We start from the raw sequence: 56,472 nt of genomic DNA, 5'->3' as shown, positions 1-56,472 counted from the left end.
CGAGAGGAGCGCGGCCGCCGCCGCCACGCCGAGCGAGGCCCGCCCGGCGAGTGCGAGCCGGCGCAGCAGCCGCCGGGCCGCCTCGGACTGGTCGGTGTAGCGCAGCCACAGCACCCGCTCGACCGGCTCCACGGGCCCGTACGCACCCAGGTCCGACGCCAGCGCGCGCGTGGTGCGCGGCCCGATCGCGGAGCCCGCGATGCGCAGCGCCAGGGGCAGGCCGCCGCACAATTCCCTCACGGTGTCGGACGATTCGGAGTCGTAGGGGCCCGACGCGTCCTCCGCGGACTCGCGCAGGAGTTCCTCCGAGCCCGCCGCGTCCAGCGCGTCCACCGGCACCTGATGCACCCATGCCGGGACGTCCGCGGGCAGGTCGAGCGGCTTGCGCGCCGTCACCAGCACGAGGCTGTCGGACCGCTCGGGGATCAGCGTGCGAACCTGCTCCGCGTCGCCCGCGTCGTCCAGCACGATCGTGACCGCAAGCCCCGTCAGATGCTGGTGGTACAGCTCGCTCAGGCGGCGCACCTGCTGCTCCTGCGAGGAACGCTCCCGGAAGAGCAGCTGTTCGCGCGGCGCGCCGAGCCGGTTCAGCAGATGGAGCAGCGCGTCCCGGGTCGACAGCGGGGCCTCGGGCGCGTCGCCCCGCAGGTCCACCACGCACGCGCCGCGGAACTGGTCGCGCAGCTCGTGCGCCGCCCGCACCGCGAGCGTCGTACGGCCCGAGCCCGGCGCGCCGTGCAGCACGACGACGGTGGGCCGGGTCTCGGTGCTCGCGCGCGCAGCGTGCACCCACTGCGCGATCCTCTGCATCTGCGTCCTGCGGCCCGCGAACGGGCCATCTGGCTCCGGGAGTTGGCCGAAAGACTGCTCCAGGACATTGCGCCGCCTGGCCGCCGCGCTCTTGTCAGTGCGGCGCAGCTGCGGTGTCGGCTTCTTCGCGCCGGTCCCCGCGGTGGCGGCGAGGACGCGCTGCTGGTCGAGGAACGGCCGGATCCCCCGCACGTCGAGCGCCGTCAGCCACTGCAGTCTCAGCTGTTCCGGCCCGCCGGGCTGGCTCCTCGCCCCGGCGCGGCGGCTCGCGGCGGGCACATGGGAGGCCGTCACCTTCGCGACGGTCGTGGCGGCGCCCACCACGGCGACGGCCGCGCCCGCGCCGACCGCGGTCCCCGCGCCCGTACCGAGCAGCAGGTCGGCCACGCAGGCGCCGACCGCGGCAACGGCCGTGACCAGCAGGGGAGTCGACCCGCGCTCCTGGGCGAAGCGCTGCCCGAACGACATCTGCCCGGCCTCGGCCTCGTCCAGGGCATGAGTGAACTGCGTGTACTCCTCGGCGGCGGTCTCCGCCATGGCGTCGAGCGCACCGCGCGCACGCGACAGCAGCACCCCGCCGTCCGTGCGCCCACCCGAACGCCGTACTTCCTCCTCCACGGCCCGGGCCAACAGCCCCTCGGCTTCCGCCCGATGGCTGTCTCGCATCTCAGGTCCCCCTCCGGCGGCAACGGTTCCGCGTCAAGTGTGCTGCGTATGGGGTCACGGCGCGAGAGGCCGGGGATCAAAGGACCGATCGGCGACCGGCGTGCGCGAGGATGGGGCGCATGCCGAACCGACTGGCCCATGAGACGTCCCCCTACCTCCTCCAGCACGCCGACAACCCCGTCGACTGGTGGCCGTGGTCGGCCGACGCCTTCGAGGAGGCGCGGCGGCGCGGGGTCCCGGTGCTGCTCAGCGTCGGGTACTCCAGCTGCCACTGGTGCCACGTCATGGCGCACGAGTCCTTCGAGGACGAGGCGACCGCCGCCCTCATGAACGAACGCTTCGTCAACATCAAGGTCGACCGCGAGGAGCGCCCCGACGTCGACGCCGTCTACATGGAAGCCGTGCAGGCCGCCACCGGACAGGGCGGCTGGCCCATGACGGTGTTCCTCACGCCCGAGGCCGAGCCGTTCTACTTCGGCACCTACTTCCCGCCCGAGCCCCGGCACGGAATGGCGTCCTTCCCGCAGATCCTGGAGGGCGTCGCGCAGGCGTGGGCTGAGCGCAAGGACGAGGTCGCCGAGGTCGCCGCGAAGATCGTGGGTGATCTGGCCGGACGCGAGCTGCCGTACGGGGACACAGAGGTTCCCGGTGAGGGCGAGCTCGCGCAGGCGCTGCTCGGCCTGACCCGCGAGTACGACGCGGCGAGCGGCGGGTTCGGCGGCGCACCCAAGTTCCCGCCGTCGATGGTGATCGAGTTCCTGCTGCGCCACTACGCCCGCACCGGCGCCGAGGGCGCGCTCCAGATGGCCGACGACACCTGCGAGCGGATGGCGCGCGGCGGGATCTACGACCAGCTCGGCGGCGGCTTCGCGCGCTACTCCGTCGACCGCGAGTGGGTCGTGCCCCACTTCGAGAAGATGCTCTACGACAACGCGCTGCTGTGCCGCGCGTACGCGCACCTGTGGCGGGCCACCGGTTCGGAGACGGCCAGGCGGGTCGCGCTGGAGACCGCGGACTTCATGGTGCGGGAACTGCGGACGAACGAGGGCGGGTTCGCGTCCGCGCTGGACGCGGACAGTGAGGACGCCGAGGGCCGCCATGTCGAGGGCGCGTTCTACGTGTGGACCCCCGAGCAGCTGCGCGAGGTGCTCGGGGACGCGGACGCCGAGCTGGCCGCCCAGTACTTCGGCGTGACGCAGCAGGGCACCTTCGAGGAGGGCGCGTCGGTACTCCAACTCCCGCAGCAGGACGTGGAGTTCGACGCCGCACGGGTCGAGGGCGTACGGCTCAGGCTGTTCACGGCGCGCGCCGAGCGGCCGGCACCCGGACGGGACGACAAGATCGTCGCCGCGTGGAACGGCCTGGCGATCGCCGCGCTCGCGGAGACCGGCGCGTACTTCGACCGGCCGGACCTGGTGCAGGCCGCACTCGCTGCCGCCGATCTGCTCGTACGGCTCCACATGGACGCGCGGGCGCGCATCGCCCGTACCAGCAAGGACGGCCGCGTCGGCGCGAACGCCGGGGTCCTGGAGGACTACGCGGATGTCGCCGAGGGCTTCCTCACACTGGCGTCCGTGACCGGCGAGGGGGTCTGGCTGGAGTTCGCCGGGTTCCTCCTCGACCACGTCCTCGACCAGTTCACCGACGCGGAGTCCGGCGCGCTGTTCGACACGGCGGCCGACGCGGAGCAGCTGATCCGCAGGCCGCAGGACCCGACCGACAACGCCACGCCCTCGGGCTGGAGCGCGGCGGCCGGCGCGCTGCTCTCGTACGCGGCGCAGACCGGTTCGGAGCCCCACCGCACCGCCGCCGAGCGGGCGTTGGGCGTCGTGCGGGCGCTCGGTCCACGCGCGCCGCGTTTCATCGGGCACGGGCTCGCCGTCGCGGAGGCGCTGCTCGACGGGCCGAAGGAGGTCGCCGTCGTCGGCGAGATCGGCGGTGAACTCCACCGCACGGCGCTGCTCGGCACGGCGCCCGGCGCGGTCGTCGCGGCGGGCCGGCCCGGCTCCGGCGAACTGCCGTTGCTGGCGGACCGGCCGCTCGTCGACGGCCGCCCGGCCGCGTACGTGTGCCGCAACTTCACCTGCGACGCCCCCGTCACCGAAGCCCAGCAGCTCGCGGTGAAGCTCCAGGACTGAAGGGAGCCGGACGCCGTGGGACCGTGCCGGGCGCTAGAGACCGTTCCTGAACGTCTCCAGCGTGCGGTCCATCAGGTCGCGCAGCTCTTCGCGGTGGCCGTGCTCGGCCCAGTACAGGGTGGTCTCCATGAGCGCGCCGACCAGCGCCATCGCGTAGACGCGGACCTCGAGGCTGTCGGCGTCGCGGCCGGTGCGCTCGCCGATCACCCGGCACAGCAGCTGCCCGGTGACGGACATGGACTCCATCATCCGGGAGCGCACCGCGGGCACCTCGACCTGGAGCCTGGTCCGCAGCCGTGACACCTCGGGATCGTCGTCGAACCCGAGGTGTACGGCCTGCGCGATCACGTGCTTCAGCGAGTCGATGATCGACTCGTCCGAGGGCCGTGCCCTCAGCTCGGTCTCCAGGACCGCGTCGTACTCGTCCGTGAGGACGATGTCCTCCTTGGTCGGGAAGTACCGGAACACCGTGGACGGCGACACCTCGGCGGCCTCGGCGATCTGCTCGACCGTCGTCGCGTCGTACCCCTGCTCGGCGATCAGGCGGTACGTCGCGTCCCTGATCGCGACCCGGGTCTTGAGCTTCTTGCGTTCGCGTAGGCCCATCCCGGGGCGGTCGGCGGCGGGGGTGGAGCGTGCGGAGGCGGCCATGGGGCTCATTCTCGGGCATCACCGGGGGCCGGGGCCACGCCGGCGGACGGCGCGGTACGGGGGAGCAGGGCGGCCGCCAGCAGGGCGGTGACCAGCGACGCGACACCCACGACGAGCAGCACCACGCTCATCCCGTGGAGGTACGCGGTGTTCGCCGACGAGGCGAGGGCGTGGTCCCCGAGCTTCGCGGCCACCGCGTGGGCGGCCATCACGGAGTCCCGGGCGGTGTCCGCCGCGGGACCGGGCAGGCCGGCGGTGTCGAGGCGGCTGCCGTAGGCCCCGGCGAGGAGCGCGCCGAGCAGGGCGATACCGAGCGCGCCGCCCACCTGCCGCACCGTCATCAGAAGGCCCGAGCCGCTGCCCGCCCGGTCCGCGGGCAGCGCCGACAGCGCGGCGCCCATCGCGGGAACGAGCGCGAAGGAGAAGCCGACCCCGGCGATGCCCAGCCACAGCGCGGTGAACCCGTACCCGGAGTCGGCCGTGGTGCGGCTGCCGAGGAACGCGGCGAAGGCCAGGACCGTGAGCGCCGCGCTGATCACCGCGGGCGGCCCGAACCTGGTGACCAGGGGCTGCGCGCACTTCGCGGCCACCAGCATCCCGGCCATCATCGGCAGCAGCCGTACGCCGGTGCCGAGCGCGTCGTTGCCGAGCACGGCCTGGAGGTACTGCGGCAGCACGAACATCAGGCCCGACAGGACGAACATGCCGAGGGTGGCCGCGAGCGTGTTGAGCAGGAAGCCGCGGCGGGCCAGCAGGGTGAGGTCGAGGAGCGGCCGCTCGCTGCGCCGCTCGCGCAGGACGAGGGCCGTGACCAGGGCGACGGAGGCCGCGAACAGGACCAGCACCACCGGGTCGGTCCAGCCGCGGTGCGGCGCCTCGATGATCGCGTAGATCAGGGCGCCGAGGCCGGCCGCGGTGAGCGCGGTGGAGACGGCGTCGACCCGCGGTGAGGCGGGGTCGCGGGTCTCCGGCAGCAGGAACAGGCAGGCCGTGATGCCGATGGCCACCATCGGGACGTTGACCAGGAAGACCGAGCCCCACCAGAAGTGGTCGAGGAGCCAGCCGCCGAGGATCGGGCCGAGCGGCATGCCGACCGCCGAGGCCGCGGAGATGACGCCGACGGCCTTGGTGCGCTCGTCGGGGGCGAAGAGCGAGGGCAGCACGGACAGGGCGAGAGGCATGACGAGCGCGGCGCCGACACCCATCAGGGCGCGGGCGCCGATCACCGGGCCGACATCGCTCGCGAGCGCCCCCACGAGCGAACCCGCGAGGAAGACAGCGAGTCCGGCGATGAGCATCCGGCGCCGCCCGAACCGGTCGCCGAGCAGCCCGGCCGGGAGCATCAGGGCGGCGAAGACGACGACGTACGAGTCCGCCATCCACTGCTGCTGACCGGTGTCCGCGCCGAGGTCGGCGGCCATGGTCGGCAGCGCCACGTTGAGGATCGTCATGTCGAAGCCGAGCACGAGCATGCTCGCGACCAGGGCGCCGAGCGCCCACCAGCGGCGCGGGTCGCGCTGCACGCTGTCCCGCGGTGAGTCCTGCTTGGTGACAGTAACCATGAAATGAGAGTAGCTCTCAAAAGGTGGTTACTGTCAACGTGGTCCGGGCGTACGGGCCATGGACCCGCCGCGCAAGGGGCGGGGCACGAAAGGGGCGGGGCGCGAAAGGCGCAAGGGCCGGGGTATGCCGGGGCAAAAAAATTGGCCGCGGCTCGGAAGCCGCGGCCAGAAGGGTGAAGGCGAGGTCAGGCGTGCTGGTACGCCACCAGGGAGATGCCGACGTAGTGCACGACGAACGCCGCGAGCGTGAGCGAGTGGAAGACCTCGTGGAAGCCGAACCAGCGCGGCGAGGGGTTCGGGCGCTTGATCCCGTAGATCACGCCGCCCGCGCTGTAGAGCAGCCCGCCGACGACCACGCAGACGAGCACGGCCGTGCCGCCCGCGTGGAAGAAGTCGGGCAGGAAGAAGACGGCCGCCCAGCCCATCGCGATGTAGCACGGGGTGTAGAGCCAGCGCGGGGCGCCGACCCAGAAGACCCGGAAGATGATGCCCGCCGCGGCGGCCGCCCAGATGCCCCACAGCAGCCACTGGCCCTTGGCCTCGGGGAGCAGCAGCATCGTGAGCGGGGTGTAGGTGCCCGCGATGATCAGGAAGATGTTCGCGTGGTCGAGCCGGCGCAGGACGCCGTCGGCGCGCGGGCCCCAGTTGCCCCGGTGGTAGAGCGCGCTCACACCGAAGAGCAGGCAGGCCGTCAGGACGTAGATCCCGCAGGCGATCCGGCCGCGGGTCGAGTCCGCGAGGGCGGTCAGCACCAGGCCGGAGATGACGACCGCGGGGAACATGCCCGCGTGCAGCCAGCCGCGCAGCCGTGGTTTCACCGGAACGGACTCTGTCGCGGTCACTTCGGATGGCGTGGCGGCAGTCATGAGCCGCATCGTACCTACGGGGCCGTAAGTAACGAACACGAGTGACGATCGGTGACGCAATCGAGTGGCGATCCTCACGTCGCTCAGGTGTGGGGTCCTCTGGACATATGCGCGCCCGCGTCGGATGATCATATGAGTGCGGTCGGCACCGGATGAGCGCCAGAGGGATCAACACGTGAAGCATCCGGGTCGCAGCCCCCAAGGGGCAACAAACAAAAACCCCTCATTTAGGAGCAATCGTGGCGCGCGACATCGCGGCTCCCGTTTCCTTGGGCACTGTCCCCACCAAGCACCAGGAACTGATCTCGTGGGTCAACGAGATCGCCGAACTGACGCAGCCGGCCCGTGTGGTCTGGTGCGACGGGTCCGAGGCCGAGTACGAGCGCCTCGCCGAGGAGCTGGTCGACAAGGGCACGTTCAAGAAGCTCGACCCGATCAAGCGCCCGAACTCGTACTACGCCGCCTCCGACCCGACCGACGTCGCACGCGTCGAGGACCGCACGTTCATCTGCTCCGAGAAGGAGCAGGACGCCGGCCCCACCAACCACTGGAAAGCCCCCGCGGAGATGCGCGAGATCTTCCAGGGTGACGAGGGTCGCGGCGGCATCTTCCGCGGCTCGATGAAGGGCCGGACGATGTACGTCGTCCCGTTCTGCATGGGCCCGCTCGGCTCGGACCTCTCCGCCATCGGCGTCGAGATCACCGACTCCGCGTACGTCGCCGTCTCCATGCGCACCATGACGCGCATGGGGCAGCCCGTCCTGGACGAGCTCGGCACCGACGGCTTCTTCGTGAAGGCCGTCCACACGCTGGGCGCGCCGCTGGAGGAGGGCCAGCAGGACGTGCCGTGGCCCTGCAACTCCACGAAGTACATCTCGCACTTCCCGGAGACCCGCGAGATCTGGTCCTACGGCTCCGGCTACGGCGGCAACGCCCTGCTCGGCAAGAAGTGCTACGCCCTGCGCATCGCGTCCGTCATGGCGCGCGACGAGGGCTGGCTCGCCGAGCACATGCTCATCCTCAAGCTGACCCCTCCGCAGGGTGAGTCCAAGTACGTCGCCGCCGCCTTCCCGAGCGCGTGCGGCAAGACCAACCTCGCCATGCTGGAGCCCACGATCTCCGGCTGGACCGTCGAGACCATCGGCGACGACATCGCCTGGATGCGGTTCGGCGAGGACGGCCGTCTCTACGCGATCAACCCCGAGGCCGGCTTCTTCGGCGTCGCGCCCGGCACCGGCGAGCACACCAACGCCAACGCCATGAAGACGCTGTGGGGCAACTCCGTCTTCACGAACGTCGCGCTCACCGACGACAACGACATCTGGTGGGAGGGCATGACGGAGGAGACTCCCGCCCACCTCACCGACTGGAAGGGCAACGACTGGACCCCCGAGTCCGGCGTCCCGGCCGCGCACCCGAACGCGCGCTTCACCACCCCCGCCTCGCAGTGCCCGATCATCGCGCCCGAGTGGGAGGACCCGAAGGGCGTGCCGATCTCGGCGATCCTCTTCGGCGGCCGCCGCGCCTCCGCCGTGCCGCTGGTCACCGAGTCCTTCGACTGGAACCACGGTGTGTTCCTCGGCGCGAACGTCGCCTCCGAGAAGACCGCCGCCGCCGAGGGCAAGGTCGGCGAGCTGCGCCGCGACCCCTTCGCGATGCTCCCGTTCTGCGGCTACAACATGGGCGACTACATGGCCCACTGGGTCGACGTCGCCAAGGACAAGGACCAGTCCAAGCTGCCGAAGATCTACTACGTGAACTGGTTCCGCAAGAACGACGCGGGCAAGTTCGTGTGGCCCGGCTTCGGCGAGAACAGCCGCGTCCTGAAGTGGATCGTCGAGCGCCTCAACGGCAAGGCCGAGGGCGTCGAGTCGCCGATCGGCATCCTGCCGACGCGTGACTCCCTCGACACGGACGGCCTCGAACTGGCCGACTCCGACCTCGACTTCCTGCTGACGGTCGACAAGGAGGTGTGGCGCGACGAGGCCTCTCTGGTCCCCGAGCACCTCAATACCTTCGGTGACCACACGCCGAAGGAGCTGTGGGACGAGTACCGCGCGCTGGTCGCCCGGCTCGGCTGACCCGCTCCCGTAGGACGACGCGGCGGGTCCCGCCGACTTCCGCCCTGACCTGTGGCGTCATCACGGGCCTGTCGCGCCCCGGCCCCCGAAGCCGATTCACCGGCTTCGGGGGCCGGACGTTTTCCCGTTCCGGGGGGTGGCCGTCTCGCGCGGGTGTGTCGTGCCCGGGTGGTCCGGGCACGACACGCTTCAGTGACGACCCGTCACTTGTGGCTCTTCTTCGTGAATCCCTTCTCGGCCGACCAGTCGAGGCCGCGGCTGGTTGCCAGCTGCTTCAACGCGGCCATGTCGTTCGTGGTCAGCGGCTTGCTGCTCATGAGCGGCTTGATGGATCTGGCGGACAGGGATCCGGCGGACAGGGTTGTTCCGGGCACCTGGTCAACGGCCGCTACCCATACATCTTCGGGGTCGCATTCGAGCACCGAAGGTTCGCCGTTGCTCACCGAGCAGATGCGTTCGAAGACCTGTCCGTCGGTGGTGACCACCTCGAACCTGACAGTGTTGCCGCGCTCTGCGACTGTGATGCCACAGGCGTTGGAGGGGTAGTTGTCGGCGGTGAGGTCCACCCAGGTGTACGGCGGGGTCGCGTTGAAGTCCTGAACAGCCCCGAACGCGGTTCCGTCGGGGGTCAGCACGGCCTTCGATTCGCGTTCGTCGGCTTGCTGGTCGGAGTCGATGGAGATACACGGTCCCGGGTTGCCGGTGTTGCCGGTGTTGCCGGTGTTGCCGGTGTTGCCGGTGTTGCCGGTGTTGCCGGTGTTGCCGGTGTTGCCGGTGTTGCCGGTGTTGCCGGTGTTGCCGGTGTTGCCGGTGTTGCCGGTGTTGCCGGTGTTGCCGGTGTTGCCGGTGTTGCCGGTGTTGCCGGTGTTGCCGGTGTTGCCGGTGTTGCCGGTGTTGCCGGTGTTGCCGGTGTTCCCGGTGTTGCCGGTGTTCCCGGTGTTCCCGGTGTTCCCGGTGTTCCCGGTGTTCCCGGTGTTGCCGGTGTTCCCGGTCTTGCCGGTGTTACCCGTGTTCCCGGTATTACCGGTGTTCCCGGTATCACCCTTGGGGCCCTTGCACTTGTCCTTGTTCTTGTCCTTGTCGCCCAGGACGCCGTAATCGCCGTAGCGATTCTCCTTGTCGTCCTTGCACTTGTCGCCGCCCAGCGCCCCTGCCTGGGCCGTTCCGGCGTTCTGCGACGTCGCGGCGCCCGCCAGCGCGGGGCTCGTGAAGCCAAGTACCACGACGGCCAGCGATGCCAACGCACCGCCGGCGACCCACCTACCACGCCGGGGAAGGGGGCCCAGCTTGGATCGGGTCCCGTTTTCAGGACTCATCTGTTCTGCTCCTTGGTGAACCTGCGTGTTTTCCGGAAGCTCCATTGAGCCTCCCTCGGGGTCTTTCGACAGTGCGTGCAATGCGGTTGAGTGGTACGCAAAGTGATCAATACAATGGCCCAGCGTAAGGGCCCCATAAGAGATCCATTGGTGTGCAGTGCCTACGCTGCTCGGTGGGAGACTTGGATTATCGGTTTGGTGGCACCGCGCCTGAGGGCCGATCGGGCGAATGGCGGCATTGTTTGTCCGTGGCAGTCCCGGGCGGCAATGCGACGGCTCTAAGACTGTTTCCGTGACAACCCTCACCCGCCCTGTCCGGAACACAGAGACTCAGACGGAGACCACGAGGCGGAAACGACTCCTCGGGATGTCTGCCGGTCTGTGGATGTGGCCGGCGCTGACCACGCTGGCGATTGCGTTCATCCGGATCGACGGCCCTCAGCTGGGCACCGACGAGCTCGTCACCTCGGATGTGGGCCGTCGCAGCCTGGGCCAGACTCTGGCGATGCTGCACAACGTCGACGCGGTGCATGCCACGTACTACGTTCTGATGCACGGGTGGATGGCCGTCTTCGGTGATTCCGAGACGGCCATGCGCATGCCCTCGGTGCTGGCCATGAGCGGAACAGCGGCTCTTGTGGCGTTGATCGGGCGCAGAGTCTTCGACTCGCGTGCCGGGGTGTGCGGCGGGTTGCTCTTCGCCCTGCTCCCCGTCGTGAGCCGGTTCGCCCAGGAGGCTCGCAGTTACGCCCTGGTGGTCCTGGCCGCGACCTTGGCGACGTTCCTGCTGCTCCGCGCCCTCGATGCGCCCAGGCGATGGTGGCGTTGGGCGGGGTACGCCCTGTGTGTGGCGGGCATCGGGCTACTGCACCTGATCGCGCTGACCGTCCTGGCGGGGCACTTCGCCGCGGTCGTCCACCGGACCCGCCGGGAGGGCGGCGGCGTCCTGTGGCGCTTCTGCCTCGCGGCTCTGGCCGGTGCGGCCGGTGTGATCCCGGTGGTCGTGCTGGGCACGTCGCAGGCGTCCCGTCAGCTCTTCTGGGTTCCTGAGCCGGACCTGTGGGGCCTCACCGCCATCTGGTCCGAGGTGTTCACCTCCGGCCTGTGTGCCGGAGTGGTGATGACGCTGGCCGCCCTGGCATGGACGGAGCGCCGCGATGTCCTTCTGCTGTGCTTCACCGTGGCCGTGCTGCCTCCTTTCGTGTTGTGGGCGGCGTCCCACGGAGATGTCTCCTACTTCCGTTTTCAGTACGCCTTGTTCACGGTGCCGGCCTGGGCGGTGCTGGCGGGGGCCGGCCTTGCCCGGGCGGCGCGGTCCTGGCTGACGGTTGCCGTGGTTCTGGCCGTGGTCGGTCTGCTCGTGCTGCCCGACCAGCGCAGGATGAGAGGGGAATTCGAACACGATGTCCCGCACAATGCGGATTACAAGGCGGCCGCGCGGACCATCGAAAAGTATTACCGCTCCGGGGATGCGGCGGTCTACGTCAAGGGAGCTCCATGGATGCTCGATCAGGGAGTTCGCTATTATCTTCGGCCCGGCCTGAAGCTGCGGGAAGTCTTCGTCGCCAAACCGGCGGCCGAGAACAGCGAACTGTTTCCGCTTTATTGTCCGGCGCCCGTCATGTGCTTGAGGGGCGAGAGTCGAATTTGGGTGGTGGTGCCGGGAAATGATCCGGATCCCTTGAATTCGGTCCCCGCGGATCAGGCCGCGGCGCTGCGTGCGCAGTACACCACCGCCGGGACGGTCCCCCTCAGTGGTCTGACTGTCGCGCTGCTGGACAAGCGATAGGTCCCCGGTCCTGCGCCGTGTCGCCGCGGGAGCGGCTTCGCGTGCGCTCGCCGACGTCAACTCGGCGCGCTTGTACGGCCGGTGTCGTGCCGTCAGATGTCTTTCCGTTTCGCTGATGTACCTCACGAGCTGGATGAAATCTGTGAAATCAACGATCTGCTTGAACATGATCGTCAAGAACGAGGCCCACGTCATCCGCCGCTGCCTCGAATCCGTGCGCCCTTTGATCGACACCTGGGTCATCGTGGACACGGGCTCGACCGACGGCACCCAGGACGTCATCCGTGAGGTCTTCAGTGATCTGCCCGGCGCCCTGCACGAGCGACCGTGGAAGGGATACGACGGGAGCCGCAGCGAGGCGATCGACCTGGCACGCTCCGAAGCCGACTATCTGCTGTTCATCGATGCCGACGACCTGATCGAGGTGGAACCCGGCTTTCGCATGCCGGAGCTGACTCACGACGCCTACTATGTCGCCCTGCACAGCGGGACGCTCATCCACTGGCGCCAGGCTCTGGTCTCGACTCGGCTGCCCTGGCGCTACGTCGGCGTCCTGCACGAGTACATCGAGTGCGACACGTCGTACAGCCTCGGGACGTTCAAGGGCGCCAACATCCTCTCGGTCGGGGGCGGCGCACGCCTGAAGGAGGAAGGCCAGCGGAAGAAGTACCTGCGGGACGCCAAGATCCTTCAGAAGGGCCTGATCAAGGAACCCGACAACTCCCGCTACGTCTTCTACCTGGCCCAGAGCTGGCGCGATGCCGGAGAGCCGAAGAAGTCACTCGCCGCCTACGACCGCCGGACACGCATGGGCGGCTACGCCGAGGAAGTCTTCTGCGCTCACCTCTACGCCGCACGGCTCGCGGCAGAGCTCGGCCGGCCGCCGGGTCAGGTGATCGACCGCTACCTCCGCGCGTACGAAAGCCGTCCCTCGCGCGGCGGCGAAGCCCTCGGTGGACTCGCACGCTATTGCCGCATGAACGGCGAGCGCTGGCCCCTTGCGTACATGTTCGCGCGGCAGGCGGCGCAGATTCCGTACCCGAAAGACACTCTGTTCGTCGAGTTCGAATGGTACGAGTGGCACTCGCTCGACGAACTCGCCGTGGCCGCTTACTGGATCGGGGAATATGAGGAGTCGGCGCGCTGCAGCCAACGCCTCCTCGAGAGCGGCAAGGTGCCCGCCGAGCACCTCGACCGGGTGACCCGCAACCTCGCATCGTCGCGCGAGAAGCTGGGTTCGAGGGAACTCGTGGACGCCTGACCGGATCCGGCGGTTCCGCCTCGCGGCCGGCGCCTGCGGACGAGCCGGCGGTCGTCACGTCGTCAGGCGGTACATGAAGGGCACCCGGCCCGCGCGCCTCCCCGGCCCGCGGACCGGGGCCGTCAGAGGGCGCCGACCAGTCGAGCGGGTGCGGCGGGGGTGGTGGCGGCGGTGATCGCCGCCGTGTGCGCGTCCATCTGCTCGGCCGCGAGGATCGCGGCCGCCGTGTCGGCTCGGGACGCGGCCACCACCAGTGCGCGGCCCGCTAGGGCGTGGGCGCGGCGGTGGAGCGCGAGTGCGGGGGTGTCGGTTCGGCCGGTGTGCCGGGCGGGCGGCGTGCCGCGCAGTCGGGCGACCTGGTCGGCGATGTGGCCACCCACCTCGCCCATGCCGAGCTCGTCGGTGACCGCGAGCAGGGCCGCCAGGTGCCCCGCGAGCTGGATGTCGAGCTCCTCCTCGCGGGAGCGGTGGGGGAAGTCGCCGGGGTCGGCCATGGCGTGGACCGACTTGGTGCGGATCGGCTCGTACATGGCATGGCCTCCAGGCGGGTAGCTTGAAGACCATCCTAGCTTAGATTCAGTCTAAAGTTGAGTCTTGTCCCTGAAGGGGGCGCTCGGGCGGTCCTCAGGGCTGGCTGTAGCCGTCCAGGAAGCGGCCGATTCGGGTCACGGCCTCCGTGAGCTGGCCGACCGTCGGCAGCGTGACCACCCGGAAGTGATCCGGCTCCGGCCAGTTGAACCCCGTACCGTGCACGACCATGATCTTCTCGGCGCGCAGCAGGTCGAGGACCATCTGCCGGTCGTCCTTGACCTTGAACACCTTCGGGTCGAGCCGCGGGAAGAGGTACAGCGCGCCCTTCGGCTTCACGCACGTCACGCCCGGGATCTGCGTCAGCAGCTCGTACGCGGTGTCCCGCTGCTCCTTCAGGCGGCCGCCCGGCAGCACCAGGTCGGTGATCGTCTGGCGGCCGGTGAGCGCCGCGACGACGCCGTGCTGGCCCGGCATGTTCGCGCACAGCCGCATGTTCGCCAGGATCGTGAGGCCCTCGATGTACGAGTCGGCGTGCGCGCGCGGCCCGGAGATCGCCATCCAGCCCACGCGGTAACCGGCCACCCGGTACGCCTTCGACATGCCGTTGAAGGTGAGGGTCAGCAGGTCGGGGGCGATGGCGGCGGTCGGCGTGTGCGTCGCGCCGTCGTAGAGGATCTTGTCGTAGATCTCGTCCGAGCAGACCAGGAGGTTGTGGCGGCGGGCGATGTCGGTCAGGCCGCGCAGCATGTCGTCGCTGTAGACGGCGCCCGTCGGATTGTTCGGGTTGATGATCACGATCGCCTTGGTGCGGTCGGTGACCTTCCGCTCCACGTCGGCGAGATCGGGCATCCAGTCGGACTGCTCGTCGCAGCGGTAGTGCACGGCCGTGCCGCCGGAGAGGGAGACCGCGGCCGTCCACAGGGGGTAGTCCGGTGCCGGGACGAGGACCTCGTCACCGTCGTCGAGGAGCCCCTGCATCGCCATCACGATCAGCTCGGAGACGCCGTTGCCGATGAAGACGTTCTCGACGTCCGTCTCCACGCCCTGGGTCTGGTAGTGCATCATCACCGCGCGGCGCGCCGCGAGCAGGCCCTTCGCGTCCCCGTAGCCGTGCGCGTCGCCGAGGTTGCGGAGCATGTCCTCGAGGATCTCGGGCGGGCACTCGAAGCCGAACGCGGCCGGGTTGCCGGTGTTGAGCTTGAGGATGCGGTGGCCTGCTGCCTCCAGACGCATCGCCTCCTCGAGCACCGGGCCCCGGATCTCGTAACAGACATTGGCGAGCTTCGTCGACTGGATCACCTGCATATCCGTGAGCTTACGGCCGGGTATGGCAGGGCGCTTCGTGTTTTCGGACACGTGGGGCGGCGCGGACGGGCGCTTCGGGGCGTCGCCGCCGGTGGGCGCGGTGGCCCGCGCCCGGCCCGGCCGTCCGGGACGGTTACGCCGTTCTACGGACCGACCGCCCCGCGAGCACGTCTGTGCGGCGCCCGTCCTCCATCACGAACTTCCCGTCGATCAGGACGTGCGGGATGCCCACGGGGAGCGTGCGCGGCGCCTCGAACGTGGAGCCCGCCGCCACCGTCTCCGGGTCGAACAGGACCAGGTCGGCGCGGTAGCCCTCGCGGACCAGGCCGCGGTCGGCCAGGCGCAGCCGGGCCGCGGGACGCGACGTGAGGTGGGCGACCGTCTCCTCCAGCGACATGAGGCCGAGCTCACGCGCGTAGCGGCCGAGGTAGTGCGGGAACGTGCCGTACGCGCGCGGGTGCGGCTTGAAGCCCTGGAGGATGCCATCACTGCCGCCCGTGTGCACCGGGTGCCGCATGATCGCCCGGACGTTGTCCTCGTGGCCGACGTGCTGGAGGATCGTCGAGCCCAGCTTGTCGTTGATGAGCAGACGGCGCGCGGTCACCCACGGCGCCTCGCCGCGCAGGTCGGCCGACTCCTGGACCGTCTTGCCGACGCAGGACGCGAGCCCCGGGTCGGACACGCCGGAGATCTCGATGGCGTCCCACTCGATGGGCACACCGTGGCAGCCGTCCGCCCCGATGACCTCCATGTGGTGGCGGATCCTCTCGGCGGTCGCGTCGTCCTGCAGCCGCTTCATGATCTCGTCGGGGCCGCCCTCGCTCGCCCAGCTCGGCAGCATCGCGACGAGCGTCGTGCTGCCCGGCGTGTACGGGTAGGTGTCGAGCGAGATGTCGGCGCCGTCGGCGAGCGCCGCGTCGAGCAGGGAGATCAGCTCGGGCGCCTTGCCCTTGTTCACCCCGAAGTTCATGGTGGCGTGCGCGAGATGGAGCGGGCAGCCCGCCTCGCGGGTGAGCTCCACCATCTCCCGGTACGCGTCGAGCGCCCCGGCGCCGTACGAGCGGTGGTGCGGACAGTAGTAGCCGTCGTACGAGGCCACCACGCGGCACAGTTCGGTGAGTTCGGCGTCCTTCGCGTACATGCCGGGTGTGTAGGTGAGGCCGGACGACATGCCGACGGCGCCCTGCTCCATGCCCTCGGCGACGAGGCGCTTCATGTGTTCCAGCTCGCCCGGCGTCGCATCCCGGTCGTCCCAGCCGACCGCGTACATCCTCACGGTGCCCTGCGGGATCAGATACGCGGCGTTGACCGCGATGCCGCGGTCCAGACGGTCCAGGTACTCGCCGACCGTGCGCCAGTCGAAGTCGATGTCGGAACCGTCACCGTTCCAGCCGGTGATCGCACGGCGGACCTCGGCGAGCGTGCGGTCGTCGACCGGCGCGTACGAGAGGCCGTCCTGGCCGAGGACTTCGAGCGTGACGCCCTGCGCGGCCTTCGCGCTGTGATCCGGGTCGCGCAGCAGCGCCAGGTCGCTGTGGGCGTGCATGTCGATGAAGCCGGGGGCTACCGCCAGGCCGGCCGCGTCGAGGTTGCGGCGCCCGGCGGGGCGGGCGCCGGCGCCCTCGCGGTGGATCGTGGTGATCCGGCCCTCTTGGACGCCGACGTCGGCGCGGTAGGAAGCACCGCCGGTGCCGTCGATGACGTGCGCGTCGCGGATGACCAGGTCCATGGGGGGGTGCCTCTCTTTGGTACGGGGGTTCGGGTGCGGGTCTCGTCGTGGCTGGTCGCGCAGTTCCCCGCGCCCCTGAAATGCATGCGCTGCGCGCAGCATTTCCCCGATGGGGAAGGCGCGGCGAAGCCGCAAGCCTCCAGGGGCGCGGGGAACTGCGCGACCAGCCCCCACCGAAGCCGCACCCGAACACGCGGCCCCGATGCCCTTCGCCCTAGAAGAACGTGCGGACGTAGTCCACGACCGTGCCGTCCGCCTCGACGAGAGGAATCAGCTGCCACTTGTCGAACGACGTGCACGGGTGCGACAGGCCCATGCCGAGCCAGTCGCCCACCGCCAGGTCCTCGCCCCGGTCCGTGCGCACCCAGCCGTGCTGGTCGGAAAGCCCCGTCACCGTCACGCCGGTGGCCTCGCGCACCTCGCCCGTACGGGCGTCCCGCACGACCTGTGCCTCGGGCAGATCGAGGTCGTACGCCGCGTCGCGCTTGCCCGCGTTCGTGAATGCCTGCTCCGGCGTCGGGCGCGAGACGACCTGCGCCCACAGCCGGAACGCCGGGTGCAGCGCACCCTCCTCGGGCACCCGGTTGAACGGCGTCAGGTGCTTGTAGTGGCCGTCGTCGTGCGACACGTAGGCGCCCGAGCGCAGCAACTTCAGTACGGGTGCGGAGAGTTCGGGCAGTTCGGTGAACACCTCCGCCACCGAGTCGAACCAGGCGCTGCCGCCCGCGCTGACCACGATCTCGTCCAGGTCCGCGAAGCGGTTCGCCTTGTCGAGGTCGACGAGCAGCCCGGTGAGCCGGCGCAGCCACGCCCCGACGGTCTCGGGCGACGCGTCGGGTACCTCGCCCTCGTAACCGGCGACGCCGACCAGGCGCAGCGTGTCCGCCGCCGCGACGGCGTTCGCGAGGTCGAAGCACTCGTCCTCGGTGCGCACGCCCGTGCGCGCGCCCTCGCCCGCGCCCAGCTCCACGACCACGTCGACCGGGCGCGTCGCCCCGGCCTCGGCGAGCGCGGCGTCCATCAGCTCGACGCCGCGCACCGAGTCGACGTAACAGATGAAGCGGAAGCCGGGGTCGCGGTCGAGTTCGCCCGCGAGCCAGCGCAGGGCGGCCGGGTCGACGAGCTCGTTCGCGAGGAAGATCCGCTCGATGCCGAAGGCGCGGGCGACCCGCACCTGATGCGGGACGGCGAGGGTGATGCCCCACGCGCCGTGCTCGATCTGGCGGTGGAAGAGCTGCGGCGCCATCGAGGTCTTGCCGTGGGGCGCGAAGGCCAGGCCGTGGTTGGTGGCATATGTCTCCATGAGCGCGAGGTTGTGCTCGAGGCGCTCGGCGGAGAGTGCGAGGACCGGGGTGGTGAAGCCGCCGGTGAAGAGGTTGCGGCGCTCGGCCGCGAGCTCGCCGACGGTCAGGCCTTCCGCGTCCGGGGGCAGCCCCTTGAAGCGGTGGTCGACCCGCTCGAGATCCAGATCCCTGAGACGGGCTACGGCGTTGACGGCGCTGTCGGCGGCCATGGAGCCTCCTCGTAAGAAGGCCGTTGCAAATAATGCAACGGTCATTGCGTATGTCGCTTACTGCTGTCTAACATCCGAGCCAACGCCGGGTCAACGGAGCCGTTGATCCCCCTCGGCATGAGCCCAGAACCCACGAGGAGCCCGAACCACCGTGACCGCCACCGGACCCGCCGCCCCCGCGCACCACGCACCCGTGGATGTCGTCACGCTCGGCGAGTCCATGGTCACCTTCGTGCCCTCCGTACCCGGGCGCCTCGCCGACGTACCGTCCTTCGACCGCGGCATCGGCGGAGCCGAGTCCAACGTGGCGTGCGTGCTCGCCGCCGCCGGACACACCGTCCGCTGGGTCAGCCGCGTCGGCGCCGACGGCTTCGGCGACCACCTGGTCGACGCGATCGGCGCCTACGGCGTCGACACCTCCGCCGTACGCCGCGACGCCGCCCGCCCCACCGGCATCTACTTCCGCACGGCCGGCGACCGCGCCACCGACGCCCACGAGGTCGCCTACTACCGCGCCGGATCCGCCGCCTCCGCGATGACCAGCCAGAACATGGACCTGGCCGCGATCCGCTCCGGCCGCGTCCTGCACCTGTCCGGGATCACGCCCGCGCTCTCCGCCGGCTGCCTCGACCTAACCGCCGACCTCACCGCCCGCACCCCCGCCGGCCGGCCCCTCGTCTCCTTCGACGTCAACCACCGCCCCGGCTTGTGGCCCCGCCCCGACGACGCCCGCGTCCTGCTCGACCTGGCCCGCGGCGCCGACCTCGTCTTCGTCGGCGAGGACGAGGCCGAGGACGCCTGGGGCATCACCGGCGGCCCCGACGCCATCCGCGCCGCCCTCCCCGAACCCGCGACGCTCGTCGTCAAGCGCGGCGCCGACGGGGCGGTCGCCTACGACGAACATGGCGTACGCCACACCGAGCCCGCCCCCCGCGTGGACGTCGTCGCGGCGGTCGGCGCCGGTGACGCCTTCGCCGCCGGCTACCTCTCCGGCGCCCTGCGCGGCCTGCCCGTACCCGCCCGGCTGCGCCACGGCCACCTCATGGCCGCCGCCGCCCTCACCACCCCCGGCGACCTCGCCGCGCCCCCGAGCCGCGCCCACGCCGACCGCCTCGCCGACCTCGACGACGCCTCCTGGGGCACACTGCACCTCGGCCCCGGCTGGACCGCCGACGGGGCCGTGGAGGAGGTACGTACGCCATGAGCCAGACAGTCGACCGAGCGCTGAGCATCCTGCCGCTGCTCGCCGAGGGCCCCGCCGACCTGGGCCAGGTCGCCGACCGCCTCGGCGTCCACAAGTCCACGGCCCTGCGCCTGCTGCGGACCCTCCACGAACACGGCCTGGTCTACCGTCAGTCCGACCAGCGCTACCGCCTCGGCGCGCGCCTGTTCGCCCTCGCCCAGGAAGCCGTCGAGAACCTCGACATCCGTGAGATCGCCCACCCCCACCTCACCGCGCTCAACGAGAAGTGCGGCCACACGGTCCACCTCGCCGTGTACGAGGAGAACGAGGTCCTCTACATCGACAAGGTGGAGAGCCGCTACCCGGTCCGCATGTACTCGCGCATCGGCAAGCCGGTGGCCATCACGGTCGCCGCCGTCGCCAAGCTCCTCCTCGCCGACCTCTCCGAAGCCGAGCGCCGCGCCATCGCCGAGAAGCTCGACTACCCCACGTACACGGCCCGTTCGACCCCGAACGCCGGCGCCTTCCTCAAGGAACTCGCCGTCGTCCGCGAACAGGGCTGGGCCACCGACCTCGGCGGCCACGAGGAGTCCATCAACTGCGTCGGAGCGCCCATCCGGGGTGCGGACGGCCGCGTCGTCGCCGCCATGTCGGTCTCCGCACCGAACGTGGTCGTCACGGCCGAGGAACTCCTCACCCTGCTCCCGCTGGTCCGCCGCACGGCCGACGCGATCAGCCGGGAGTACTCCGGAGCCGTACCCGGCTCCAAAGAGGCCACCACCAAGGCCGCCAGCAAAGAAGCCCCCACCAAGGAAGCCACCTCACGATGACCGAGAAGACCGCGCTCACCCCCGCCACGCACACGACCCCGCCCGCGAAGTTCTCGCACGGCGTCAAGAAGGGCAACATCCTTCAGGTCGCGGGCCAGGTCGGCTTCCTGCCGGCCGTGGAGGGCCAGGCCCCCACCCCCGCGGGCCCGACCCTGCGCGAGCAGACCCTCCAGACCTTCGCCAACGTCAAGGCGATCCTCGAAGAGGGCGGCGCCACCTGGGACGACGTCATGATGATGCGCGTCTACCTCACCGACGTCGACCACTTCGCCGAGATGAACGCGATCTACAACGCGTACTTCGAGGAGCAGGGCCTCAAGGCCCCGGCGTCCGCCCGCACCACCGTCTACGTCGGTCTCCCCAAGGGTCTCCTCATCGAGATCGACGCGCTCGCCGTCCTGGGCTGACGCCCTCGCAACACCCGTAGCCCCGTACGTCATCACGGTGCGGCGCCGATCCCCGAGGCGCCGCACCGCGATCCCCCCTGCCCTGAAAGCCGCATGGAATTACGAGGTCCCCCCTCATGTCCCTCCTGCCTCTCGCCGCGACCGCCCCCGCCCCCGCGCCACCTCATACCGGCGGTCTCCTGACGATCATCGGCGGCACCGCGGGCCTGCTCACCTGCGCCGCGCTCGGCATCGCCCTTCTGCTCTTCCTGATCATCAAGGTCAGGCTCCAGCCCTTCCTGGCCCTTCTGACGGTCTCCATAGCCGTCGGCCTCGCGGCCGGCCTCTCCGTCACCGAGCTCTTCGGCACCGTCCAGAAGTCCGACGCCGTCTCCCTCATCGAGTCCGGCATGGGCGGCACCCTCGGCCATGTGGCGATCATCATCGGACTCGGCACCATGCTCGGCGCGGTGCTCGAAGTCTCCGGCGGCGCCGAGGTGTTGGCGTCCCGCCTCCTGAACCTCTTCGGCGAGAAGCGCGCCCCCCTCGCCATGGGCCTGACCGGCCTCATCTTCGGCATCCCGGTCTTCTTCGACGTCGGCATCTTCGTCCTCGCGCCGATCGTCTACGCGGCCGCCAAGCGCGGCGGCAAGTCGATCGTCCTCTACGCCATGCCGCTGCTCGCCGGCCTGTCGATGACCCACGCGTTCCTGCCGCCGCACCCCGGCCCCGTCGCGGCCGCCGGACTGCTCCACGTCCAGCTCGGCTGGGTCATCCTCATGGGCATCATCTGCGGCATCCCCGCCGTGCTCGCCGCCTGGGTCTGGTCCGCGTGGATCGGCAAGCGCATCTTCGTGCCCGTCCCGCAGGACATGGTCGAGGCCGCCGACGAGGCCAAGGCCGCGCTTGTCGAGGAGCAGCAAAAGGCCGGCGTGAAGCCGACCGAGAAGCCGGTCCCGCTCGGCACCATCCTCGCGATCATCGGCACCCCGCTCGTCCTGATCCTCCTGGCCACGTTCTCCTCGATCGCCCTCGACCCCTCCACGGTCCGCTCGGTCATCGAGTTCTTCGGCCACCCCTTCGTCGCCCTGACGATCGCCCTGCTCCTCGCCTACTACCTGCTCGGCATCCGCCGCGGCTGGTCCCGCAAGTCCCTGGAGACGGTGTCCACGGCGTCCCTGAAGCCGGTCGGCAACATCCTCCTGGTGGTCGGCGCGGGCGGCATCTTCGGCGCGGTCCTCAAGGGCAGCGGCGTCGCCCAGGCCCTCTCCGACACGTTCAACGACGTGGGCCTGCCCGTCATCGTCCTCGCCTACCTGATCTCCCTGGTCCTGCGCGTCGCCCAGGGCTCGGCCACGGTCGCGATCGTCACGACGGCCGGCATCGTGGCCCCGCTGCTCTCGGAGGGCCACTACTCCCAGCCGTTCACGGCCCTGGTCATCATGGCCATCTCGGCGGGCTCCATCTTCGCCTCGCACGTCAACGACGGCGGCTTCTGGATGGTGTCGAAGTACTTCGGCATCACGGAGCGGGACACCCTCAAGACGTGGACGGTCCTGGAGTCGGTGCTGTCGGTGGCGGGCTTCGCTGTGGCGGCGGTGATCAGCCTCTTCGTCTAGGACGAGAGACTGCGCGCCTTCGCCCAGGACGCGGGCCGCGCACCGACTGCCGAGGCGTCGGGCCGACGGAGCACTCCTCCGCCGGCCCGACGCCTCACCGCTTGAGGCCCGCGAGCCCGGAACAGTCGTAACCCCCCGAGGGATCAGGCGCGTACACCCAGGAGAGCGCCACGACCTGGACGCACAGCAGCAACAGACCGAGAACCGCGCACACCACGACCGGCCACGCACCCCCACGCCGCCGGATCCCGCCCGCACACGTCACCAGCGCGGCCACACTGCACAGGGGCCCCGCCCACGCGGTCACGTACATCCGCGCCGAGGGCCCCAGGTGCCTGCAGCGCTGGAACGTGTCCCCGTCGAAGGACACATGCGCGGCAAGCAGCGCCGCCGACACGACGGTCAGCGCGACGGCGGCGGCAAGAAGACCGTCGCGACGGGGGGACGGGGTGGTGAGGTTCATCGTCGCCATCCATACCAGTCAACTATCCATTTGTTCTCCGTGCTTCGCTTCGGCACCCTTGCCCCGGACTCACAGCCATGGGGCAGACACACAGGGGGCGCGCGGTGACGACCGGCAGACGCGAGACAGCGGTGGACGGGCTCACCCGGGCGGACGATTCCCCGAGCCTGTGGCGCACCCCGGCCTTCCGCTCCCTGTTCGGCGCGAGCGTGCTGAGCCAGATCGGCACGAACGTCAGTTACGTCGCCGTACCGCTCCTCGCCGTCACCGAACTCCATGCGAGCCCCGCCCAGATCGGCGCCCTCGCCACCCTCAGCACGCTGGCGTTCCTGCTGATCGGACTCCCGGCCGGGGCCTGGGTCGACCGGATGCGCCAACGCCGCGTCCTGATCGTCTCGGACCTCGTACGCGGCCTGCTCTTCGCCTCCGTCCCGCTCGCCTGGTGGCTCGACACCCTCACCCTCGGGCAGCTCTACGCGGTCGTCCTGCTCAACGGCTGCGCCACCGTCTTCTTCGACGTCGGCTCGCACAGCGTGGTGCCCCAACTGGTCGGCAAGGACCACCTCGTCCAGGCCAACGCCGCCTTCGTCACCCTCGAAGGCCTCACCGGAATCGGCGGTCGGAGTGCCGGCGGCGGCCTCGTCCAACTGCTCACCGCACCACTGGCCCTGGCGGCCGCGGCGGCGAGCTATCTCGCCTCGGCCCTGGGCCTGACCTCGATCGGCCGCGACCCCGGCCCGTCCACGCCCGGTACACGCGTCCGGCTGCCCGCCCAGATCGCCCAGGGCCTGCGCCATGTCGTCGGCAACAGCGAACTGCGCGCCCTCGCGCTCAACGGCTCGCTGATCAACCTCGGCTCCACGGTCATCAACACGATGCTGCCCCTCCTCTTCGTACGCCGACTCGGCCTCCCGGCAGGCGCGCTCGGCCTCTTCTGGGCGGCGGGCGGCGCCGGAGTCCTCCTCGGCGCCTGCTGCGCCCGCCCGGTCGCCGCCCGCCTCGGCCTCGGCCGGACCCTCGGCTCGGCGGGCCTGTGGCTGGCGCCGGCGGGCCTGCTCGTGCCGCTCGTCGACCGGGGGCCGTGGCTGCTCGTGGCGGGCGCGGGCTGGTTCATCTCGGCCGTGCGTACGGGCATGACCAACGTCCTCGGCGTGAGCCTGCGCCAGCGCATGACCGAAGACGGCCTGCTCGGCCGCATGAACGCCACTTTCCGCTTCATGTTCATGGGGGCACTCGCGATCGGCTCGGCCCTCTCCGGCGTCCTCACGGAACTGACGTCGCTGCGCACGACACTCTGGGCGGGCGGCGCGTGCCTCGCGCTGGCTTTCCTGCCGGTCCACTTCTCCCCGGTGCGGCGACGCGCGGATCTTCCGCAGGACTGAGGGTCCCGCCCCACAGGCTCGTCCGCCATACTTCGCTCCGTGGAGCAGCGCATAGACACTCAGAAGGTCACGCCCGTAGACGCCGCCGGAGCCGACCCGGCCTCCGTCCCCGGCCTCACGCCCCCGCGCCAGGTCCCGGAGACGGAGGACAAGGCTCCGTCCCTGGAGAAGACGGAGCCGGCGGAACCGGCGGAGGAGCTGGACACGGAGCCGGAACCGGAGCCTGCCGAGGACGCGGCCGACACCCCGGCCGACGCCCCGTCCGCCGACACGGCCGGCCCGGACTTCACCGCCTCCGACCGCCGCGGCTCGATCACCGCGGACGCGACCGGCGTACGCCTCCGACTCGACGACCAGGAAGCCGAGTTCCACTGGGACGAGATCGGCGCGGTCGAGGTCGGCACCTCCCGGCGCCGCCTCACCGTCACGGTCCACACCCCGGACAGCCGCTGGTACCCGAACGACGTGGAGGCCCCGAACAAGGCGCGCGCCCAGGAGTGGGCGGACGAACTCGACAAGGTCCTGGACGCGTACTTCGAGGACTGACCGGGTTCTGGTTGAACGGGATGCCGGGCGGACGAGTCCGGGCGACCGCCTCGTAGTGTGCCGGCCGGTCACCCGCAACTCGGTTTCGTACACGGCGCGTTCGACGGCGGCCGGGGCGGCGCGAGCTAGGCTCCCACTCCATGCCGAACATACGTGCATCGCAGCGTGACGCCGACCGGTTGTGGGCGGTCTTCGGGGCTGCCCTCGGGGCCACGTTCGTCGTGTGGATGGTGTCCTGGCTCGTCACCGGGATCTCCGAGCAGGACGAGCGATGCGCCCAGGGGATGCTCGGCCCGGGTGGCAATTTCCGGCTGGAGGAGAGCAGCTTCCCGCCCGACGTGAGCTGCGTGTACGAGGACGGCACGACCTTCTCCAGCGCGGGCGCACTCGTCTGGATCTTCTGGGCGGCAGTCGTGGTCCTGACCGTGTCGGGTCTGGGCGCACTCGCCCTGGAACTCGCCGGCGTCCGCGGCGCGAAGGCGGCGTCCCGCCTGAGCAAGCTGGCGGTCACCGGCGCCGCAGCACTCGCCGCGGTCTACGCTCTCGCGTTCCTCGTCACGGGCTCCCCGAAGAGCGATCCCCTCCAGACCTGCTCGGCGTTCACCACGGGCATCTACGAACGGGCACAGTCGGTCCACCGCACCCCGTTCCCCGCGCAGACGACGTGCGTCTACGCGGACGGCAGGAGGTACGACCTGGTCCCGGGTTGGATGGGGACCCTGGAATGGACGCTGCTGGCCGCGACGTTCGTGTGCGCGGCGGGGGCGGTACGTGCGGGCCGCTACGCGGACGGGGACGCGGGCGCGGGCGCCACTCCGCGAGTGACGGAGCCGGATCAGAGCAGGTGATCGGCTTCGCCGGCCTTGATACCGAGGAGCACCCCCGTCGGGGTCCGTGCCGAGACGGAAGCAGGGGTTTCCCTCGCCGCGGCACGGGTCTTCCCAGGTGATGGTCGTCGGCACGCTGGCTGTTCCTGGAGGGGATTGGCGGATTTGGGCCAGGGGACCAGCGCGTATGCCTTGCGGTGTCGGCGGGCGGGTGACCCAGATCCGCCATTCGCCGCCTGTGACGTCAGAGCAGGTGGTCCGCCTTGCCTGCCTTGATGTCCAGGATCATTGCGCGGAGCGCCTCGCGGGAGTCGGTGAGATACGTTTCTTCGTCCCCGGCGACGGTGATGTAGGCGTTGCCGTCGGGGTCGGTGCCGAGGCGGAAGCAGTTGGCGCCCTCGCCGCAGAAGGGGTCTTCCCAGGTGATCGTCGGCACGGTGACTTCTCCTAGAGGTCGTCGGCGAGCGTTCGGATGAGATCACGGGACGCCTCGGGCGGCAAAGCCACCGCCTCCATCGCACGGAAATGAGCCCGGTACTTGTGCAACTGCGTCGCGGAGTCGATGAATTCCGGGCCATGGGTGGCATCGAGCTCGACGGTGTCCAGATCGGCCACCCGCCCCTCGGCGTAGACGACCGACTGCCCTGCTCCCGGGAAACCACCGGCCTTGAACGGCACCACCCGCACAGCCACGTCGCGGCGTTCACTCGCGGCCAGGATGCGCTCCAGCTGAAGCCTGGCGACCCTGGGGCCTCCGAACTGCATGCGGAGGGCCGCCTCGTGCACGGTGAGTTCGAGTAGAGGCGGATCCACTCTGTCCAGGACTTGCTGGCGCTCCATTCGGTGGGCGACCCGTACGTCGATGTCGTGCTCGGACAGGCGTGGAACGACGTGCTCGAAGACGGCCCGCGCGTGCTCCTCGGTCTGGATCAGCCCCGGCAGGTGAACGGTGACAGCGATGCGAAGCTTGCGTGCGTGCCACTCCAACTCCGCGATGTCCAGGAAAGTGGCCGGGAGTTGGGACCGGTAGGCCTCCCACCACCCTTTGACGCGCTCGCCCGCCATGTCCGCGAGTGCGTCCACGAGTCCCTGGTTCGCGCAGCCGTAGTTGGCCGCGAGTGTGCGGACGCGCTCCGGGCTGATGCCGGACCGCCCGGACTCCATGTTGGGAACGTTGGTGCGGGGGACGCCGAGAAGGCCGGCGGCGAACTCAGTAGTCATCCCGGCGGCGGCCCGCATCTTGCGCAACTCCGCTCCTAGGCGCCGCTGACGTTCGGTCGGTGTGCTTCTCGGCGGCATGAGACCTCCAGTGACGGCGATGGGGACAGTCTGCCTCGGGACTCGGACGGGTGAATCCCCCTTGACCTGTAGTACGCGTACTCCACTCGTCCGCTACATTCGGTAACGCACAAGCTACACAAAGCAGTTGGCAGTGCATCGCGCGAGCCTGCCCGCACGCTTCCTCCCTGGAAGGGTCGGGTTCGCGTCAGGGAGACGAGCCACCGACTGCCGCCCACTCCACCCCACAAGGGAGTTCGCCATGCCGGTCACCCTCTCCGCCTGCCCCACGCACGCGGAGCGCACGGCCCCCACGCCCGAAAACCTCACCTACAGCCTCACGCTCCCGTCCACCCTCACGTCACCCGCGATGGCCCGTGCCGCGACCCGCACGATGCTCGCGGCGCACGGCCTGCGCGACATCCTGGACGCGGCGCTCCTGGCAATCGCCGAAATGGCTGCCACAGCCTGCCAATTCACCGCCTCGCCCGAGATCTACGTATCGCTGCGCTATCGCGAGGACGCGTTGCGTCTGATCACGTACGACAGCCACCCGTGCCACGAGAACGTGCGGGTCGCCGCGGCCTGCGAGGCCCGACGCCGGGCGGCGCTGCGTCTGCTGGCCCGCGTCACCCGTACTTGTGGGGGTGACTGGGGATTCGGCCCGGCCCGCGAGCCGGGAGGCGGTACGCGCATGTGGGCGACGCTGCCGCGCACGAGCACGGTGAATGCGTACGGTGCCGCGGGCGGCTCTTGACCTCAAGCGAGGTTCAGCTTCTACGTTCATGGTGACCGCAGAAGCCGACCGAGGAGGCAGTTCCCATGCCCACGAGCCCCGTTCCCGAGGCCTACCGCAACGCCGTGGTCGCCCACATCATGATCGACGGCGCCGCTGCCGCGATCGACTTCTACGCCGAAGCGTTCGGAGCTGTAGAGCTGTTCCGTATCGACGGCCCGGACGGTCGAGTCGTGCATGCGGAGGTCGGCGTCGCAGGGTCGACGATCATGCTGGGTGACGCGGAGGGGCCGTTGTTCCGCGCACCGACCGCCGCCGGCGGAACCACCGTGGGGCTGCACGTCTTCGTCGACGACGTCGATGCGCTCGCACGGCGGGCCGTGGCGGCCGGTGCGAAGCTGCTGCAGTCGCCGGCCGACCAGTTCCACGGCGACCGCACAGCCATACTGCGAGACCCCTTCGGGCACGTCTGGGTCTTCCTCACGCATCTGGAGGACCTGACCCCGGACGAGATCACGCGCCGAGCCCGGGATCTCTTCCGCTGACTGCGGCCCGGGCAGAGGGAGTGCGGCGGGCCGGGCGCTGTCAGCTCGGGATGAACATCTGGGCGGCGTGCCAGGAAAGGACGCCCTGTACGCCATGGGTGGTGATGGTCAGGTCCATGCTCCCGTCCCACCGGTGCCCGCCCGCGTAACTGCCCTCAAGATGATTGAGGCTGACCGTCTCGATCTTCTTGGTGGGCGTGCAGTACATGTCCCGGCGCAAGGCCTTCGCACCGACAGCATGGACGGTGAACTTGCCCGAACCGGCGCAGGCGAAGGTCAGTGAGTACGTACGGCCTTCGATCATCGTGGCTTTCTCGGGGGTCTGGTCGAGATCGCGGATACGGATGGTGGCGTGGCCGCCGTTGCGCAGGCCGAGCTGGTGAGCGCCGGAGACTCCGTCACCGTTGCGCTGGTTGAAGGTGGCGGTGCCGCCCTCATGCGTGACGGCGGCATGGGCGGCCGCGGCCCACAGCTTGAAGGCGGCCGGCGACGCGGCCCGAGCCTCGCGAGCGCCGCTCGGCCCAAGAACACCCCACAGCCCGGCCCCGACAACGACGGCCCCCACCACAACCCCGCCGACAACTTTCTTCACAACGAACCCTCCCACCCCAGTGCGCCTACGTGACACGCACCCGTGCCGCGATTCTGCCGGAACGGGGCCGGCTACCGACCGCCGCTCCGCCAGGCACTACGCGGCCACGCCATCGGGTCACGCCAGGAGCCGGCCATGGCCGGCTGCTCCTGGTACGACCGGTCGCCCTGGGCTTTCGTCGGCGCTTCGCAGGCCGTGTTGTCTCGGTAGGAACTCTGGTCGGGTACATCGCTCCGGGGCACGGCGACGGTCGTCGAGTCGTTCTTCTTCGTGCCGTCGAGAAGGCTCGTCTTGGGGTGGAAGGGGTTCTGTCGGTCCGAAAAGCAGTCGGAGTAAATACGGCGACCCGCTCCCGGCACACGGCAGCGCCGCCGGGGGAGCGGCGGCGCTGCGGATTTTGAGGGGGGATTACGGGCGTCGAGGGGAAGGGGGGCAGGGGCGGGGGCAGGGGTGGGGGTCGGAGTCAGAGGCTGTGTACGTGGGGGCCCACCGTCGATGACCAGCCGTTGCCCGTCGACGCGTCCCAGTTCGTCGACCATGTCATCGCGCCGCGCAGGCCCGGGTACGTCTTCGACGGTTTGAAGGAGCCGCAGTTCGTGCCCTTGGTCAGGCAGTCCAGGGCCGCGTTGACCACGGACGGGGACACGTAGCCGCTGCCCGCCGCGCTCGTGGAGGCCGGGACACCCAGGCCTACCTGGGACGGGGCCAGGCCGCCCTCCAGCTGGATGCAGGCGAGCGCGGTCAGGAAGTCGACCGAACCCTGGCTGTAGACCTTGCCGTCGCAGCCGAGCATCGAACCGCTGTTGTAGTACTGCATGTTGACGACCGTGAGAATGTCCTTCACGGCGAGTGCGGTCTTGAAGTACTCGTTCGACGTCGACTGCATGTCTATCGTCTGCGGCGCCATCGTCAGGACGAAGTCCGAACCCGCCTTTGCGGCAATGGATTTCAGCGCCTGCGACATGTATGTCGAATTCAGGCCGTTCTCGAGGTCGATGTCGACACCGTTGAAGCCGTATTCCTGCATCAGCGAGGAGACCGAGTTCGCGAAGTTCGTCGCGGACGTCGAGTCATTGATGGAGACCGTGCCGTTCTGGCCGCCTATCGAGATGACGACCGACTTGCCGGCCGCCTGCTTCGCCTTGATGTCCGCCTTGAACGCGGCCTCCGTATAGCCGCCGAGACCCGCCGAGTCGAGCGTGAAGTCGACCGCGCCCGGTGTCGTCGTCGCGTCGGCGAACGCCACCGCGATGATGTCGTAGTCGCCGGGTACGTCGCTGAGCTTCTGGACCGTCGCGCCATTGTCGAAGTTCTGCCAGTAGCCGGTGACGGCGTGGGCCGGGGGCGCCGCGGCCGCCCCGGCGGGGTCCGCGGTGGCCGTCGCCGTGCCGGTCAGGGCCAGGGCCAGAGTGGTCAGCGCCGCCGCCAGGAATGAACGCTTCCGCGCGGGTTCTGTCGTCGCACGTGCCATTGCTGCCTCCGGTTCAGATGTGGGGGGAGGGGCAGTTGTTGGTTCTATAAACTGGTCCAGACCATTTGGGTTGTCAAGACCTCTGGAATTACTGGTTCCTGGCCGAGCCGCGCCGGTCGCCCGGGCAACCTCCCGGTGAACACCGGGAAGTTGGGTGTTGAGTGGGCAATGCGCGGATATGGTGCTGAGACAGGAGTGCACAGAGACCGGGGGGTGTGCGAGCGTGCCGACCGCGATAGCAGTGACCAGCCCTGACCTGGTCCTCGCCGCGGCCGACCGGCATACGCCGTCCGCCGCCGTGCTCCACTCCGCCGAGGACAGGGGCGGCAGGGCGGAGTCGTACGACCTCGACCGCGCGATCGTCGAGATGCACACCCTGATCGAACACCACGGCTATGTGATCGCCCTGTGCCCGGCTTCCGTACCGGACCTGGTCGTTCACCGGCTGCACGCTGTGCGTTCCGTGCTGGAAAGCGACCGGATCGCCATCCTGCGGCCGGAGCTCCCGCCGCTCGGGCTCGCCGTGCTCGTGCTCCAGCTGCGGCAGTTGACCATGTGCGACTTCAGCCCGGGCGTGCTCGCCTCCGCCGCGCGGCTCCTCGCCCACTACATCTACGCGGGGGCCGTGCTCGGCTCCGTCGCCCGGCTCGACCGCGTCCCCGTCAGCCTCACCTCGCACGCCAAGTCGTGGATGCCGGGCGCCCAGTTCGCCGTACTCGCCACCCCGCAGCCCGAACTCGTACGGCTCACCGGACCGGAGCCGCCCCGGCTGAGCGGACCCGCCTTCGGTACCCGTATGTACTACGCCGCCGGGCAGCAGCCCACCGACTGGATCACCGGCACGCTGGCGCCCGCCTGGCAGGTGCAGGGCGCCGTCGAGACCAGGCTGCCCGCCGAATCCGGGCGCTGGTGGGCCACCGGGAAGCCCGGAAACCCCGGAAGGCTGGCCGAGTTCGCGGCCGCCATCCCCGACATCTCCGTGCTCTACCAGCTCGTCTCGTCCGTCCGGCGCGAGGCGTGCCACTGGTGCGGACTCGAACTCATCGGTGACCGCTGCGGCTTCTGCGCCGCGCCGCTCGCCGATCCGCCCGCCCCGGCCGCGAAACCACCGGGCGGACGCGGCAGCGCCCTCGCACCCGCCACCGGCCTCGCTGCCGCTGCCGCACTGGCCCCCGTCACCGGCCCGGCCCGCGCCGCCCTGCCACCCGCCGCCCGCCCTTGACTCCTTGATCCGCAACGAGATCCACCACCAGATCCGCATCCAGATCCACAACGCGTTCCCCACCGAGATCCCCGACGAGATCCCCACGAGGTAGTCCGGTCCATGAACTCACGTCAGCGTCGCGGCGTCATCCTGCTGGTCATCTCGGCCCTGTGCGCCGTCGGCGCCTTCGCCGGGGTGCTCTCGGTGATCCGCGACGTGAACTCGAAGGTGGGCCCGGAAGTCGCGGCGTACCGGCTGAAGGACGATGTCGCGCCCTACAAGGAGCTGACCGCCGACCGGTTCGAGAAGGTCGAGATGCCCGAGCGGTGGCTGTCGAAGACCGCCGTGACCAGCCTCAGTCAGATCCGCGGCAAGATCGCCGTCACGACGCTGAAGAAGGGCTCCCTGCTCCAGACCGACATGATCGTCGCCCGGCCCCAGCTCAGGGACGGACAGCAGGAGATCGCCATCATGATCGACGCCGAGACCGGGGTCGCCGGGAAGATCACGCCCGGGTCGAAGGTCAACATCTACGCCACCTTCAAGGCCGCCAACGAGAAGGCCAAGGACCAGTCCAAGGTCATCGTCGAGAACGCGGAGGTCATGGACGTCGGCAAGCTCACGCCCATCGACGAGCAGGGCGGCGACAACGGCCGGCGCCGCCAGGGCGAGGCGGTGCCGATCACCTTCGCCCTCGATCCCGCCGACGCGCAGCGCGTCGCGTACGCGGAGTCGTTCGCGACCCACGTCCGGCTCGCCCTCGTCGCCGCCGGCAGCGACGCGGCCGTCCCGCCGGGCGACCGTTCGTACACCCTCGACGAGGACAAGTAGGCCGGCGACAAGCAGAGCAGTGACAAGCAGTCCAGCGACAAGTAGACCGGCAAAGCCGACAAATAGACTCAGAGAGGAGGCGAGCCGCACTGTGAGCATCCGTATTCTTCCCGCGGTGGGAGACCTGGACGCCGCCCGGTCCCTGGTCACGCTGCTCGGGCAGCTGCCCGATGCCGAGCCCGCGCCGCCCGTCGCCGACTCCACCGCTCTCCTCGACACCCTCGCCCGGCTCGCCGCCGAGTCGCTCGACGAGCTGCCCGAGGTCGTCCTCGTCCACGAGCGGATCGGGCCCGTCCCCGCCCTGGAACTGATCCGGGACCTCGTCCTGCGCTTCCCGGCCGTCGGCGTCGTCCTCGCCACCGCCGACACCAGCCCCGCGCTGCTCACCGCCGCGATGGACTCGGGCGCGCGCGGCATCGTCGGGTTCCCCCTCGGGTACGACGCGCTCGCCGAGCGCGTGCAGGCCGCCGCGTCCTGGTCTGGCGGCATGCGCAGACACCTCGGCACCGGCGGCGAGCTGGCGATCACTGCCGGCGCGTCCGGCGGCCGCGTCGTCACCGTCACCGGCGCTAAGGGCGGCGTCGGCGCCACCGTCACCGCCGTCCAACTCGCCCTCGCCGCACAGGCGTCGGGCCGCTCGGTCGCGCTCCTCGACCTCGACCTGCAGTCCGGTGACGTCGCGTCGTACCTCGACGTCCAGTTCCGCCGCTCGGTCGCCGACCTCGCCGCCATCCACGACATCACCCCGCGCGTCCTCCAGGACGCCGTCTTCACCCACGAGACCGGCCTCGGCCTCCTGCTCGCGCCGTCCGACGGCGAGCGCGGCGAGGAGGTCACCGACCGCGTGGCCCGCCAGGTCGTGCAGGCGCTGCGCAGCCGCTACGACCTCGTGGTCATCGACTGCGGTACGCAGATGGGGTCCGCGAACGCGGCGGCCGTCGAACTCGCCGACCAGGCAATCCTGCTGGTGACGCCCGACGTCGTCGCCGTACGCGCCGCGAAGCGCATGATCCGTATGTGGGACCGCCTCCAGATCCGCAAGGCCGAGGAGACCGTCACCGTCATCAACCGCCACGCGCGCGGATCCGAGATCACCGCGTCGCTCGTGGAGCGTGTGACGGGCACCCGGGTCGCGCGTGCCAGCGTGCCCGCCGGGTTCAAGGAGCTTCAGGGCGCGGTCGACGCGGGCCGTATGCAGGACCTCGACAGTCGGTCGACGGTGAAGCAGGCGCTGTGGGGGCTCGCGGGCGAGCTCGGCCTGGTCGACGCCGCCGCGCAGGAACCCGGCCGCCGCGCCCGCCGCCGCGGCGGCGACAAGGGTGCGGTCACCCTGGAGTTCGCGGGCATGTTCCCGCTGCTGCTCGTGGTGATGGGCCTGCTGTGGCAGTGCGTTCTGTACGGGTACACGTACTCGCTCGCCGGGAACGCGGCTGACGAGGCGGCCAGGGCCGCGACCTCCGCCGAGGCCGGGAGCGGCGACACGGCGGGCGCGTGCCAGACCGCGGGCGAGAAGAACCTGCCCGGCGCGTGGCAGGGCGCCGCCATCACCTGCGGGCCCGACGGATCGGTGATGAAGGCGACCGTGCGGCTGGAGGTGCCGGTGTTCTTCCCCGGGATCGACGCCGGGTGGACCGTCAAGGGTGAGGCGGGCGCCGCGAGGGAGGACGACCAGGGGGTCACGCCGTGACGCGCCGGCTCCTGGGCGCCGAGGGACGTCTCCGGCGCGGGCACGGGCGGCGGGCTCGGACGGGAATCGACGGCGCCCGGCGCCCGCGCACGGAGAACGGCCCCCGCCGCAGCCTGCGCACCGACGACCGAGGCGTCTCCATCCTCGAGTTCGCCGGGTTCCTGCCCTTCCTCCTCCTCATCGGCATGGCGGCCATCCAGCTCGGCCTCGTCGGCTACAGCGCGAACCAGGCCGGTTCCGGCGCCCGGGCCGCCGCCCGCGTGCAGTCGCAGGGCGGCGACGGCACCGGCGCCGGGCAGGCCGCGATGAGCGGCTGGCTCGACGCGGACGTCGACGCCGGAGGCGGAGGCGGCGACACGACCACCGCCACCGTCACCGTGCACGTCCCGGTCCTCGTCCCGTTCCTGGACGACCGGTGGGACGTACGGCGCACCGCCACCATGCCGAACGACCGTGACCCGGAAGGGGGTTGAGCCGACACATGAGCCTGCGATCAAGGGTGACGGTCCGCGAGGAGCCCGGTCCTTCCCGCGACGACGGCCTCGTCGCCGTCTACCGCGCGAAGCTCCTGGAGGAGATCGACCTGGCCGAGATGTCGTCCCTCGCGGCGGCCGACCGGCGGGTCCGTCTCGAACGCGTCCTCGGCCACATCATCAGCCGCGAGGGCCCGGTCCTCTCCTCCTCCGAACGCAGCCAGCTGGTCCGCCGCGTCGTCGACGAGGCGCTCGGGCTCGGCGTGCTGGAACCCCTTCTCGCCGACGCGTCCATCACCGAGATCATGGTCAACGGCCCGGACGCGATCTTCGTGGAACGTGCCGGGCGCGTGGAGCAGCTCCCTCTGCGCTTCGCCTCGCAGGAACAGCTCATGCAGACCATCGAGCGCATCGTCTCCACGGTGAACCGGCGCGTCGACGAGTCGAACCCGATGGTCGACGCCCGCCTGCCCACCGGCGAGCGCGTCAACGTGATCATCCCGCCGCTGTCCCTCACCGGCGCCACCCTCACGATCCGCCGCTTCCCGCGCGCCTACACCCTGCCCGAGCTGATCGGCCTCGGCTCGCTCGACGAGCAGATGCTGATGCTGCTGTCCGCGTTCGTCCGCGCCCGCTTCAACGTCATCGTGAGCGGCGGTACGGGCTCCGGGAAGACCACCCTCCTCAACGCGCTCTCCGGCCTCATCCCGCCCCACGAGCGCATCATCACCATCGAGGACTCGGCGGAGCTCCAGCTCCAGCAGGACCATGTGATCCGCCTCGAATCGCGGCCCCCGAACGTCGAGGGCAAGGGCCAGATCACCATCCGCGACCTGGTCCGCAACTCCCTGCGCATGCGCCCCGACCGCATCATCGTCGGCGAGGTCCGGGGCGGCGAGACCCTCGACATGCTGCAGGCCATGTCGACCGGCCACGACGGCTCGCTCGCCACCGTCCACGCGAACGCCGCCGAGGACGCCCTCATGCGCCTGCAGACCCTCGGGTCCATGTCCGAGGTGCAGATCCCGTTCGAGGCGCTCAAGGACCAGATCAACTCGGCTGTCGACGTCCTCGTCCAGCTCACCCGGCACGCCGACGGCTCGCGCAAGGTCACCGAGATCGCCCTGCTGGTCTCGCACGGCCGCGAGCAGTTCAGGATCTCGACGGTCTCCCGCTTCGTGCCGCACCCGCTCGGCCACGACCACCGCGTGCGCGGCAGCTTCGAGCATCTGCCGCTGCCGCGCCGCGTGGCCGAGCGCCTGTACGTCGCGAACGAGCCGATCCCGCCGGCGTTCGGCGTGCTGGACGGCATCGACGGACGCAACACGAGGGAGGCCATCGGATGAGGACCGAGCGACCCGCCGTCGAGGGTGGCGGTTCATGAGCGACCCCGCCCTCATCGCCCTCGGCGCCACCATCCTGACCTGCGCGCTCGCCGTCGCCGGCGTCCATGCGTACGCGTCGGGGCGCGCGCAGCGACAGGCCCTCGTCGACCGGCTCGACGGCCTCTCGGGCGCCGGGCCGTACAGCGGCGCCTCCGGTCGCGTACGCCGCTTCGCCACCGTCGACCGCAGGCTGCGTCGCACCCGGCTCGGCCGCGCCATCCATCTGCGCCTGTCCGCGACGGGGCTGGACCTGACCGCGGGGGAGTTCTTCACGTACGTACTCGCCGTGGTCGTCGCCCTCTGGCTGATCGCGTCAGCTGCCCTCGCGCCCTTCTTCGGGCCGATCGCGGGGCTGGTCGGCGTGTGGAGCGCGGTCATCTTCCTCAACTGGCAGCGGCAGAAACGCATCGAGGCGTTCATCAACCAACTCCCGGACGTGGCCCGCCTTCTGGCCAACGCCACTGCCGCCGGGCTCGCCCTGCGTACGTCCCTCGCGATGGCCGCGGAGGAGCTGGAGGCGCCCGCGGGCGAGGAGCTGTCCATGGTCGCCGACCAGCTCGCGCTCGGCCGGACCATCGACGACACCCTCGGCGAGCTCGCCGAACGCCTCCCCTCCCGCGAACTCGTCGTCCTGGTCACGACGCTCGTCCTCGCCAACAAGGCGGGCGGCTCGGTCGTGTCGTCCCTGCGGAACCTCACCCAGACCCTGGAGGACCGCAAGGAGACCCGGCGCGAGATCCGCACGATGCTCTCCGAGGTCAACGCGACCGCGTTCACCGTGCCGCTCCTCGGCCTCGGCTCGCTGCTCCTGATCAACTCGTCGAACGAGGGCGCGCTGGCCAGAGTGACGGGATCGCCGGTCGGCCAGGCGCTGATCCTCGTCTCGCTCGGCCTGTACGGGATCGGGTTCTTCGTGATCCGCCGGCTCGGGAAGATCGAGGTCTGACATGGGCGTCCGTCATCCGGCCGACGCCGAGCGAGGCAGGTCATGAGCACGGGTCTGATCGGGCTGCTGCTCGCCCTCGCGATGGGCCTCGCCGTCCTCGGGATCTTCCTGGGCATCCGCATGTACCGCGCCGAGGCCAAGCTTCCCGGCGACCTGGCCATCGCCCTCGAGGTCGGCGCCACGCGCGTGTCCGCCGCCGGATCCGCGGTCGACCGACTCGGTATGCGCTTCGCCCCCCTCGTCCTCCGGGCCATGGGTCCCCGACGCGTCACCTCGAAACGCCGCAGGATCGACATGGCGGGGAACCCGGGCGGCCTCACCATCGACCGTTACGCCGCCCGCCGCGCGGTCTACGGGATCTTCGGCGTCGTCCTCGGCCTGGTCTTCCTCACCAACGGCCAGACGCTGTTCGCCGCCCTCACCCTCGCGTTCGGCCTCCTCGCCGCGGACGGTCTGATCTGGCAGGCCACACGCGAGCGCAAAGAGGTCATCGACCGTACGCTCCCCGACTTCCTCGACGTACTCGCCGTCGTCGTCAGCGCCGGCCTGGGCTTCCGGCAGGCGCTCGACCGGGTTGCCGAGAAGTACGAGGGGCCGTGGGCCGACGAGTTGCGCATTACGCTCCGGCAAATGGACATGGGCGTCAGCCGGCGCCAGGCGTTCGACGAGCTGCGCCGGCGCAACGCTTCCGAACAGGTCGCCCAGTTCGTCTCCGCGCTCCAGCAGGGCGAGGAACTCGGCTCGCCCATCGCCGAGACCCTCATCCAGATCGCCACGGACATGCGGCGCACAGACGCCCAGAACTCCCGCCGCCGGGCCGCGAAGACGATTCCGAAGGCCACGATGGTCACCCTCGTCTTCATGCTCCCGGCCACGATGATCCTGATCGCGACGGGCATGTTCCTGGGCTCAGGGTCCAACTTCGGTTCGATTCTGGGACGTTGAGGGACTGCGGTGTGAGGCATCGTCTGGTTAGAGTGGGGTGAGCGATTAGTTGGCAGTTGCGAATTCGGCAACTGCGGCGACTTCTGACGGGGGGGATCGCATGTCGTGCGGAGCGGCTTGGGCCGACCGATGAGGAAGAGGCCTGTGTCGGCGGCGGGCGCCTGCCTGGCACTGACCGCGCTCACTGCCTGCGGGCGCTTCGAATCCCGCCCGGAGCCGCCGGGTGCGGCGATCCCGGCCGACGTGCCGTCCAAGCCGACGTACACCACGGCGAAGGCGGTCGTACGGGCGTTGGACCGGGCGGGAATCGACTGCCAGACCCTGCGCGCCCGGGACTACGACGGCAGCTCCACGGCGGACTGCGTCGCTACGGTCGACGGGGTGAGGGTCGAGAACGAGATCTCCGTCTTCGACCCCGACGTCGTGTCGAAGTCGGAGATCGGTACGTCGATCGAGTCCCGGCGCACGGGCGCGTACGCGCAGACGCTGGTCGCGGCCGGGAACTGGTACATCCGCGTCATGGACCCGCCGTCCGCCCCGGCGATCGCGAAGGCCCTGCACGCGGTGGTCCTGGACGCGAAGGGCAAGGGGACGAAGACGGCCGAGTACCCGCTCCCGGACATCCCTTCCACCCCCACCTACAAGAAGGCCGACGACCTGGCGGACGACCTGGCCGCGTCGGTGGGCTGTTTCCAGCGGGAGACGACCAGCACCGGAAGCATCAAGTGCGAGACCGGAAAGCTGGGTTCGGGCTCCACCGACTGCGCGGTCCTGACCCTGCACCCGACCCACGCCCGCCGTGACGCCGCGCTGCGTGAGGCGATCAAGTACCGGGGCGTCCCCGCCGAGCTGGTCACCGCGGGGAACTGGACCGTCAACCTCTGCGACACCACCCTCGGCGCGAAGGCCGCCCGCGACCTGGGTGGGGTCGTGGTGGCGTACGACGGGCGGTGAAGGGCATGACAGGAAGCGACCAACTTCCGGTCAAGCGTGCACCGTTAATGCGCGAAACGCGGCACAGAGGGTTGCAGTTCCCGTACGTTGCGTATGGTGCCCGGGAGGTTCGGGGCGGCGAAGTCGTGCGGGAGCGAAGGGGAAACCGTGCTGAAGGAACGCGTACTCGGGGTGTGGGTGAAGTGGACCGTGACGGTGGGGGACCGCGTCCGCGGGCGGGAACGGGATTCCGGGGCGGGGTTCGTGGAGTATGCGGGGCTGATGATTCTGATTGCGGGGATCTATACGTTGATCGATCAGCTCGGTTTGAACGGTCGGATCTCCCAGGCCATCGGCAACGCGGTCGACGACGTCATCGGCGGAGGTTGATCGCTCGTCGGCTGCGGAGCGATTCAGGGCAGACACTCCCGATCTATATATGGCTGACGGGGATTCTGCTCTTCGCTGCGTTCGCTTTCTTCGCCTTCGCTCAGGCTGCATCCGCTCGCAACGGAGCCCAGTCGGCCGCTGATGCGGCTGCTTTGGCTGCGGCGCAGGACAGCCGGGAGGAGTTGATCGACGGCCTCGGGCTGGGCATAAGCGACGGGGACGGCTGGCTCGACTGGTTGGCCGGCGAGGGATTCACCGGAGATGGCGCCCAGATGGCTGCCGAGCAGCTGGCGGCGGAGAACGATTCCACAGTGCTGGGGGCTGTCCAACCCAAGACCGTCAACGGGTATCCGGGCTACAAGGTGGAGATTCGGACTCAGTACACAGTGGGCGAATCCATCATTCCAGGGACCGAGTCCAAGCATGCCAACGCGGAGGCCACAGCGGTCATCGAGCCACGTTGTGAGGCCGATCCCGACTCAGACCCGAAGAAGGACGTGGCCTTCCACTGCGACGGCGGTGAGGACTTCGAGATCGACCCGGGCGACTTCACTCCGGGCGATCTCCCTGATGCATCCGTCCTGTTCTCCGTGCACTTGGCCGACTGATGAGCGAACGACGAGAGGGAACGCAATGAAGGGCCGAAAGGTACTGACCGCGGTAGCGATCACGGCTGGGCTGGTCCTCTCTGCGGCCGGTTGTGGCGGGGGTGATGACGGAAATTCCGGTAAGGGGACCTCATCGTCGGCACCTGCTAAGCAGGACGGCGGCGAGAAGCAGGAAGGCGATTCGCCGACGACGCCGACAGACAAGACTCTCGCCGAGGTGAAGAGCAACGGCATTACTCTCACCGTTACCCAGGCATCACGTGACGGAGGCGGCTTCGTCACAGTCAGCGGCAAGGTGACGAACGGCACCGACGGACGCTGGATCGGTGCTGAGTGGATCAGCGACGAGACGGAACTCAAGAAGAACGGCGGGTCCTTGGCCGGAGCGAGTCTCGTCGATGAGGTGGGCAAGAAGAAGTACCTCATCCTCCGTGACACCTCCGGGCGTTGCCTCTGCACGAAATTCCAAGGGGGAGTACCGCAAGGCGGCACCATCGACTGGTTCGCCCAGTTCCCCGCGCCTCCCGAAGGCACCACGAAGGTTCAGCTCCAAGTGCCGACGATGCCCCCCGCCCCCGTAGAAATCTCCGAGGGCGAGTGACCCCATGCCCCTCACCCATCGCCTCGCCGCCCTCACCACCGTCGCCCTGATCACCCTCGGCGGAAGCCTCGGTGGCAGTGCCTGCGCCGATGATCCGGAGCCGTCAGGCGCTCCTCCGGGGAGTACGACCACCTCGCCGCCGCCGGACGTCGACGCCAACAGTCCGGGGCTGAAGCTCGCCGACGGCGCCACGCTCGCGCCGGCCCAGGTGCTCGACATCAAGTCCGTCGTCGAGGACCTGTCCGGCGACGAGCGGCGCGAGGACACCAATCAGGACGTGAAGTTCGCGCTCCAGGCGGAGGTGCTGTTCCAGAAGGACAGTTCCAAGCTGCATCCGGACGCCAAGTCCCGGATCCAGGCCATCGCCGACGAGATCAAGGCGCAGAAGGCCACGAACGTCCGCGTCTTCGGCTTCACGGACGACCTCGGGTCGTACGCCCACGGGCTGACGCTCTCGAAGAAGCGCGCGGAGGCCGTGCACGACGAACTGGCGGCATCCCTCGGTTCGCAGGACCAGGACATCACGTTCGCGGTGCGCGGCTACAGCGAGGACTACCCGATCGCCGACAACAACAGTGAAGAGGGCCGCAAGAAGAACCGCCGGGTGGAGGTGTCGTTCCCGAGGGGGGCGGCCACCGACTCGGGCGGCTCGGATGATTCGGGCGGCTCGGACGGTTCGGCCGATACGGGCCAGTAATACCCCTGGCGAGGCGGGCGTCAGCCGAGCCGGACCGGCAGCGAGTCCACCCCGTACACGATCGACAGCTTGCGGAACTCCAGGTCCCGGGGCTCGACGGCGAGCTTCAACTCCGGGAAGCGGCGGACCAGCTGGGGGAAGGCCGCGCGGAGTTCCATCTTGCCGAGTTCCGCGCCGATGCAGCGGTGGATGCCGTAGCCGAACGCGAGGTGGGAGCCGGTCACCTGGCGGGACGGGTCGAAACGGTCCATGTCCTCGCCGAGGCGTGCGTCGCGGTCGGCGGCGCTGAGGGAGACGAGGACAATGTCCCCGCCGGATATCTGGACCCCGCCTATCTCGACGTCCTCGCGCGCGAAGCGCGGGAACGCGGTCTGGACGACGGTCAGATGGCGCAGCAACTCGTCGACGAAGGGCGCGGCGACGGCCTCCGGGTCCTCCGCGTCGCGCAGCGCGGTGAAGTGCTCGGGGTTCTGGAGCAGGATGAGCGTGCCGAGCGCCAGCATGCTCGCGGTGGTCTCCAGGCCGCCGGTGAGGACGCCGTCGGCGAGGCCTGTGAGCTCCTCGTCCGTGATGGAGTCGCCGTATTCGCGTACGAGCATGCCGAGGAGGCCGTCGCCCGGGTTGCGGCGCTGCTCGGCGACGATCCCGCGCAGGTAGTCGAGGGACTGCGACACGGCGCTGAACGACGCGCCCGCGCCGCCGAACACGTCGAAGCGGGCCACGGAGAACTGCTGGAAGTCGTCCCGGTCCTCATAGGGGACGCCGAGCAGTTCGCAGATCACCAGCGCGGGCACCGGCATCGCGAAGTGCTCGACGAGGTCCACGGGACCGTCGCCGTCCGCCGCCTTCGCGAGGTCGGCGAGGCGCTCCTCGACGATGGCGTGGATCCGGGGCGTGAGCCGGGAGAGCCGGCGCATCGTGAACTCCGGCGTCAGCATCTTCCGCAGTCGGGTGTGGTCCGGCGGGTCGGTGAAGCCGAGTCCGCCCGGGTTCTGGTCGTCGGTGACACCGGTGTTGCCGACCAGGTTGCGGAAGTCGTTGCTGAAGGCGGACCCGTGGCCCAGTACCGCCTTCGCCTCGTCGTAGCCGGTGACCAGCCAGACCGTCATGCCGGGGATGGGCAGCCTGCTGACGGGCTCCCGGTCGCGGAGCTCGCCGATCTCGGCCACCGGGTCGAGGCCCTCGCGGCGCAGCGGAAGGAGCGCCGCGTCGGGCAGCTTCGAGAGGACGGAGAGGTCGAGGCCGCCCTTCTTCCGGAGCCGGGCGAAGTAGAGGCGGGTGAGCCAGGCCGCTATCGCTGAACGGGCAGAACGAACGGAGCGGAGGGAACGATCGGACATGTGCTCGCATTTCGGCGCGGGACGGACGGTGCCGTTACCTGTGTCGGGCAGCGGTGCCCGGAGCGGATCCGCCCAGGGTACGTGGAGAACCCCCGTAGGCCGAGGCCGGGCGGACGTGACCTCCCCCGCCCGCTTCAGCGGGGCAGGCTCCGCGAACCGGGCGGGAGTTCGGTCAGACCTCGGCGTCGGCCACGCGGCCCTCGCCCGGCAAGTCATCGACCGGCCCACGACGTTCACGCGCCCGCCTCCCCCTGATCCAGCGGTCGGCGCGTGACGTTCGCGCGCCCGTCTCCCCGCGTTCCAGCGGTCGGCGCGTGACGTTCGCGCGCCCGTCTCCCCGCGTTCCAGCGGTCGGCGCGTGACGTTCGAGCGCCTGTCTCCCCGCGTTCCAGCGGTCGGCGCGTGACGTTCGCGCGCCCGTCTCCCCGCGTTCCAGCGGTCGGCGCGTGACGTTCGCGCGCCTGTCTCCCCGCGTTCCAGCGGTCGGCACCCGATCGTCATCGCTTCGGCGTCGCCTGGTGATCCCCCGCCGCGCCGTCGATCAGTTCCCGCAGGATGTCGATGTGGCCCGCGTGCCGGGACGTCTCCTCCAGCATGTGGATGAGAACCCACCGCATCGACACCTTCCTGCCGTCCCACGACGTGCCGGTCTCCTCGAGCCCGACCTCGGCGATCACGGTGTCGGCCGCGGCCCGCGCCCGGCCGTAGAACGCGGTGATGCTCTCCGTCGACTCCTCGGGACCCACCCGCAGGTCCTCGTCCGTCTCCGCGTCGAACCACAGCGGCTCCACCGGCCGTCCGAACGTCTCGCAGAACCAGCCGTACTCGACCGACGCCAGGTGCTTGACCAGGCCGAGGAGGCTGTTCCCCGAGGGCGACATCGGCCTCCGTACCTGCTCCTCGTCGAGACCCTCCAGCTTCCAGAGCACCACGTCGCGGTGCCGGTCCAGAGCCGCCAGCAGACTTTCCTTCTCGCCCCCGGTGTAGGGCACGTGGATTCCCATGCCGGGGAACGTAGCAGCGCCCGCCGACAACGCCCCCTGCCGCGCGGTCCGTACAAAAAGCACGTGCCGACGAGGGAACGCCGCTGCGAACATGGCTCCATGAGCACACCCCCCACCCACGCCGGCCGCCCCTTCGACGAGCTCCTCGCGGAGGCGGCCGCCGCCCCCGTGGAGGGCTGGGACTTCTCGTGGTTCGAGGGCCGGGCCACCGAGGAGCGGCCCTCCTGGGGGTACGCGCGTGCCATGGGCGAGCGCATGGGCCGGGCCTCGGCCGGGCTCGACCTCCAGACCGGCGGCGGCGAGGTACTCGCCTCCGCCCCGAAGCTGCCCCCGCTGATCGCCGCCACCGAGGGCTGGCCGCCCAACGTCGCCAAGGCCTCGGCGCTGCTCGCCCCGCGCGGTGTCGTGGTCGTCGCCTCGCCGGAGGACGCGCCGCTGCCGTTCGCCGACGGCACGTTCGACCTGGTGACCAGCCGCCACCCGGTGAAGGCCCCGTTCGCCGAGATCGCCCGGGTGCTGACGCCCGGCGGTACGTACTTCGCGCAGCACGTCGGCCCGAGCAGCGTCTTCGAGGTCGTCGAGTTCTTCCTCGGCCCGCAGCCGGAAGAGGTCAGGAACGGCCGTGACCCGGAGGGCGAGCGCGCCGAGGCGGAGGCGGCCGGCCTCGATGTCGTCGACCTGCGCGCGGAACGTCTGCGTATCGAGTTCTACGACGTCGGGGCCGTCGTCCACTTCCTGCGCAAGGTGATCTGGATGGTCCCGGGCTTCACCGTCGATGCGTACCGGCCGCGACTTTTTGAGCTGCATGAACGGATCGCGAAGGAAGGGCCGTTCGTCGCCCACAGCACCCGCCACCTGATCGAGGCCCGCAAGCCGGTCTCCGGGTGATTCACGGCAATTGGTGTGCAAGGGGGAGGAGTTCGCCGGGCCTCTTCCGGAAGCCCGTCTTCCAACCGATTCCGCATCGTTATCGACCATGGCTCGCGACACGTGTCACCGTCACGTAGGTTCAGACCAAGGTAATTCGCGTGAGCAAAGCTGCGCGGCGGCACCGTGCAGTGGAGGGGGCTGCGCGGTGCCGCGTGCCTTCCCCTCGTCCACGGTCACCGGACCTCGCGCGCCACGGTCACCGGACCTCCCGCGATCACCGGACCGTCCCGCGAGACGCGAGACGCGAGACGCGAGACGCGAGACGCGAGACGCCCTCACCGCCCCAGGATCGTCACCCGCACGCCCCGCCGTACCCCCCACCGCGCCATCGCCCCCGCCTCGGACTCCAGGACGCACCGGGCGCGCAGTCGGGGGAGTCCGATCCGCCCCGGCCGCATCGTCCGCACGGCGAGCACCGTGCCGCGCCGGTCCAGATACGCCACATCCATGACGAAGCGCATCCCCACGGTGTGGACGCTCGACGACGACGTCAGCAGGAGCGCGCCGTTCACCCCGTCCCGGCCGAGGAGGCCGCGTCGCCGCGCCGGTCCCGACTCCGCGATTTCCAGCGGCAGTTCGGCCCCGAGTCCCGGCACGGTGAAGGTCGCCATGGGGGCGCAGCCAACCTTCGGGGCCGCTGTGGCGTCAAGTGCGCGTCCCTGGCCCGACTAACCCGTGCGAGGGACGCCACGGGTGGGCCGCAAGCCGGGAAAACCGTTGCGAAACCCCGCCCGAACCGGCCGGAAACAGACGTCCAGCCGTCGTCGGGTGACTTCGGAGAGTAGTTGTGGCGCGCTGATGCACCCACCAACACTTACGAAGGGTTATGGTGGAACCCCCCCCTCGGGCCGGTCCGTCTCCCCCCCACGGACCGGCCCGTTTTTTTGTCTCCGACCGGGCCGCGCGCGTGCGCCCCCGGGGCGCGGCGCCGCGATTAGAGTCCCCGGCATGCCGAACGACTTTCCGCACCAGGCGTCGCCCACCGCTCCCGCCCCGTCCGGAGGCCCGGGTCAGCGCGGCACTCCCGTCCCCTACATCCCCGGCCCCTACAACGCGACCGGACCGTACGGGACGAACCCGCAGTCCCCCGCGCCACCCCTGAGCATGCCGCCCTCGCTCCACGCCGCCCGGACGACCACGTACGTGATGGTCGGCCTCGCACTCCTCGCCTCCGTGGCGGTCGGCGTGACGGAGGGGGCGCGGGCCGCCGGCGCCGCGTTCGGCGGGAACATCCTCGGTGTCGTGCTGCTGGTCCTCGCCTGCTTCTACGGGAAGGCGGGGCGTGGGCTGCGCGTCACGTCGATCGTCATCGCGAGCGTGCAGATCCTGCTCGGCCTGAGCGCAACGATGCGCGGCAACATCGGTGGGCCCATCGCGCTGGTCGGAGCGGTCGTCATGGTCGTCCTGCTCGGCCAGGCGAGCACGGGCGCGTGGTTCCGCAGGCCGCGTACCCCCGGCGCCTAGGGAGTGTCCTGGCGCGAGGGCCGCGGCCCGCGGATCGGAACGGGTGGGATCAGCTCCGCCCGGCCCAGATGTTCGTGCCCGGGGTCGACACCGCGAACGAGTCGATTTCGGACAGCTCTTCGTCGGTGAGCTTCGGGCCCGCCAGCGCCGCCACGTTCTCCTCGAGCTGCCGGACGCTGGAGGCGCCGATCAGGGCCGACGTCATCCGCTCGTCCCGCAGCACCCAGTTGAGCGCGAGCTGCGCGAGGGACTGGCCGCGGCGCTGGGCGATGTCGTTCAGGCCGTTCAGCCGGCGGATGACCTCGGAGTCGCCCGCGAGGCCCGGGTCGAGGGACTTGCCCTGCGTGGCGCGCGACCCCTCCGGGATGCCCTTCAGGTACTTGTCCGTGAGCAGGCCCTGCGCGAGCGGCACGAAGGAGATGCAGCCCATCCCGGCCGTCTCCAGCGTGTCGAGCAGGCCGTCGTCCTCGGTCCAGCGGTTGATCATCGAGTACGAGGGCTGGTGGATGAGCGCGGGGACACCCATCTCCTTCAGCAGGCGCGCCGCCTCGGCGGTCTGCTCGCTGTTGTACGAGGACACACCCACGTACAGCGCCTTGCCCTGCTGCACGGCGGACGCGAGCGCGCCCATCGTCTCCTCGAGCGGGGTGTCCGGGTCGAAGCGGTGGGAGTAGAAGATGTCGACGTAGTCGAGGCCCATCCGGGACAGGGACGCGTCGAGGGACGACAGCAGGTACTTGCGGCTGCCCCACTCCCCGTACGGACCAGGGTGCATGAGATAACCCGCCTTGGTCGAAATGACCAGCTCATCCCGGTACGGGGCGAAGTCCTGGGCGAACATCTTGCCGAAGTTCAGCTCGGCGGAGCCGGCGGGCGGCCCGTAGTTGTTCGCCAGGTCGAAGTGGGTGACACCGATGTCAAAAGCGCGGCGGAGGATCTCCCGCTGCGAGTCGAGGGTGCGGTCGTCACCGAAGTTGTGCCACAGGCCGAGCGAGATCGCGGGCAGCTTGAGACCGCTGCGGCCGGTGCGCCGGTACTCCATAGAGTCGTAGCGGTCCGCGGCGGCGCGGTAGGAAGACGTGTCGTTCATGGGTACGAAGCTACGTCAGAGCACCGACAGCCCACAGCATCGGAGCACAGACACCCCACAATGAGGAAGACGCCTCACAGCGGTAGGCTTTCGCCCTCGGGGACTGCCGTCTGCACGGAGGGGCTGAAAGACAGTGAACCTGCGCGACCTGGTGTACGGACTTTACGCACGCCGGGTGGAAGGCCGTCTCGACCACGATCAGGTGCCCAAACACATCGGGGTCATCCTCGACGGGAACAGGCGCTGGGCGAAGGCCTCCGGAGGCACTGCGGCGCAGGGCCACCAGGCCGGCGCGTACAAGATCGAGGAGTTCCTCGGCTGGTGTGCCGAGACGGACGTCGAGGTCGTCACCCTCTGGATGCTGTCGACGGACAACTTCGACCGTCCCGAGGAGGAGCTGCGGCCGCTCCTCGGCATCATCGAGGAGACCGTCCGCAGCCTCGCCGTCGACGGCCGCTGGCGCGTCCACCACGTCGGCACCCTCGACCTCCTCCCCGCCCGCACCCAGACCGTCCTCAAGGAGGCCGAGCAGGCCACCGCCGACAACACGGGAATACTCGTGAACGTCGCGGTCGGCTACGGCGGCCGCCAGGAGATCGCCGACGCGGTGCGCTCCCTGCTGCTGGACCACGCGGACAAGGGAACCGCCCTCGAGGAGATCGCCGAGAGCGTCGACATCGACCAGATCTCCAAGCACCTCTACACCAGCGGGCAGCCCGACCCCGACCTCGTCATCCGCACGAGCGGCGAGCAGCGCCTGTCCGGATTCATGCTCTGGCAGTCGGCCCACTCCGAGTACTACTTCTGCGAAGTTTTCTGGCCCGCCTTCCGCAAGGTGGACTTCCTGCGCGCCCTGCGCGACTACGCCGCCCGTCACCGGCGTTACGGCGGCTGACCTCGGGGACGTACGTCACCAGGAGTTAACACGCGCGCCGTCATATGCCGTGGCATGGCCGCGCGTGTTCGAGGGAATAAGCCTTCCAGGTCGATGTCCGATTCACGGACGTCGAGTCTCAGCGGACGGCACGGGGCTGTCCGCCCGGGAGGCCCTTTGCGCCAGGACGACCACGCGGGGAGCACGTGCTCCGCTGGAGAGGCTGGGGGCCGGTCCACGGCCCACGCATCGCGGCCGTCGACCGGCGGGTACGACCCGCCCCGCCCGGCCCGGGATCCCTCTGTCGCTCCCCGACCTCATCCGAGGGGGTACGTCCTTCCGTGGTGACCAGCAACAAGCGCCAGCCCGACCGGCGCACTTATGTTCTCGACACCAGCGTCCTGCTGGCCGACCCGAACGCCCTGACCAGGTTCGACGAGCACGAAGTGGTGCTCCCGATCGTCGTGGTCACGGAACTGGAGGCCAAGCGGCACCATCCGGAGCTCGGATACTTCGCCCGGCAGGCCCTGCGCCTGCTCGACGACTTCCGTGTCCGTCACGGACGCCTGGACGCCCCGATCTCCATCGGCGATCTGGGCGGGACCCTGCGCGTCGAGCTCAACCACTCGGATCCGGGCGTTCTCCCGGCGGGTTACCGCCTGGGGGACAACGACTCCCGCATCCTCGCCGTCGCCCGCAACCTCCAGGCCGAGGGATACGACGTCACCGTCGTCTCCAAAGACCTGCCGCTGCGCATCAAAGCGTCATCGGTCGGCCTGCTCGCCGAGGAGTACCGCGCCGAGCTCGCCATCACGGACTCCGGCTGGACCGGGATGTCCGAGCTGCGGCTCTCCGGTGAGCAGGTGGACCTCCTCTTCGAGGAGGAGAGCCTGTACGTACCGGAGGCGGCGGAGCTGCCCGTCCACACCGGCCTCACCATCCAGTCCGAGCGCGGCAAGGCGCTCGGCAGGATCACGGCCGAGGGCAACGTCCGTCTGGTGCGCGGCGACCGTGAGGCGTTCGGCATCAAGGGACGCAGCGCCGAGCAGCGCATCGCGCTCGATCTGCTCCTCGACCCGGACATCGGGATCCTGTCGATGGGCGGCCGGGCCGGCACCGGAAAGTCGGCGCTCGCGCTCTGCGCGGGTCTCGAAGCGGTGCTCGAACGGCGCCAGCACCAGAAGGTGATGGTCTTCCGTCCGCTGTACGCGGTGGGCGGCCAGGAGCTCGGCTATCTGCCCGGCACCGAGGCCGAGAAGATGGGCCCGTGGGCGCAGGCGGTCTTCGACACGCTCGGGTCCGTCGCCGGCAAGGCCGTCATCGAGGAGGTCACCGCGCGCGGCATGCTGGAGGTCCTGCCGCTGACCCACATCCGCGGCCGCTCCCTGCACGACGCGTTCGTGATCGTGGACGAGGCCCAATCACTCGAACGGAACGTCCTTTTGACCGTTCTGTCGAGGATCGGGGCGAATTCGCGGGTCGTACTCACGCACGACGTGGCGCAGCGGGACAACCTCAGGGTCGGCCGTTACGACGGTGTGGTCGCCGTCGTCGAAAAGCTGAAGGGGCACCCGCTGTTCGCGCACGTCACGCTCACGCGGTCGGAGCGTTCACAGATCGCGGCCCTGGTCACCGAGATGCTGGAGGACGGCCCCTTGTGAGGAGAGAGCGAGTGAAGCGCCCCACCTTGTAGGGGTTACGCGGTAGTTGGCGCCGCCCGGCGAAGCGCAGGAGCTTAGCCGGGCGGCGTTGTGCCGTGCGCTTGTTTCCGTGAAACCGCTGGGGCAAACGAGGTGTGAGCTTTCCCACTTGGATGAGAATTGCCTTGAGGCAACCGCGTCCGGCAGAGTCTCAGTCCTGTCAGGCCCCGCATACGACACTTGTGCATCCACAGCGTTAAGAGCACCACGGACACCAGAACTTCACAGAGGCCGTCGTATGCCGCCCGAGCACCACGCGGCTCTCCCGTACCGGGAGTTGCCCACCGGGCCCGTGTCTCCCGTGACCCCGCAGTTGGGAGGCCAGCGTCAGGGGCAAGATTGCGTCCGCGAGGGTCACCTACAGCGGGCGATGCTGGAAGGAAACCGTGTGAGCCGGATTTCGGTCCGGGGATTCGCAGTGGCTTCGGCCACCGCGGTCACCACAGTCGGCGCAGTCGTGGGTGTTGCCTCGGGCAGCACCGCTCAGCCCTCCACCAACGAGGCTGAGGCCACGGCGAGCGACGCGACCCTCCTCGCCGACATACCCGCGGGCCAGCAGGCCCAGGTGCAGACCGCCACGCTGACGCAGCAGGCGGAGACGCAGGCCATCGCCGCGGACAACGCCGCTCAGAAGTCGGCGGAGGAAGCAGCCCGTAAGAAGGCCGCCGAGGACGCCGTCGCCAAGCAGAAGGCGGCCGCCGACGCCAAGGAGAAGGCGGAGAAGGAAGCCAAGGAGCGCGAGGAGGCCAAGAAGGTCGCCAGCCGCTCGGCCACCCGCGACGCCTCCAGCTTCGCCACGCAGGCCTCTTACTCGACGTCGCAGATTCAGGCGATGGCGCGTCAGATGGTTCCCGCCGGGCAGTTCCAGTGCTTCAGCAACATCGTGGACCACGAGTCCAGCTGGAACTACCGGGCGACCAACGCCTCCTCCGGTGCCTACGGTCTCTTCCAGGCGCTGCCCGCGTCCAAGTACTCCAGCGCGGGCGCCGACTGGCAGACCAACCCGGCCACCCAGATCAAGTGGGGCCTCAACTACATGGACAGCCGCTACGGCAGCCCGTGTGAGGCCTGGACCTTCTGGCAGGCCAACCACTGGTACTAGAAGCCGGTACAGCTTCATGACGGGCCCGGGCCCGTCAACCTTCCTGAGCCCCTCGCCGTCATACGGTGAGGGGCTTCGGGCATGTACGGTCGGAGCCGACGACTCCCGGGGGAGTGGTGACAGAGCACGGGGGAAGAGGGCGGATCATGTCGCGAGTTCCAGGATGGCTCGGCCGTCTCGGCAATGAGCTCAGCCGGATGGGGGAGCGGTTGGACGAGCGCCGCGCCGAGGCCGAGCGGGACGACAGCGGGGACGACTCCGCTCCGGGCACCGCTCCGCACGCCCCTGATGCCGCTCGGGCCTCCGGGCACACGGCCGCCGAGGCGCCCCAAGTGCCCGTCACCCGGCCGGAGAACGGCGTCGGCGACCACGTACCCCCGCCACCCGCGTACGCGCCCGCGATAGCGGCCAGGCCCGACCCCGTCGTGGCCGTGCCATGGGGGATGCGGGTCGCGGCCGAGGCCGGCTGGCGGCTGCTCGTCCTCGCGGGCACCCTCTGGGTCCTGATCAAGGTCATCAGCGCGGTGCAGCTGGTGGTGTACGCGTTCGTGGCCGCGATGCTCATCACCGCGCTCCTCCAGCCGACGGTGGCCCGCCTGCGGAGGCACGGCGTGCCGCGGGGCCTGGCGACCGCGCTCACCGCGATCCTCGGCTTCGTCATCATGGGACTCGTCGGCTGGTTCGTCGTCTGGCAGGTCCAGGAGAACATCGACAACCTCTCGGACCAGATCCAGGACGGCATCGACGAGCTGCGCAGATGGCTCCTCAACAGCCCGTTCCATGTGACCGAGAGTCAGATCAACGACATCGCCAAGTCCCTGCGCGACGCGGTCGGCGCCAACACCGACCAGATCACGTCCGCCGGCCTCGAAGGCGTGACCGTCATCGTCGAGGCCCTCACCGGCATCCTGCTCACGATGTTCTCGACGCTGTTCCTGCTCTACGACGGCCGGCGCATCTGGGAGTGGACCACCAGGCTCGTCCCGGCGCAGGCCCGTCCGGGCATCTCGGGTGCGGGCCCCCGTGCGTGGCGCACGCTCACCGCGTACGTGCGCGGCACGGTGATAGTCGCCCTCATCGACGCGATCTTCATCGGGCTCGGCATCTTCTTCCTCGGCGTCCCGATGGCGGTGCCGCTCGCCGTCTTCATCTTCCTGTTCGCGTTCATCCCGCTGGTGGGCGCGGTGATTTCGGGAGCGCTCGCGGTGGTGGTGGCCCTGGTGACCCAGGGCGTCTTCACGGCCGTCATGACGCTCGCGGTGGTACTGGCCGTGCAGCAGATCGAGGGCCACATCCTCCAGCCGTTCATCCTGGGCCGGGCCGTGCGGGTGCATCCGCTCGCCGTGGTGCTGTCTGTGGCGGCCGGCGGAATGGTCGCCGGGATCGGCGGGGCCGTGGTGGCGGTGCCGCTCGTGGCCGTGACGAACACGGTCGTCGGCTATCTGCGCGCGCACTCACGTGAGGCGGCGCTGCGGCAGGCGCCTTCGCCGCACGGGGCGACGGCCATCGACGTGGCGCCGGTCGATCCGGCGGCCGGGAAGAGCTAGGGCCTTTCGTCCGGACATACGAGAACGCCGGGCGGGCTGAATTTTCTTCAGCCCGCCCGGCGTTCTCGTATGCGGTGACCGAGGTGATCCGTCCGTCAGGACAGGACGTCCTCGGAGTCCAGGGTGACGCCCACGGCCTGGACGACCGCGGCGATCTTGAACGCTTCCTGGATCGTCTCGCGGTCGACGCCCGCCTTGCGCAGCACCTGCTCGTGCGAGTCGAGGCACTGGCCGCAGCCGTTGATCGCGGAGACCGCGAGCGACCACAGCTCGAAGTCGACCTTCTCGACGCCCGGGTTGCCGATGACGTTCATCCGCAGGCCGGCGCGCAGCGTCCCGTACTCCGGGTCGGAGAGCAGGTGGCGCGTGCGGTAGAAGACGTTGTTCATCGCCATGACGGCGGCGGCCGACTTGGCGGCCGTGTACGCCTCCGGCGACAGGTTGGCCTTCGCCTCCGGCTCCAGCTCACGCAGCACGCGCGGGGAGCGGGACGCGATCGCGCAGGCGAGCACGGTGCCCCACAGCTGCTGCTGCGGCAGGTCGGAGTTGCCGATGACCGAGCCGAGGTTCAGGCGCAGGTCCTTGGCGTAGTCCGGGACGGCGGACTTGAGTTCGTCGAGAGCCATGTCAGATCACTCGCCCGACAGGAGCGCGACCGGGTCGAGGGTGTTCTCGCCCTTGGTCCAGTTGCACGGGCACAGCTCGTCGGTCTGCAGGGCGTCGAGGACCCGCAGGACCTCCTTGGGGTTACGGCCCACGGAACCGGCGGTCACCATCGTGAACTGGATCTCGTTGTTCTGGTCGACGATGAAGACGGCGCGCTGCGCGAAGCCGTCCTCGCCCTCGATGCCGAGGTCGCGCATGAGCTCGTGCTTCGAGTCGGCGAGCATCGGGAAGGGCAGGTCGGTCAGGTCCGGGTGGTCCTTGCGCCAGGCGTGGTGCACGAACTCGGAGTCGCCGGAGAAGCCGAGGATCTGGGCGTCACGGTCGGCGAACTCGTCGTTCAGCTTGCCGAACGCGGCGATCTCGGTCGGGCACACGAAGGTGAAGTCCTTGGGCCACGCGAAGACGATCTTCCACTTGCCCTCGTAGGTCTTGTGGTCGATCTGCTCGAACTCCTTGCCCTTCTCCAGGGAGACACAGGCAGTCAGGTCGAACTGGGGGAACTTGTCACCGACAGTGAGCACGCACTACTCCTTGCAGCATGGATGGGCCCTTTTTGAGGGCTTTCCAAGGGGGTTGGACTGGTCACGATCGTGGCACAGGGTGCATTGATTATGGAAATAGCTAGACTCGGTCGTGTTGATCGGAACCGGCTATCAGTAGCCGTAGGTAAAGGGGAGTGACCGTGGCCGGCATCAAGCGGCGACAGCCGAGCCTCGCGCAGCTGCGCGCCTTCGCCGCCGTCGCGGAACATCTGCACTTCCGGGACGCGGCCGCCGCGATCGGTATGAGCCAGCCCGCGCTCTCCGGCGCCGTGTCCGCCCTGGAGGAGTCCCTCGGCGTGACCCTGCTCGAACGCACGACCCGCAAGGTGCTGCTCTCACCCGCGGGTGAGCGGCTCGCGGTGCGCGCGAAGGCCGTGCTCGACGAGGTGGGCGCGCTGATGGAGGAGGCCGAGGCGGTGCGGGCGCCGTTCACGGGAGCGCTCCGGCTCGGCGTGATCCCCACCGTGGCGCCCTACCTCCTGCCGGCGGTCCTGCGCCTCGTCCACGAGAAGTACCCGGACCTGGACCTCCAGGTCCACGAGGAGCAGACGTCGTCGCTGCTGGAAGGGCTCGCGGCCGGGCGCCTCGATCTGCTGCTGCTGGCCGTGCCGCTGGGGATGCCCGGCGTCAGCGAACTGCCCCTGTTCGACGAGGACTTCGTGCTCGTCACGCCGCTCGACCACTGGCTCGGGGGCCGGGAGGGCATCCCGCGCGAAGCGCTGCGTGAGCTGCGGCTCCTGCTGCTCGACGAGGGGCACTGCCTGCGCGACCAGGCGCTCGACATCTGCCGTGAGGCCGGCCGCGCGGACGCCCCGGTGACCACGACGGCCGCCGGCCTGTCCACGCTGGTCCAGCTCGTCGCGGGCGGGCTCGGTGTGACGCTGCTTCCGCGCACCGCGCTCGCCGTGGAGACCAGCCGCAGCAGCCAGTTGCTCACCGGGTTCTTCGAGGACCCGGCGCCGACCCGCCGCATCGCCCTCGCCATGCGGACGGGCGCCGCGCGCAGCGCCGAGTACGAGGAGCTGGCCGCGGCCCTGCGCGAGGCGGTGCGGTCGCTGCCGGTACGGGTGCTGTGATTGCGGGGCGCGACAACTCCCGTACCGGCAGGGCGTGTCATTCGGTGCGCAGACCGTCCGGCCGCATCATGCGCCACAGCGGCGGCAGGCTGAGGAGCGTCACCACCACGATGAGCGCGGCGCCGCCGGCCGTCAGGGGCGCGAACGCCCACCAGTCGGTGACCTGCTTGTCGATCATGCGGGTCATGACGTAGCCCAGGCCGAGCCCGCCGCCGACCGCCAGGCCGAGTCCGAGGGCGACCGGGATCGCCGTCTGCCACAGGATCGACCAGGCCATCGAGCGGCGCCGTGTGCCGAACGCGGTCAGAGCCGCCAACAGCCGCTTGCGCTCCCGCAGTTGCTCCAGCGTGGAGACCAGCATGGACGCCGCGATCAGGGCCATCGTCGCGGCCGCGCCGATCTGCAGCCCCCTCGCGATGCTCGCGTACTGCTTGTCGCGGTTGACGGCCTTGATCGACATCACGTCGAGCAGCGGATCGATGTGGGCCGCGGTGTTGCGCGCGTACTCCTCGGCGTCCGGCACCTTCGGGTCGATCTGCACCATGGCGGTGGTCGTGGCCTCGGTCAGCTTCGCGATGTCGATCGCGCCGGGAGTGGCGAGGATGCCGTCGACCTTGTCGCCCGTCGGGCTGGGCCGCGCCTGGACGGTGCGGGTGCCCGCGGGCAGCGTCCACAGTTCCTGGCCCGCCTTGCTGCCGTCGCCGGGCCCGACGTCGACGGGCTTGCCGGGGCGTGCCGACTCGTCGACCCAGTCGTTCATCTTCCGGTCCCCGGTGTGCGAGACGAACGTGTCGCCGTCGTGGCAGCTGCCGACGCGGGCCAGCTCGCGCAGGGTCGCGCAGGTGCCGACGCTGATCGTCGTCGTGGGCGGGATGTCGCCCTCCGCGACCGGGCCGGGGCGCGTGGCGTACGTCGACACGGTGCCGATGACGCTCTTGACGCCCTTCGTGTGGCGGAACTCGTCGATCATCCGCTGTGCGAGCCTGCCGTCGCCGACCTGGGAGTTCACGGTCAGCTGGGCGCGGTGCGGGTCCTGGCCCGTGACCCGGTTGAAGTCGTCGTGCATCGACGCGAACATCATCTGCAGGGCGACCGCGCCGGCCACCGCGATGGTGATGCCGCTGACCGCGCGGGCCGCGGTGCCGCTGCTCAACTGGAGCCGTCGCGTGGCCAGTTGCCACGGCACCGGGCCGCCGCGCAGCCGGGCCACGACCGATTCGAGCAGCCAGGGAAGCAGCGTGCTCAGGCCGACCAGGGCCAGGGTCGCGCCGGTGGCGATGGCGTACACGTTGATGTCCTGGTCGGTACTGCTGACCCGGCCGATGGCCAGCAGGATCCCGATGCCCGCGACGGGCAGGAGCAGTCGCCACCACAGACGCCGCCTGCGGGGCGCGCCGCCGCGCACGACACCGAGCGGCTCGATGGCCACCGAGCGCAGCGAGAAGACGGTGACCAGGACCGCCGAGAGCGGCACGGCCACGACGATCAGCGCGGCGAGCACCGGCACCGGCCGCAGGTCCGACGGGAACGCGCTGACCTTGTCGAGGTCGACGACGGCGACCAGTTGACGGATGGCGAGGAAGAACACGGTGCCGACGGCCAGGCCGAGCAGCGCCCCGAACAGGGACTCGCCCGCCGCGATCCGCCGTACCGCCCTGGCGTCCGCGCCGACCAGGCGCAGCGCGGCCAGACGCCGGTCGCGCCGGTCGCCGCCGAACCGCACCGCCGTACCGATGAAGACGGCCACGGGCGTGAGCAGTACGACGCAGATCAGTACGACGAGCACCATCAGGAGCGCGTTCAGCGGCTCCGACATGTCGTAGCCGAACCTCGCCGCCCGGTAGGCGCCGTCGTGGGTCGTGAGGGTGCCGGATCCCGCGTAGTAGAAGAGCTCCTGGGGGGAGACCAGGCCGGCGTCGGCGATCGTTCCCGTGACGCGGTAGTCGCGGAAGCGCTCCTTGAGGAGCCTCGCGCCGGGGTCGTCCAGGAGGTCGCGCAGCGCGGGTGAGACCACCATCTCGTGGTCACCGGGCAGCGTGCCGAGGCCCGGCGGCAGGACGGGCCGGCCGCCTTCGGCCCGTACGAACCTGCCCTCCAGTGAGCGGTCGCGGAACGTCGTGAACGTGTCCCGCATCAGCACGGTCGTGTCCGACCGTTTGATCTTGCCCGCGAGGGTCATCCGGTCCGCGGCCTCACGCGCCGAGGAGCGGTCGCTGCGGTGGTCGGTCAGGTACGGCACGGACGCGGCGCCCAGCAGCAGCGCGACGCCGAGGCCCACACCGACGGCGGTGAGGATCGTGCGGACCCAGCCCTCGCGCCCGCCGCCGGCCGCGAAGCGCATGCCCATGCCCAGATCGCGGA

53 protein-coding genes (2 of these 53 running past the window's edge) are annotated in these 56,472 nt (G+C 70.1%); 32 read left to right on the top strand and 21 right to left on the bottom strand.

What is annotated here, in order from left to right; all coding sequences use genetic code 11:
* Window positions 1–1,476, bottom strand: the start of a protein-coding gene (locus OHO83_RS18995) for a tetratricopeptide repeat protein (protein WP_266673616.1). The gene continues 1,728 nt to the left of window position 1, outside the view; only the first 1,476 of its 3,204 coding nucleotides appear in the window; the start codon lies at window positions 1,474–1,476; the stop codon falls past the left edge of the window.
* Between the two features lie 119 nt (window positions 1,477–1,595).
* On the opposite strand from OHO83_RS18995, the gene OHO83_RS18990 reads away from it, so the two are divergent.
* On the top strand, window positions 1,596–3,614 hold the full coding sequence (locus tag OHO83_RS18990) for a thioredoxin domain-containing protein (RefSeq protein ID WP_330279649.1): 2,019 nt from the start codon (window positions 1,596–1,598) through the stop codon (window positions 3,612–3,614).
* Between the two features lie 33 nt (window positions 3,615–3,647).
* Here the strand turns inward: OHO83_RS18990 and OHO83_RS18985 are convergent, their stop codons facing one another.
* The 3 genes from OHO83_RS18985 to trhA all read right to left on the bottom strand — a co-directional run bounded on the left by OHO83_RS18985 (window position 3,648) and on the right by trhA (window position 6,693).
* On the bottom strand, window positions 3,648–4,274 hold the full coding sequence (locus OHO83_RS18985) for a TetR/AcrR family transcriptional regulator (RefSeq protein WP_405635450.1): 627 nt from the start codon (window positions 4,272–4,274) through the stop codon (window positions 3,648–3,650).
* Window positions 4,271–5,827 carry a DHA2 family efflux MFS transporter permease subunit gene (locus OHO83_RS18980; protein ID WP_330279648.1) on the bottom strand — a complete coding sequence of 519 codons (1,557 nt, stop codon included), beginning with the start codon at window positions 5,825–5,827 and terminating at the stop codon, window positions 4,271–4,273. Before OHO83_RS18980 ends, OHO83_RS18985 begins: the two co-directional genes overlap by 4 nt.
* Window positions 5,828–6,012: 185 nt before the next feature.
* Window positions 6,013–6,693, bottom strand: coding sequence for a PAQR family membrane homeostasis protein TrhA (trhA, locus tag OHO83_RS18975; protein ID WP_405635449.1), 681 nt, complete (start codon window positions 6,691–6,693; stop codon window positions 6,013–6,015).
* 239 nt (window positions 6,694–6,932) lie between these two features.
* Between trhA and OHO83_RS18970 the strand changes: the two genes are divergently transcribed.
* Entirely contained in the window at window positions 6,933–8,774 is a 1,842-nt protein-coding gene (locus OHO83_RS18970) for a phosphoenolpyruvate carboxykinase (GTP) (RefSeq protein WP_266673626.1), read from the top strand.
* 203 nt (window positions 8,775–8,977) lie between these two features.
* On the opposite strand, the gene OHO83_RS18965 is transcribed toward OHO83_RS18970, so the two are convergent.
* Window positions 8,978–10,135, bottom strand: a complete 1,158-nt coding sequence (locus tag OHO83_RS18965; protein ID WP_330279647.1) for a hypothetical protein — start codon at window positions 10,133–10,135, stop codon at window positions 8,978–8,980.
* A 322-nt stretch (window positions 10,136–10,457) separates the two neighbouring features.
* On the opposite strand from OHO83_RS18965, the gene OHO83_RS18960 reads away from it, so the two are divergent.
* Complete coding sequence (locus tag OHO83_RS18960) at window positions 10,458–11,879, top strand: glycosyltransferase family 39 protein (protein ID WP_330279646.1); 1,422 nt, start codon at window positions 10,458–10,460, stop codon at window positions 11,877–11,879.
* A 166-nt stretch (window positions 11,880–12,045) separates the two neighbouring features.
* A complete protein-coding gene (locus OHO83_RS18955) occupies window positions 12,046–13,140 on the top strand; it encodes a glycosyltransferase (RefSeq protein ID WP_329434149.1) in 1,095 nt (364 codons plus the stop codon).
* A 122-nt stretch (window positions 13,141–13,262) separates the two neighbouring features.
* Here OHO83_RS18955 and OHO83_RS18950 read toward each other — a convergent pair whose 3' ends face one another.
* The 4 genes from OHO83_RS18950 to OHO83_RS18935 form a co-directional block, all read right to left on the bottom strand.
* Window positions 13,263–13,670: an SCO4983 family protein gene (locus OHO83_RS18950; protein ID WP_330279645.1), complete on the bottom strand. Its 408-nt coding sequence runs from the start codon at window positions 13,668–13,670 to the stop codon at window positions 13,263–13,265.
* A 94-nt stretch (window positions 13,671–13,764) separates the two neighbouring features.
* Complete coding sequence (locus OHO83_RS18945) at window positions 13,765–14,976, bottom strand: pyridoxal phosphate-dependent aminotransferase (protein ID WP_266673654.1); 1,212 nt, start codon at window positions 14,974–14,976, stop codon at window positions 13,765–13,767.
* A gap of 133 nt (window positions 14,977–15,109) precedes the next feature.
* On the bottom strand, window positions 15,110–16,705 hold the full coding sequence (locus OHO83_RS18940; RefSeq protein ID WP_330279644.1) for an N-acyl-D-amino-acid deacylase family protein: 1,596 nt from the start codon (window positions 16,703–16,705) through the stop codon (window positions 15,110–15,112).
* 214 nt (window positions 16,706–16,919) lie between these two features.
* Complete coding sequence (locus OHO83_RS18935) at window positions 16,920–18,218, bottom strand: amino acid deaminase (protein ID WP_330279643.1); 1,299 nt, start codon at window positions 18,216–18,218, stop codon at window positions 16,920–16,922.
* Window positions 18,219–18,369: 151 nt separating this feature from the next.
* On the opposite strand from OHO83_RS18935, the gene OHO83_RS18930 reads away from it, so the two are divergent.
* From OHO83_RS18930 to OHO83_RS18915, 4 genes are all read left to right on the top strand, one after another.
* On the top strand, window positions 18,370–19,422 hold the full coding sequence (locus tag OHO83_RS18930; protein ID WP_266673660.1) for a sugar kinase: 1,053 nt from the start codon (window positions 18,370–18,372) through the stop codon (window positions 19,420–19,422).
* The gene (locus OHO83_RS18925) at window positions 19,419–20,231 is read left to right on the top strand and encodes an IclR family transcriptional regulator (RefSeq protein WP_266673662.1); all 813 of its coding nucleotides are present in this window, start codon (window positions 19,419–19,421) and stop codon (window positions 20,229–20,231) included. The genes OHO83_RS18930 and OHO83_RS18925 overlap by 4 nt, the downstream gene beginning before the upstream one ends.
* Window positions 20,228–20,638, top strand: a complete 411-nt coding sequence (locus OHO83_RS18920; RefSeq protein ID WP_127831394.1) for a RidA family protein — start codon at window positions 20,228–20,230, stop codon at window positions 20,636–20,638. The genes OHO83_RS18925 and OHO83_RS18920 overlap by 4 nt, the downstream gene beginning before the upstream one ends.
* A 116-nt stretch (window positions 20,639–20,754) precedes the next feature.
* The gene (locus OHO83_RS18915) at window positions 20,755–22,236 is read left to right on the top strand and encodes a GntP family permease (RefSeq protein ID WP_329434145.1); all 1,482 of its coding nucleotides are present in this window, start codon (window positions 20,755–20,757) and stop codon (window positions 22,234–22,236) included.
* A gap of 94 nt (window positions 22,237–22,330) precedes the next feature.
* On the opposite strand, the gene OHO83_RS18910 is transcribed toward OHO83_RS18915, so the two are convergent.
* Window positions 22,331–22,708: a hypothetical protein gene (locus OHO83_RS18910; protein WP_330279642.1), complete on the bottom strand. Its 378-nt coding sequence runs from the start codon at window positions 22,706–22,708 to the stop codon at window positions 22,331–22,333.
* Between the two features lie 95 nt (window positions 22,709–22,803).
* Here OHO83_RS18910 and OHO83_RS18905 point away from each other — a divergent pair, with 95 nt between their 5' ends.
* From OHO83_RS18905 to OHO83_RS18895, 3 genes are all read left to right on the top strand, one after another.
* On the top strand, window positions 22,804–24,081 hold the full coding sequence (locus OHO83_RS18905) for an MFS transporter (protein WP_330279641.1): 1,278 nt from the start codon (window positions 22,804–22,806) through the stop codon (window positions 24,079–24,081).
* Window positions 24,082–24,120: 39 nt separating this feature from the next.
* Complete coding sequence (locus OHO83_RS18900) at window positions 24,121–24,627, top strand: hypothetical protein (RefSeq protein ID WP_266673671.1); 507 nt, start codon at window positions 24,121–24,123, stop codon at window positions 24,625–24,627.
* 140 nt (window positions 24,628–24,767) lie between these two features.
* A complete protein-coding gene (locus OHO83_RS18895) occupies window positions 24,768–25,475 on the top strand; it encodes a hypothetical protein (protein WP_266673673.1) in 708 nt (235 codons plus the stop codon).
* Between the two features lie 223 nt (window positions 25,476–25,698).
* On the opposite strand, the gene OHO83_RS18890 is transcribed toward OHO83_RS18895, so the two are convergent.
* Both OHO83_RS18890 and OHO83_RS18885 read right to left on the bottom strand, forming a co-directional pair.
* Window positions 25,699–25,890, bottom strand: coding sequence for a hypothetical protein (locus OHO83_RS18890; RefSeq protein ID WP_116510519.1), 192 nt, complete (start codon window positions 25,888–25,890; stop codon window positions 25,699–25,701).
* An 11-nt stretch (window positions 25,891–25,901) separates the two neighbouring features.
* A complete protein-coding gene (locus OHO83_RS18885; protein ID WP_330279640.1) occupies window positions 25,902–26,753 on the bottom strand; it encodes a helix-turn-helix domain-containing protein in 852 nt (283 codons plus the stop codon).
* 241 nt (window positions 26,754–26,994) lie between these two features.
* Here OHO83_RS18885 and OHO83_RS18880 point away from each other — a divergent pair, with 241 nt between their 5' ends.
* Both OHO83_RS18880 and OHO83_RS18875 read left to right on the top strand, forming a co-directional pair.
* Window positions 26,995–27,489 carry an ATP-binding protein gene (locus OHO83_RS18880; protein ID WP_330279639.1) on the top strand — a complete coding sequence of 165 codons (495 nt, stop codon included), beginning with the start codon at window positions 26,995–26,997 and terminating at the stop codon, window positions 27,487–27,489.
* A 65-nt stretch (window positions 27,490–27,554) separates the two neighbouring features.
* On the top strand, window positions 27,555–28,013 hold the full coding sequence (locus OHO83_RS18875) for a VOC family protein (protein ID WP_266673680.1): 459 nt from the start codon (window positions 27,555–27,557) through the stop codon (window positions 28,011–28,013).
* Window positions 28,014–28,053: 40 nt separating this feature from the next.
* Here OHO83_RS18875 and OHO83_RS18870 read toward each other — a convergent pair whose 3' ends face one another.
* Both OHO83_RS18870 and OHO83_RS18865 read right to left on the bottom strand, forming a co-directional pair.
* On the bottom strand, window positions 28,054–28,605 hold the full coding sequence (locus tag OHO83_RS18870) for a hypothetical protein (protein ID WP_330279638.1): 552 nt from the start codon (window positions 28,603–28,605) through the stop codon (window positions 28,054–28,056).
* 463 nt (window positions 28,606–29,068) lie between these two features.
* A complete protein-coding gene (locus OHO83_RS18865; protein WP_330279637.1) occupies window positions 29,069–30,076 on the bottom strand; it encodes a chitinase in 1,008 nt (335 codons plus the stop codon).
* 178 nt (window positions 30,077–30,254) lie between these two features.
* Between OHO83_RS18865 and OHO83_RS18860 the strand changes: the two genes are divergently transcribed.
* The 12 genes from OHO83_RS18860 (at window position 30,255) to OHO83_RS18805 (ending at window position 40,776) form a co-directional block, all read left to right on the top strand.
* A complete protein-coding gene (locus OHO83_RS18860) occupies window positions 30,255–31,298 on the top strand; it encodes a hypothetical protein (RefSeq protein WP_405635433.1) in 1,044 nt (347 codons plus the stop codon).
* A gap of 102 nt (window positions 31,299–31,400) precedes the next feature.
* Complete coding sequence (cpaB, locus tag OHO83_RS18855) at window positions 31,401–32,111, top strand: Flp pilus assembly protein CpaB (RefSeq protein ID WP_100598201.1); 711 nt, start codon at window positions 31,401–31,403, stop codon at window positions 32,109–32,111.
* Between the two features lie 91 nt (window positions 32,112–32,202).
* The gene (locus OHO83_RS18850) at window positions 32,203–33,798 is read left to right on the top strand and encodes an AAA family ATPase (RefSeq protein WP_266673688.1); all 1,596 of its coding nucleotides are present in this window, start codon (window positions 32,203–32,205) and stop codon (window positions 33,796–33,798) included.
* Window positions 33,799–33,863: 65 nt separating this feature from the next.
* Entirely contained in the window at window positions 33,864–34,271 is a 408-nt protein-coding gene (locus tag OHO83_RS18845; RefSeq protein ID WP_329437750.1) for a TadE/TadG family type IV pilus assembly protein, read from the top strand.
* An 8-nt stretch (window positions 34,272–34,279) separates the two neighbouring features.
* On the top strand, window positions 34,280–35,617 hold the full coding sequence (locus OHO83_RS18840) for a CpaF family protein (protein ID WP_266673690.1): 1,338 nt from the start codon (window positions 34,280–34,282) through the stop codon (window positions 35,615–35,617).
* A 34-nt stretch (window positions 35,618–35,651) separates the two neighbouring features.
* Window positions 35,652–36,602, top strand: a complete 951-nt coding sequence (locus OHO83_RS18835; protein ID WP_266673692.1) for a type II secretion system F family protein — start codon at window positions 35,652–35,654, stop codon at window positions 36,600–36,602.
* Window positions 36,603–36,644: 42 nt separating this feature from the next.
* Entirely contained in the window at window positions 36,645–37,547 is a 903-nt protein-coding gene (locus OHO83_RS18830; protein WP_266673694.1) for a DUF5936 domain-containing protein, read from the top strand.
* A 129-nt stretch (window positions 37,548–37,676) separates the two neighbouring features.
* On the top strand, window positions 37,677–38,501 hold the full coding sequence (locus tag OHO83_RS18825; protein WP_266673696.1) for a hypothetical protein: 825 nt from the start codon (window positions 37,677–37,679) through the stop codon (window positions 38,499–38,501).
* Between the two features lie 177 nt (window positions 38,502–38,678).
* Complete coding sequence (locus tag OHO83_RS18820; protein ID WP_376227698.1) at window positions 38,679–38,870, top strand: hypothetical protein; 192 nt, start codon at window positions 38,679–38,681, stop codon at window positions 38,868–38,870.
* Window positions 38,867–39,478, top strand: coding sequence for a pilus assembly protein TadG-related protein (locus OHO83_RS18815; protein ID WP_323186914.1), 612 nt, complete (start codon window positions 38,867–38,869; stop codon window positions 39,476–39,478). Before OHO83_RS18820 ends, OHO83_RS18815 begins: the two co-directional genes overlap by 4 nt.
* A 25-nt stretch (window positions 39,479–39,503) precedes the next feature.
* Entirely contained in the window at window positions 39,504–40,079 is a 576-nt protein-coding gene (locus tag OHO83_RS18810; protein ID WP_266673698.1) for a hypothetical protein, read from the top strand.
* A 4-nt stretch (window positions 40,080–40,083) separates the two neighbouring features.
* Complete coding sequence (locus OHO83_RS18805) at window positions 40,084–40,776, top strand: OmpA family protein (RefSeq protein WP_266673700.1); 693 nt, start codon at window positions 40,084–40,086, stop codon at window positions 40,774–40,776.
* Between the two features lie 20 nt (window positions 40,777–40,796).
* Here OHO83_RS18805 and OHO83_RS18800 read toward each other — a convergent pair whose 3' ends face one another.
* Together OHO83_RS18800 and OHO83_RS18795 are read right to left on the bottom strand one after the other, a co-directional pair.
* The gene (locus OHO83_RS18800; RefSeq protein ID WP_266673702.1) at window positions 40,797–42,116 is read right to left on the bottom strand and encodes a cytochrome P450; all 1,320 of its coding nucleotides are present in this window, start codon (window positions 42,114–42,116) and stop codon (window positions 40,797–40,799) included.
* Between the two features lie 497 nt (window positions 42,117–42,613).
* The gene (locus tag OHO83_RS18795) at window positions 42,614–43,120 is read right to left on the bottom strand and encodes a DinB family protein (protein ID WP_266673704.1); all 507 of its coding nucleotides are present in this window, start codon (window positions 43,118–43,120) and stop codon (window positions 42,614–42,616) included.
* A 99-nt stretch (window positions 43,121–43,219) separates the two neighbouring features.
* Between OHO83_RS18795 and OHO83_RS18790 the strand changes: the two genes are divergently transcribed.
* On the top strand, window positions 43,220–44,008 hold the full coding sequence (locus OHO83_RS18790) for a class I SAM-dependent methyltransferase (protein WP_266673707.1): 789 nt from the start codon (window positions 43,220–43,222) through the stop codon (window positions 44,006–44,008).
* 317 nt (window positions 44,009–44,325) lie between these two features.
* Here the strand turns inward: OHO83_RS18790 and OHO83_RS18785 are convergent, their stop codons facing one another.
* Window positions 44,326–44,661 (bottom strand): DUF192 domain-containing protein, encoded by a 336-nt coding sequence (locus OHO83_RS18785; RefSeq protein WP_266673708.1) that lies wholly within the window; start codon window positions 44,659–44,661, stop codon window positions 44,326–44,328.
* A 337-nt stretch (window positions 44,662–44,998) separates the two neighbouring features.
* Between OHO83_RS18785 and OHO83_RS18780 the strand changes: the two genes are divergently transcribed.
* Entirely contained in the window at window positions 44,999–45,514 is a 516-nt protein-coding gene (locus OHO83_RS18780) for a hypothetical protein (RefSeq protein WP_266673709.1), read from the top strand.
* A gap of 49 nt (window positions 45,515–45,563) precedes the next feature.
* Here OHO83_RS18780 and mgrA read toward each other — a convergent pair whose 3' ends face one another.
* Window positions 45,564–46,604, bottom strand: coding sequence for an L-glyceraldehyde 3-phosphate reductase (gene mgrA / locus OHO83_RS18775; protein WP_116510475.1), 1,041 nt, complete (start codon window positions 46,602–46,604; stop codon window positions 45,564–45,566).
* A gap of 133 nt (window positions 46,605–46,737) precedes the next feature.
* On the opposite strand from mgrA, the gene OHO83_RS18770 reads away from it, so the two are divergent.
* The 4 genes from OHO83_RS18770 (at window position 46,738) to OHO83_RS18755 (ending at window position 51,827) form a co-directional block, all read left to right on the top strand.
* Window positions 46,738–47,499 carry an isoprenyl transferase gene (locus OHO83_RS18770; protein WP_116510472.1) on the top strand — a complete coding sequence of 254 codons (762 nt, stop codon included), beginning with the start codon at window positions 46,738–46,740 and terminating at the stop codon, window positions 47,497–47,499.
* A gap of 320 nt (window positions 47,500–47,819) precedes the next feature.
* Entirely contained in the window at window positions 47,820–49,139 is a 1,320-nt protein-coding gene (locus tag OHO83_RS18765) for a PhoH family protein (protein ID WP_266673711.1), read from the top strand.
* 409 nt (window positions 49,140–49,548) lie between these two features.
* Window positions 49,549–50,280 (top strand): lytic transglycosylase domain-containing protein, encoded by a 732-nt coding sequence (locus OHO83_RS18760; RefSeq protein ID WP_266673712.1) that lies wholly within the window; start codon window positions 49,549–49,551, stop codon window positions 50,278–50,280.
* 146 nt (window positions 50,281–50,426) lie between these two features.
* Window positions 50,427–51,827: an AI-2E family transporter gene (locus tag OHO83_RS18755; protein ID WP_266673713.1), complete on the top strand. Its 1,401-nt coding sequence runs from the start codon at window positions 50,427–50,429 to the stop codon at window positions 51,825–51,827.
* Window positions 51,828–51,922: 95 nt separating this feature from the next.
* Here the strand turns inward: OHO83_RS18755 and OHO83_RS18750 are convergent, their stop codons facing one another.
* Window positions 51,923–52,453: an alkyl hydroperoxide reductase gene (locus OHO83_RS18750; RefSeq protein WP_227297019.1), complete on the bottom strand. Its 531-nt coding sequence runs from the start codon at window positions 52,451–52,453 to the stop codon at window positions 51,923–51,925.
* A gap of 6 nt (window positions 52,454–52,459) precedes the next feature.
* Entirely contained in the window at window positions 52,460–53,014 is a 555-nt protein-coding gene (locus OHO83_RS18745; RefSeq protein ID WP_100598182.1) for a peroxiredoxin, read from the bottom strand.
* Between the two features lie 155 nt (window positions 53,015–53,169).
* Between OHO83_RS18745 and OHO83_RS18740 the strand changes: the two genes are divergently transcribed.
* Entirely contained in the window at window positions 53,170–54,111 is a 942-nt protein-coding gene (locus OHO83_RS18740; protein WP_382477354.1) for a LysR substrate-binding domain-containing protein, read from the top strand.
* A gap of 37 nt (window positions 54,112–54,148) precedes the next feature.
* On the opposite strand, the gene OHO83_RS18735 is transcribed toward OHO83_RS18740, so the two are convergent.
* On the bottom strand, window positions 54,149–56,472 hold the 3' portion of the coding sequence (locus OHO83_RS18735; RefSeq protein WP_266673715.1) for an FtsX-like permease family protein. The gene runs 82 nt beyond the window's last position; 2,324 of the gene's 2,406 nt are visible here — the last part of the coding sequence; its start codon lies beyond the right edge, outside the window; its stop codon occupies window positions 54,149–54,151.

The sequence above is a fragment of the Streptomyces sp. NBC_00569 genome, assembly GCF_036345255.1.
Classification (GTDB): Bacteria; Actinomycetota; Actinomycetes; order Streptomycetales; family Streptomycetaceae; genus Streptomyces.
Note: the sequence above shows the minus strand (reverse complement) of the source record. Positions and strands in the feature narration are given on the sequence as shown.

Excerpts from the sequence above, each read along its gene's own strand:
- OHO83_RS18825 (WP_266673696.1), top strand. The coding sequence starts at position 37,677 with ATGAGGAAGAGGCCTGTGTCGGCGGCGGGCGCCTGCCTGGCACTGACC.
- OHO83_RS18985 (WP_405635450.1), bottom strand. The coding sequence starts at position 4,274 with ATGAGCCCCATGGCCGCCTCCGCACGCTCCACCCCCGCCGCCGACCGC.
- OHO83_RS18925 (WP_266673662.1), top strand. The coding sequence starts at position 19,419 with ATGAGCCAGACAGTCGACCGAGCGCTGAGCATCCTGCCGCTGCTCGCC.
- OHO83_RS18780 (WP_266673709.1), top strand. The coding sequence starts at position 44,999 with ATGCCGAACGACTTTCCGCACCAGGCGTCGCCCACCGCTCCCGCCCCG.
- OHO83_RS18805 (WP_266673700.1), top strand. The coding sequence starts at position 40,084 with ATGCCCCTCACCCATCGCCTCGCCGCCCTCACCACCGTCGCCCTGATC.
- OHO83_RS18835 (WP_266673692.1), top strand. The coding sequence starts at position 35,652 with ATGAGCGACCCCGCCCTCATCGCCCTCGGCGCCACCATCCTGACCTGC.
- OHO83_RS18875 (WP_266673680.1), top strand. The coding sequence starts at position 27,555 with ATGCCCACGAGCCCCGTTCCCGAGGCCTACCGCAACGCCGTGGTCGCC.
- OHO83_RS18865 (WP_330279637.1), bottom strand. The coding sequence starts at position 30,076 with ATGGCACGTGCGACGACAGAACCCGCGCGGAAGCGTTCATTCCTGGCG.
- mgrA (WP_116510475.1), bottom strand. The coding sequence starts at position 46,604 with ATGAACGACACGTCTTCCTACCGCGCCGCCGCGGACCGCTACGACTCT.
- cpaB (WP_100598201.1), top strand. The coding sequence starts at position 31,401 with ATGAACTCACGTCAGCGTCGCGGCGTCATCCTGCTGGTCATCTCGGCC.
- OHO83_RS18895 (WP_266673673.1), top strand. The coding sequence starts at position 24,768 with ATGCCGAACATACGTGCATCGCAGCGTGACGCCGACCGGTTGTGGGCG.
- OHO83_RS18860 (WP_405635433.1), top strand. The coding sequence starts at position 30,255 with ATGGTGCTGAGACAGGAGTGCACAGAGACCGGGGGGTGTGCGAGCGTG.
- OHO83_RS18910 (WP_330279642.1), bottom strand. The coding sequence starts at position 22,708 with ATGGCGACGATGAACCTCACCACCCCGTCCCCCCGTCGCGACGGTCTT.
- OHO83_RS18980 (WP_330279648.1), bottom strand. The coding sequence starts at position 5,827 with ATGGTTACTGTCACCAAGCAGGACTCACCGCGGGACAGCGTGCAGCGC.
- OHO83_RS18920 (WP_127831394.1), top strand. The coding sequence starts at position 20,228 with ATGACCGAGAAGACCGCGCTCACCCCCGCCACGCACACGACCCCGCCC.
- trhA (WP_405635449.1), bottom strand. The coding sequence starts at position 6,693 with ATGACTGCCGCCACGCCATCCGAAGTGACCGCGACAGAGTCCGTTCCG.
- OHO83_RS18880 (WP_330279639.1), top strand. The coding sequence starts at position 26,995 with ATGCCGGTCACCCTCTCCGCCTGCCCCACGCACGCGGAGCGCACGGCC.
- OHO83_RS18990 (WP_330279649.1), top strand. The coding sequence starts at position 1,596 with ATGCCGAACCGACTGGCCCATGAGACGTCCCCCTACCTCCTCCAGCAC.
- OHO83_RS18750 (WP_227297019.1), bottom strand. The coding sequence starts at position 52,453 with ATGGCTCTCGACGAACTCAAGTCCGCCGTCCCGGACTACGCCAAGGAC.
- OHO83_RS18755 (WP_266673713.1), top strand. The coding sequence starts at position 50,427 with ATGTCGCGAGTTCCAGGATGGCTCGGCCGTCTCGGCAATGAGCTCAGC.
- OHO83_RS18810 (WP_266673698.1), top strand. The coding sequence starts at position 39,504 with ATGAAGGGCCGAAAGGTACTGACCGCGGTAGCGATCACGGCTGGGCTG.
- OHO83_RS18960 (WP_330279646.1), top strand. The coding sequence starts at position 10,458 with ATGTCTGCCGGTCTGTGGATGTGGCCGGCGCTGACCACGCTGGCGATT.
- OHO83_RS18800 (WP_266673702.1), bottom strand. The coding sequence starts at position 42,116 with ATGTCCGATCGTTCCCTCCGCTCCGTTCGTTCTGCCCGTTCAGCGATA.
- OHO83_RS18830 (WP_266673694.1), top strand. The coding sequence starts at position 36,645 with ATGAGCACGGGTCTGATCGGGCTGCTGCTCGCCCTCGCGATGGGCCTC.
- OHO83_RS18760 (WP_266673712.1), top strand. The coding sequence starts at position 49,549 with ATGCTGGAAGGAAACCGTGTGAGCCGGATTTCGGTCCGGGGATTCGCA.
- OHO83_RS18945 (WP_266673654.1), bottom strand. The coding sequence starts at position 14,976 with ATGCAGGTGATCCAGTCGACGAAGCTCGCCAATGTCTGTTACGAGATC.
- OHO83_RS18940 (WP_330279644.1), bottom strand. The coding sequence starts at position 16,705 with ATGGACCTGGTCATCCGCGACGCGCACGTCATCGACGGCACCGGCGGT.
- OHO83_RS18790 (WP_266673707.1), top strand. The coding sequence starts at position 43,220 with ATGAGCACACCCCCCACCCACGCCGGCCGCCCCTTCGACGAGCTCCTC.
- OHO83_RS18795 (WP_266673704.1), bottom strand. The coding sequence starts at position 43,120 with ATGGGAATCCACGTGCCCTACACCGGGGGCGAGAAGGAAAGTCTGCTG.
- OHO83_RS18935 (WP_330279643.1), bottom strand. The coding sequence starts at position 18,218 with ATGGCCGCCGACAGCGCCGTCAACGCCGTAGCCCGTCTCAGGGATCTG.
- OHO83_RS18915 (WP_329434145.1), top strand. The coding sequence starts at position 20,755 with ATGTCCCTCCTGCCTCTCGCCGCGACCGCCCCCGCCCCCGCGCCACCT.
- OHO83_RS18965 (WP_330279647.1), bottom strand. The coding sequence starts at position 10,135 with ATGGAGCTTCCGGAAAACACGCAGGTTCACCAAGGAGCAGAACAGATG.
- OHO83_RS18840 (WP_266673690.1), top strand. The coding sequence starts at position 34,280 with ATGAGCCTGCGATCAAGGGTGACGGTCCGCGAGGAGCCCGGTCCTTCC.
- OHO83_RS18950 (WP_330279645.1), bottom strand. The coding sequence starts at position 13,670 with ATGTACGAGCCGATCCGCACCAAGTCGGTCCACGCCATGGCCGACCCC.
- OHO83_RS18955 (WP_329434149.1), top strand. The coding sequence starts at position 12,046 with ATGATCGTCAAGAACGAGGCCCACGTCATCCGCCGCTGCCTCGAATCC.
- OHO83_RS18785 (WP_266673708.1), bottom strand. The coding sequence starts at position 44,661 with ATGGCGACCTTCACCGTGCCGGGACTCGGGGCCGAACTGCCGCTGGAA.
- OHO83_RS18885 (WP_330279640.1), bottom strand. The coding sequence starts at position 26,753 with ATGCCGCCGAGAAGCACACCGACCGAACGTCAGCGGCGCCTAGGAGCG.